The organism is Vibrio sp. 10N.286.52.F8, assembly GCF_041468745.1.
Taxonomy (GTDB): domain Bacteria; phylum Pseudomonadota; class Gammaproteobacteria; order Enterobacterales; family Vibrionaceae; genus Vibrio; species Vibrio crassostreae_C.
Window position 1 is genome coordinate 79,411 of record NZ_JBFRJF010000025.1, and the last position, 57,671, is coordinate 137,081.

Annotated in this window: 54 protein-coding genes and 1 riboswitch (1 of these 55 running past the window's edge); of the genes, 32 read left to right on the top strand and 22 right to left on the bottom strand. The window is 44.4% G+C overall.

The window, feature by feature from the left end; all coding sequences use genetic code 11:
• The coding region (locus tag AB4133_RS13565; protein ID WP_372163855.1) for an urea transporter at positions 1-209 on the bottom strand (209 nt) is incomplete at its 3' end.
• 82 nt (positions 210-291) lie between these two features.
• Positions 292-951: a pyridoxamine 5'-phosphate oxidase family protein gene (locus tag AB4133_RS13570; protein WP_372224751.1), complete on the bottom strand. Its 660-nt coding sequence runs from the start codon at positions 949-951 to the stop codon at positions 292-294.
• A gap of 90 nt (positions 952-1,041) precedes the next feature.
• Between AB4133_RS13570 and AB4133_RS13575 the strand changes: the two genes are divergently transcribed.
• Positions 1,042-2,499 carry a PLP-dependent aminotransferase family protein gene (locus AB4133_RS13575; protein ID WP_065585005.1) on the top strand — a complete coding sequence of 486 codons (1,458 nt, stop codon included), beginning with the start codon at positions 1,042-1,044 and terminating at the stop codon, positions 2,497-2,499.
• A gap of 46 nt (positions 2,500-2,545) precedes the next feature.
• On the opposite strand, the gene yjeH is transcribed toward AB4133_RS13575, so the two are convergent.
• Complete coding sequence (gene yjeH, locus AB4133_RS13580) at positions 2,546-3,817, bottom strand: L-methionine/branched-chain amino acid transporter (protein WP_017066490.1); 1,272 nt, start codon at positions 3,815-3,817, stop codon at positions 2,546-2,548.
• 254 nt (positions 3,818-4,071) lie between these two features.
• On the opposite strand from yjeH, the gene AB4133_RS13585 reads away from it, so the two are divergent.
• The 3 genes from AB4133_RS13585 to AB4133_RS13595 all read left to right on the top strand — a co-directional run bounded on the left by AB4133_RS13585 (position 4,072) and on the right by AB4133_RS13595 (position 6,189).
• Complete coding sequence (locus tag AB4133_RS13585; RefSeq protein ID WP_017061781.1) at positions 4,072-4,533, top strand: Lrp/AsnC family transcriptional regulator; 462 nt, start codon at positions 4,072-4,074, stop codon at positions 4,531-4,533.
• A complete protein-coding gene (locus tag AB4133_RS13590) occupies positions 4,527-5,447 on the top strand; it encodes a LysR family transcriptional regulator (RefSeq protein WP_017061780.1) in 921 nt (306 codons plus the stop codon). The genes AB4133_RS13585 and AB4133_RS13590 overlap by 7 nt, the downstream gene beginning before the upstream one ends.
• Positions 5,448-5,574: 127 nt before the next feature.
• On the top strand, positions 5,575-6,189 hold the full coding sequence (locus AB4133_RS13595; RefSeq protein WP_372224819.1) for a LysE family translocator: 615 nt from the start codon (positions 5,575-5,577) through the stop codon (positions 6,187-6,189).
• Between the two features lie 393 nt (positions 6,190-6,582).
• Here AB4133_RS13595 and AB4133_RS13600 read toward each other — a convergent pair whose 3' ends face one another.
• Together AB4133_RS13600 and AB4133_RS13605 are read right to left on the bottom strand one after the other, a co-directional pair.
• Complete coding sequence (locus AB4133_RS13600) at positions 6,583-7,746, bottom strand: carboxylesterase (protein ID WP_017061778.1); 1,164 nt, start codon at positions 7,744-7,746, stop codon at positions 6,583-6,585.
• Positions 7,747-7,799: 53 nt separating this feature from the next.
• Positions 7,800-8,030: a hypothetical protein gene (locus tag AB4133_RS13605; RefSeq protein WP_017061777.1), complete on the bottom strand. Its 231-nt coding sequence runs from the start codon at positions 8,028-8,030 to the stop codon at positions 7,800-7,802.
• 273 nt (positions 8,031-8,303) lie between these two features.
• Between AB4133_RS13605 and hcp the strand changes: the two genes are divergently transcribed.
• Together hcp and AB4133_RS13615 are read left to right on the top strand one after the other, a co-directional pair.
• Positions 8,304-9,965, top strand: coding sequence for a hydroxylamine reductase (gene hcp / locus AB4133_RS13610; RefSeq protein WP_372224753.1), 1,662 nt, complete (start codon positions 8,304-8,306; stop codon positions 9,963-9,965).
• A 67-nt stretch (positions 9,966-10,032) separates the two neighbouring features.
• On the top strand, positions 10,033-11,100 hold the full coding sequence (locus tag AB4133_RS13615; RefSeq protein ID WP_372116971.1) for a 2Fe-2S iron-sulfur cluster-binding protein: 1,068 nt from the start codon (positions 10,033-10,035) through the stop codon (positions 11,098-11,100).
• A 239-nt stretch (positions 11,101-11,339) separates the two neighbouring features.
• Here AB4133_RS13615 and AB4133_RS13620 read toward each other — a convergent pair whose 3' ends face one another.
• The gene (locus AB4133_RS13620) at positions 11,340-12,776 is read right to left on the bottom strand and encodes a glyceraldehyde-3-phosphate dehydrogenase (protein WP_372224755.1); all 1,437 of its coding nucleotides are present in this window, start codon (positions 12,774-12,776) and stop codon (positions 11,340-11,342) included.
• 892 nt (positions 12,777-13,668) lie between these two features.
• On the opposite strand from AB4133_RS13620, the gene AB4133_RS13625 reads away from it, so the two are divergent.
• The gene (locus tag AB4133_RS13625; protein WP_137002031.1) at positions 13,669-16,233 is read left to right on the top strand and encodes an ATP-binding protein; all 2,565 of its coding nucleotides are present in this window, start codon (positions 13,669-13,671) and stop codon (positions 16,231-16,233) included.
• 31 nt (positions 16,234-16,264) lie between these two features.
• Here AB4133_RS13625 and AB4133_RS13630 read toward each other — a convergent pair whose 3' ends face one another.
• The 3 genes from AB4133_RS13630 to AB4133_RS13640 form a co-directional block, all read right to left on the bottom strand.
• Positions 16,265-16,501: a hypothetical protein gene (locus AB4133_RS13630; RefSeq protein ID WP_017061772.1), complete on the bottom strand. Its 237-nt coding sequence runs from the start codon at positions 16,499-16,501 to the stop codon at positions 16,265-16,267.
• Positions 16,502-16,667: 166 nt separating this feature from the next.
• Positions 16,668-17,294: a D-Ala-D-Ala carboxypeptidase family metallohydrolase gene (locus AB4133_RS13635; RefSeq protein WP_017066096.1), complete on the bottom strand. Its 627-nt coding sequence runs from the start codon at positions 17,292-17,294 to the stop codon at positions 16,668-16,670.
• A 197-nt stretch (positions 17,295-17,491) separates the two neighbouring features.
• Positions 17,492-17,806 carry a DUF496 family protein gene (locus AB4133_RS13640; RefSeq protein ID WP_004742367.1) on the bottom strand — a complete coding sequence of 105 codons (315 nt, stop codon included), beginning with the start codon at positions 17,804-17,806 and terminating at the stop codon, positions 17,492-17,494.
• 195 nt (positions 17,807-18,001) lie between these two features.
• Between AB4133_RS13640 and AB4133_RS13645 the strand changes: the two genes are divergently transcribed.
• The 5 genes from AB4133_RS13645 to luxQ all read left to right on the top strand — a co-directional run bounded on the left by AB4133_RS13645 (position 18,002) and on the right by luxQ (position 23,206).
• The gene (locus tag AB4133_RS13645; RefSeq protein WP_017068647.1) at positions 18,002-18,202 is read left to right on the top strand and encodes a hypothetical protein; all 201 of its coding nucleotides are present in this window, start codon (positions 18,002-18,004) and stop codon (positions 18,200-18,202) included.
• A gap of 56 nt (positions 18,203-18,258) precedes the next feature.
• Positions 18,259-18,915, top strand: a complete 657-nt coding sequence (locus AB4133_RS13650) for a YceH family protein (protein WP_017061769.1) — start codon at positions 18,259-18,261, stop codon at positions 18,913-18,915.
• Positions 18,916-19,230: a GIY-YIG nuclease family protein gene (locus AB4133_RS13655; RefSeq protein ID WP_136978689.1), complete on the top strand. Its 315-nt coding sequence runs from the start codon at positions 18,916-18,918 to the stop codon at positions 19,228-19,230.
• Positions 19,231-19,538: 308 nt separating this feature from the next.
• The gene (locus AB4133_RS13660; RefSeq protein WP_372224757.1) at positions 19,539-20,633 is read left to right on the top strand and encodes an autoinducer 2-binding periplasmic protein LuxP; all 1,095 of its coding nucleotides are present in this window, start codon (positions 19,539-19,541) and stop codon (positions 20,631-20,633) included.
• Positions 20,633-23,206: a quorum-sensing autoinducer 2 sensor kinase/phosphatase LuxQ gene (gene luxQ, locus AB4133_RS13665; protein WP_137001353.1), complete on the top strand. Its 2,574-nt coding sequence runs from the start codon at positions 20,633-20,635 to the stop codon at positions 23,204-23,206. Before AB4133_RS13660 ends, luxQ begins: the two co-directional genes overlap by 1 nt.
• Before the next feature lie 59 nt (positions 23,207-23,265).
• Here luxQ and AB4133_RS13670 read toward each other — a convergent pair whose 3' ends face one another.
• Complete coding sequence (locus AB4133_RS13670) at positions 23,266-23,925, bottom strand: PilZ domain-containing protein (RefSeq protein WP_372224759.1); 660 nt, start codon at positions 23,923-23,925, stop codon at positions 23,266-23,268.
• A gap of 194 nt (positions 23,926-24,119) precedes the next feature.
• On the opposite strand from AB4133_RS13670, the gene AB4133_RS13675 reads away from it, so the two are divergent.
• Entirely contained in the window at positions 24,120-24,470 is a 351-nt protein-coding gene (locus AB4133_RS13675) for a HopJ type III effector protein (protein ID WP_017061764.1), read from the top strand.
• A 134-nt stretch (positions 24,471-24,604) separates the two neighbouring features.
• Here the strand turns inward: AB4133_RS13675 and AB4133_RS13680 are convergent, their stop codons facing one another.
• Positions 24,605-24,913: a DUF1289 domain-containing protein gene (locus AB4133_RS13680; RefSeq protein WP_080582242.1), complete on the bottom strand. Its 309-nt coding sequence runs from the start codon at positions 24,911-24,913 to the stop codon at positions 24,605-24,607.
• A 160-nt stretch (positions 24,914-25,073) separates the two neighbouring features.
• On the opposite strand from AB4133_RS13680, the gene yegD reads away from it, so the two are divergent.
• The 4 genes from yegD to AB4133_RS13700 all read left to right on the top strand — a co-directional run bounded on the left by yegD (position 25,074) and on the right by AB4133_RS13700 (position 29,698).
• On the top strand, positions 25,074-26,426 hold the full coding sequence (gene yegD, locus AB4133_RS13685; RefSeq protein ID WP_017064846.1) for a molecular chaperone: 1,353 nt from the start codon (positions 25,074-25,076) through the stop codon (positions 26,424-26,426).
• Positions 26,427-26,917: 491 nt separating this feature from the next.
• Entirely contained in the window at positions 26,918-27,994 is a 1,077-nt protein-coding gene (locus AB4133_RS13690; RefSeq protein WP_372224761.1) for a porin, read from the top strand.
• Positions 27,995-28,282: 288 nt separating this feature from the next.
• Positions 28,283-28,915 (top strand): fumarylacetoacetate hydrolase family protein, encoded by a 633-nt coding sequence (locus AB4133_RS13695; protein WP_372224763.1) that lies wholly within the window; start codon positions 28,283-28,285, stop codon positions 28,913-28,915.
• A 150-nt stretch (positions 28,916-29,065) separates the two neighbouring features.
• The gene (locus tag AB4133_RS13700; RefSeq protein ID WP_017064843.1) at positions 29,066-29,698 is read left to right on the top strand and encodes a LysE family translocator; all 633 of its coding nucleotides are present in this window, start codon (positions 29,066-29,068) and stop codon (positions 29,696-29,698) included.
• A gap of 107 nt (positions 29,699-29,805) precedes the next feature.
• Here AB4133_RS13700 and AB4133_RS13705 read toward each other — a convergent pair whose 3' ends face one another.
• A complete protein-coding gene (locus tag AB4133_RS13705; RefSeq protein ID WP_372224764.1) occupies positions 29,806-31,512 on the bottom strand; it encodes a phospho-sugar mutase in 1,707 nt (568 codons plus the stop codon).
• A 454-nt stretch (positions 31,513-31,966) separates the two neighbouring features.
• Here AB4133_RS13705 and coxB point away from each other — a divergent pair, with 454 nt between their 5' ends.
• From coxB to AB4133_RS13725, 4 genes are read left to right on the top strand one after another with little or no spacing between them, the layout of a single operon-like run.
• Complete coding sequence (gene coxB, locus AB4133_RS13710; RefSeq protein ID WP_017061757.1) at positions 31,967-33,169, top strand: cytochrome c oxidase subunit II; 1,203 nt, start codon at positions 31,967-31,969, stop codon at positions 33,167-33,169.
• Positions 33,166-34,827 (top strand): cytochrome c oxidase subunit I, encoded by a 1,662-nt coding sequence (gene ctaD / locus AB4133_RS13715; RefSeq protein ID WP_017061756.1) that lies wholly within the window; start codon positions 33,166-33,168, stop codon positions 34,825-34,827. The genes coxB and ctaD overlap by 4 nt, the downstream gene beginning before the upstream one ends.
• Positions 34,828-34,838: 11 nt before the next feature.
• Positions 34,839-35,468 (top strand): cytochrome c oxidase assembly protein, encoded by a 630-nt coding sequence (locus AB4133_RS13720; protein ID WP_017064839.1) that lies wholly within the window; start codon positions 34,839-34,841, stop codon positions 35,466-35,468.
• 38 nt (positions 35,469-35,506) lie between these two features.
• Entirely contained in the window at positions 35,507-36,391 is an 885-nt protein-coding gene (locus AB4133_RS13725; protein ID WP_009845661.1) for a cytochrome c oxidase subunit 3, read from the top strand.
• 19 nt (positions 36,392-36,410) lie between these two features.
• Here AB4133_RS13725 and AB4133_RS13730 read toward each other — a convergent pair whose 3' ends face one another.
• On the bottom strand, positions 36,411-36,641 hold the full coding sequence (locus AB4133_RS13730; RefSeq protein WP_017066085.1) for a DUF2909 family protein: 231 nt from the start codon (positions 36,639-36,641) through the stop codon (positions 36,411-36,413).
• On the opposite strand from AB4133_RS13730, the gene AB4133_RS13735 reads away from it, so the two are divergent.
• The 4 genes from AB4133_RS13735 to cyoE are packed head-to-tail and all read left to right on the top strand — an operon-like array spanning position 36,529 to position 40,157.
• Complete coding sequence (locus AB4133_RS13735; RefSeq protein WP_083190249.1) at positions 36,529-37,476, top strand: SURF1 family protein; 948 nt, start codon at positions 36,529-36,531, stop codon at positions 37,474-37,476. The genes AB4133_RS13730 and AB4133_RS13735 overlap by 113 nt on opposite strands.
• Complete coding sequence (locus tag AB4133_RS13740) at positions 37,469-38,077, top strand: hypothetical protein (protein WP_017061753.1); 609 nt, start codon at positions 37,469-37,471, stop codon at positions 38,075-38,077. Before AB4133_RS13735 ends, AB4133_RS13740 begins: the two co-directional genes overlap by 8 nt.
• Before the next feature lie 60 nt (positions 38,078-38,137).
• Positions 38,138-39,193, top strand: a complete 1,056-nt coding sequence (locus tag AB4133_RS13745) for a heme A synthase (protein WP_136973807.1) — start codon at positions 38,138-38,140, stop codon at positions 39,191-39,193.
• Positions 39,183-40,157, top strand: coding sequence for a heme o synthase (gene cyoE, locus AB4133_RS13750; RefSeq protein ID WP_108122073.1), 975 nt, complete (start codon positions 39,183-39,185; stop codon positions 40,155-40,157). Before AB4133_RS13745 ends, cyoE begins: the two co-directional genes overlap by 11 nt.
• A gap of 111 nt (positions 40,158-40,268) precedes the next feature.
• On the opposite strand, the gene gbpA is transcribed toward cyoE, so the two are convergent.
• Positions 40,269-41,735: an N-acetylglucosamine-binding protein GbpA gene (gbpA, locus tag AB4133_RS13755; protein WP_372224767.1), complete on the bottom strand. Its 1,467-nt coding sequence runs from the start codon at positions 41,733-41,735 to the stop codon at positions 40,269-40,271.
• A 72-nt stretch (positions 41,736-41,807) separates the two neighbouring features.
• Positions 41,808-41,897: riboswitch (cyclic di-GMP riboswitch) on the bottom strand.
• A gap of 323 nt (positions 41,898-42,220) precedes the next feature.
• On the opposite strand from gbpA, the gene AB4133_RS13760 reads away from it, so the two are divergent.
• The 4 genes from AB4133_RS13760 (at position 42,221) to aroG (ending at position 44,941) form a co-directional block, all read left to right on the top strand.
• A complete protein-coding gene (locus tag AB4133_RS13760; RefSeq protein WP_017068634.1) occupies positions 42,221-42,574 on the top strand; it encodes a hypothetical protein in 354 nt (117 codons plus the stop codon).
• Between the two features lie 100 nt (positions 42,575-42,674).
• Complete coding sequence (locus AB4133_RS13765; RefSeq protein WP_372224770.1) at positions 42,675-43,346, top strand: DUF3313 domain-containing protein; 672 nt, start codon at positions 42,675-42,677, stop codon at positions 43,344-43,346.
• 13 nt (positions 43,347-43,359) lie between these two features.
• Entirely contained in the window at positions 43,360-43,575 is a 216-nt protein-coding gene (locus tag AB4133_RS13770) for a DUF3820 family protein (RefSeq protein ID WP_004730103.1), read from the top strand.
• A gap of 313 nt (positions 43,576-43,888) precedes the next feature.
• Positions 43,889-44,941, top strand: coding sequence for a 3-deoxy-7-phosphoheptulonate synthase AroG (gene aroG, locus AB4133_RS13775; protein WP_017061746.1), 1,053 nt, complete (start codon positions 43,889-43,891; stop codon positions 44,939-44,941).
• A 110-nt stretch (positions 44,942-45,051) separates the two neighbouring features.
• Here aroG and AB4133_RS13780 read toward each other — a convergent pair whose 3' ends face one another.
• The 3 genes from AB4133_RS13780 to AB4133_RS13790 all read right to left on the bottom strand — a co-directional run bounded on the left by AB4133_RS13780 (position 45,052) and on the right by AB4133_RS13790 (position 49,283).
• Positions 45,052-46,476, bottom strand: coding sequence for a phosphomannomutase CpsG (locus AB4133_RS13780; RefSeq protein ID WP_372224772.1), 1,425 nt, complete (start codon positions 46,474-46,476; stop codon positions 45,052-45,054).
• Between the two features lie 15 nt (positions 46,477-46,491).
• Positions 46,492-48,027 (bottom strand): mannose-1-phosphate guanylyltransferase/mannose-6-phosphate isomerase, encoded by a 1,536-nt coding sequence (locus tag AB4133_RS13785; RefSeq protein ID WP_372224774.1) that lies wholly within the window; start codon positions 48,025-48,027, stop codon positions 46,492-46,494.
• 86 nt (positions 48,028-48,113) lie between these two features.
• Positions 48,114-49,283: a mechanosensitive ion channel family protein gene (locus AB4133_RS13790; protein WP_017061743.1), complete on the bottom strand. Its 1,170-nt coding sequence runs from the start codon at positions 49,281-49,283 to the stop codon at positions 48,114-48,116.
• A gap of 186 nt (positions 49,284-49,469) precedes the next feature.
• On the opposite strand from AB4133_RS13790, the gene AB4133_RS13795 reads away from it, so the two are divergent.
• Both AB4133_RS13795 and AB4133_RS13800 read left to right on the top strand, forming a co-directional pair.
• Positions 49,470-50,126 (top strand): TrkA family potassium uptake protein, encoded by a 657-nt coding sequence (locus AB4133_RS13795; protein WP_019820412.1) that lies wholly within the window; start codon positions 49,470-49,472, stop codon positions 50,124-50,126.
• Between the two features lie 19 nt (positions 50,127-50,145).
• The gene (locus tag AB4133_RS13800) at positions 50,146-51,513 is read left to right on the top strand and encodes a TrkH family potassium uptake protein (protein WP_017061741.1); all 1,368 of its coding nucleotides are present in this window, start codon (positions 50,146-50,148) and stop codon (positions 51,511-51,513) included.
• 98 nt (positions 51,514-51,611) lie between these two features.
• Here the strand turns inward: AB4133_RS13800 and msrB are convergent, their stop codons facing one another.
• On the bottom strand, positions 51,612-52,754 hold the full coding sequence (msrB, locus tag AB4133_RS13805; RefSeq protein WP_017061740.1) for a peptide-methionine (R)-S-oxide reductase MsrB: 1,143 nt from the start codon (positions 52,752-52,754) through the stop codon (positions 51,612-51,614).
• Positions 52,755-52,954: 200 nt separating this feature from the next.
• Between msrB and AB4133_RS13810 the strand changes: the two genes are divergently transcribed.
• Complete coding sequence (locus tag AB4133_RS13810) at positions 52,955-53,353, top strand: OsmC family protein (protein WP_017068628.1); 399 nt, start codon at positions 52,955-52,957, stop codon at positions 53,351-53,353.
• Positions 53,354-53,484: 131 nt separating this feature from the next.
• Here the strand turns inward: AB4133_RS13810 and AB4133_RS13815 are convergent, their stop codons facing one another.
• The 4 genes from AB4133_RS13815 to phnW all read right to left on the bottom strand — a co-directional run.
• A complete protein-coding gene (locus tag AB4133_RS13815; RefSeq protein WP_372224777.1) occupies positions 53,485-54,555 on the bottom strand; it encodes an OmpA family protein in 1,071 nt (356 codons plus the stop codon).
• A gap of 440 nt (positions 54,556-54,995) precedes the next feature.
• The gene (phnX, locus tag AB4133_RS13820; RefSeq protein WP_372224779.1) at positions 54,996-55,814 is read right to left on the bottom strand and encodes a phosphonoacetaldehyde hydrolase; all 819 of its coding nucleotides are present in this window, start codon (positions 55,812-55,814) and stop codon (positions 54,996-54,998) included.
• Positions 55,815-55,906: 92 nt separating this feature from the next.
• Positions 55,907-57,328, bottom strand: coding sequence for an aspartate aminotransferase family protein (locus AB4133_RS13825; RefSeq protein ID WP_372224781.1), 1,422 nt, complete (start codon positions 57,326-57,328; stop codon positions 55,907-55,909).
• On the bottom strand, positions 57,328-57,671 hold the final stretch of the coding sequence (phnW, locus tag AB4133_RS13830; protein WP_372224783.1) for a 2-aminoethylphosphonate--pyruvate transaminase. It continues 760 nt past the right edge of the window; only the last 344 of its 1,104 coding nucleotides appear in the window; its start codon lies off the right edge, out of view; its stop codon occupies positions 57,328-57,330. Before phnW ends, AB4133_RS13825 begins: the two co-directional genes overlap by 1 nt.

Genomic DNA, 57,671 nt, shown 5'->3' on the forward strand with positions numbered 1-57,671 from the left:
TTGGTGTTGGTGTTGGTGTACATATAGCCATAGAAAGCTAATGCATAGCTGCAACTGGCGCCAAGTAAGGTAAGAAAAGCCAGCGCCAGTGACTCAATAGAAATGGCAAGCAACAGCAAAGTCGACGTCATGATAGACGGTGTGAAATAGACTTGCCCAATGCCATTGAGCAAGCCTTGAAACGGCAGAATATCCTTGTTCGTTTTCATCGTCTGATTACATTATTGAGTCATGTTAAATTTTTGTAATTCAGATTGTATACAATTTTATCAAGTTCACCATCTTCGAGTGTTAATTCTGATACCAGCGTTCACCATAAGCTTGTTGGTAATCTGGTGTTTCAATGATGCCTTCTTGTTCTGGAACGGTTTCTAACGGCCCAACAACAGTTCTATAGGGTAATACGCCAGCCCAAACTGGAATGTCCATATCGGCTTTATCATCATTCACTCCATGTTTACCAATCTTCACGGAAGCTTCTGTTAAAGGTATCGCCAACAACTCGGTCGCAGTGAGTTCTTTTTCATTACTGAGCCTCACTTCATCGGTTCTGCCCGGTGCGATTTGCTCAATAAAGATATTCAACAAGCGATCCTTTTCTTGATTGTCATCGATGACTGAAAATGACCCCAATACCACAGCAGAACGATAATGCGCACTATGATGAAATGCCGAACGAGCCAGCACCCAACCATCGAACAAGGTGAACGTTAAACAGGTTGGTTCTCCCTTTTTTAGTCCTTTTAGTAGGCGACTGTTTTTAGCTCCATGAATGTAGACTATATCACCCGCTCGCCACGCGAGCATCGGGATGACCATTGGTCCTTGTTCGCCCTGCAATGCAATGTGTGCGATTAAGCTCTCATCAATAATTTGGTGCAGTTTCTCTTGTTCAAATACGGCTTTGTGAGCCCCTTTTTTAATCGTGGTTCTTTTCGTGTTAGATAACATAATCGCTCCTTAATCATTGCCTTTTGATTAATGTAGCGATTAACTGGTCTATTAAATAGAGCCACTTTTAAACACTATTTGGATCCAGTTATGCAGCCTATCGATGTCGGTGATCTACAGTTAGACGAACAACACGGCACGCGTCAAACCGCCTTGTTCCACGCGATAAGAGAGAAGATCGTTCAAGATTTATGGAGCAAGGGCAGTAAGTTACCTTCAACACGTAAGTTGGCTGTCGAGTTATCGGTGAGTCGAAATACGGTGATTTATGCGTACGAACAACTGGTTACTGAAGGCTATATCGAGAGTAAGCAAGGCTCAGGGTTTTATGTCTCGGTTGAACAACCAGAACACTTTCTAAGTTTGTCTAAGCCAAACAGTGTTCAGGATCCGAAGGTCAAACAAACAGTCAGTAAACCGAGTACAAACATAGCGACACCTAACGACATTAACCGCAGCTTTGCCCCAGGAGTTCCTGACTTAGATGCGTTCCCTTTTGCGAAATGGCAGAGGTTGCTGCAACGTCACTCTACACGTCAGAACATTGCGGGCAATCAAGAGGTTCAGGGAAGCTCAGCCTTGAGGGAAGCGTTGAGTGGGTATCTTGCAAGCAGTCGTTCCGTTCATTGTAATGCCGACAGAATCATCATCACCGCAGGTGCGCAGCAAGCCATCTCAATCGGATTAATGGCAACGTTAGCGATGGGCGACAAAATCCTCGTGGAGGAACCCGGTTATCGACAAGTACATAAAATTATCGATCTGTTGAGACTAGAGTTAGAAGGTGTAAGTGTGCGTGAAAAGGTGGGGTTGGATATTGAGAAAGTGTTGGCCAGTAATGCTAAGGCTCTGTATGTCACACCGAGTAACCAATACCCAATGGGCACGACTTTAAATACTGAGCAGCGCCTTAAACTGATCGATTGGGCCAATCAACATCAGTCATGGATCATTGAAGATGACTATGACAGTGAGTTCCAGTTTGCTCATCGCCCTTATACCTGCATGCAAGGGTTGGCGGGAAAGTTGGGGTTCGATGATCGCATCATCTATGTCGGCTCTCTGAGTAAGGTTATGTTCAATGGCCTTCGATTAGGGTACTTAGTGGTACCAGAAAGTCTGGTGGCGAAGTGTCTTGAGATCAAAGACGCGCTTACTGGAGACACGGCGTCCCACACACAGGAAGCTTTGGCGGATTTTGTTCGAGAAGGCGACTTGCTGCGTCATATTAGAAAGATGCGTCGGTCATACAAACTCAAGTATGAAGCCATGATAGAAGCGATTGAAAGCGAGTTTAACGGTGATCTTGAAGTGATCAGTCAGGCAGCAGGGCTACATGTGACCGTGAAGTGGTATCAAGGTATATCTGAGACTGAATGGAGTCATAGAGCTGAGCTTGAAAATATCATCATTCGTCCGTTTGATTTTTATGAATATGGATCAAGTGATGCTCGTGATTGGAGTGGGGTGGTGTTGGGGTTTGGAAATATCCGATTGGCTGACATAAAGCCGAAGATCAAACAGATCGCTCGGCTTTTTTATCAGTAATATTGGTAGGGCTTGTTTACCATTTTCTGATTCATCACGAATCGAGTTACAACTTGTCGATAGAGACGGTGGGTTTACCTTTACCTAGCCACTTCCGCCAAGGGAGTGACAATGTCACAAAAACAGTCACAGCATAGAGCATCGACCAACTTAAACAGATAAACACCAAGGTACAGATGACCAATGAAAGCATGGCAGTGTATCTAGATGCGCCTGTTAGTAATCGGCAAGCGGCTAACATTGCGAGCAGATAAACCAGAACAAAAATACCGTTGGCGAGCTTGAGAAAGAACTCAAGGTCTAAATTAGACAGCTCACCAATCACACACGAAATAAGCACGACAAAGCCAATTGCTAACGTTGGGTAGAGCGGTACGCCGCGGCTGTTCAGTTGAGCCATTCGACTTGCAGGGCTGTGTTGGCGGGCCTGAGCCCAGATCATCCGAGACAGGCTTTGTGTGTAAAGGTTTAGGCTGGCAAAGCAAGCAAAGAACCCCAGCACGCTGATGACGGTTTTGAAGCCATTACCAAACAGTTGTTCTGTTACCCAAGGGATGGATGCGGCATCGAATTCAGATGAACCGAAAGCACCCAGCTTAAGAATCACTACTGAACAAGCCCAGTACACTAGCCCCGCAACAAAACAGCCTGCAATGATGGCGATTGGGAAGTCACGTTGTGGATTTTTGAATTCCTCTCCCATGTGAGCAAAAGCTTCTATTCCGACAAAGCACCAAAACATGACAGCTAAAGCAGCGCCGATAGACCACATTGAATTGGATGAGATGGCAGGAAGAGCAACATCGGTTGCCGTGATGTCGGCTTTCCAAACAAAAGCGCTGACTAAGGCAAAAATCGACAATGCGATCACGGTTTGCAGTCGGCCAGAAGATTTACTGCCCATCAAATTGACGGCAATAAGCAGGGCGACGGTAAAGGATTGAGCACCAAGTGGTGTATCGAGAGGTGCGGGTAACAATTGTTGAGCAAAACCACCAGCCAGTGCAATGGCCGCTGGAATACCGACAGGAATAACACTCACAAACAACCACGCCACGCTTGTTTCTAATCGCTCGCTAAACGCCTGGCGCACAAAATAGGCAGTACCACCTGCATTCGGGTAGCGTTTTCCTAATGATGCGAAGGTCAGTGCAATCGGGCAAATAGCGATAAACAGGATTAACCAAGCGAGAAGAGACAACTGTCCTGCAATGCCTGCTGCGATCGCAGGGATCATAAATAATCCAGTGCCTAGCAAGGTCGTCGAGAGTTGTCCGATTCCTGAAATAAGCGTGATTTCTTGTTTGAGTTGTGTCATTCGCTCTCCTAGCTATTTGATTCTGGTCACGGTCTTCCAGTAACTTTCTTCTGGTGTGTGAGAAGTTATGATTGAGAGCATACATTGTTGACATCAATAATACAGCTAGCGAAACGTCGTAAGACACCGTCATTTTAACGGTATTAATCCGATTCAGTGTGAAAGTGTCGGCTGTCAGAATGGCTGTTATAAGTAGGAAAGTTGTGTCAAATTAGGCGTTATAAATAGAACAATAAATGAAAAGAATCAGAAGCATGGATAAATTTGATCGCCAGATTTTGGATATTCTCAAAACCAATGCACGATGCTCAGTGAGCGATATCGCCCGAGATGTCAGCCTCTCGCGCTCAGCGGTGAACGCCAGAATCAAGAAACTGGAAAGCGACAAAGTGATTACGGGCTACTGCGCTCAAGTGGCAGAACCCAACCAAACGAAGAATGTGTGCGCTTATATCTTGTTGAAGTTCGACATGTCGAGTAGTGACCATAGTTGTGAGTCTTACGCGAAACAAATCCAGAGTATTGATGAGGTGCAATGGTGCCACTCTATTAGCGGTGAGACAGATATGATGTTGTACGTGGAAGTGGAAAGCATGGAGAGCTTGAACCGAGTTCGCGATCAGCTGCAAAGTTACCCGGATCTTCGCCACTTAATGACTCATACGGTTTTGACCGAGTTTTTCAACAAACAGAATGCGACGGTGCATTCATGTTAGGCAATATCAACTTAAACCTACTGCGTTCACTGCATGTACTTCTTGAAGAGTGTCATGTGAGCCGTGCCGCCCAACGTTTGCATATCACACAATCCGCGGTGAGCCGTCAGCTCAGCCAGTTACGTGATTTGTGTGGCGACCCTTTGCTGGTCCGTGACGGCAACAAACTGGTGCCGACCAACCGTGCATTGCTACTCAAAGGTAAACTCGACGACCTGCTTGGCGAGTTTGACCACCTGTTAGATGATAAACCCTTCGAGCCGCAAGACTGGCAGGGTGAATTGGTGTTGTCTTCGAGTGATTATGTCGCTCAGTATATTCTTCCTGTGATTGTGGCAGAGGTGTCTGCTGAAGCGCCGAACATTAATCTGGCTTATCGATTGTGGCAGCCAAACTACCTTGAAGCACTGAACGAGTCTGGGATTCATTTGGCTTCCAGTATGTTTCCCACAAAGCCAGAACATGTCTCAAGTATCAAACTTGGTGAAGATAAGTCGGTGTGTTTGATGCGAAAGTCGCACCCGCTGGCTCAACAAGCGGTTTTGAGTGCAGAAGATATTGTTCACTACTCTCACATCAAAGTGACGGGTGGTGGAGATAAAGACAGTTACGCGGACATAGCATTGAAGAAGCAAGGGCTGAAGCGAAGAGTGGCTTTACAGGTTCCGTTCTTTTCATCTGCTGGTACTGTGTTATTGCAAGACGACTATCTGATGATCGTGCCAGAACATATCGCCTATAACCTAGGTCGACACCTCGATACTACCTACTTTTCGTTGCCATTTGATACGGAAATGCATACCTATTGGTTAATGTGGCATCCTAAATATGACAACGACTCTGCCCACAAATGGGCGCGAGAAAAAGCATTCCAAGCCATGCAAAAGTCGAGTTACAATATCAGTATGACTTGAAATCATAGGTGTGATGATAATCTTTGATTTCAAATAATACCTCCTGCGAATTATGGTAAGTGCCAAGTATTGAGTATTAAGCGTAGAGCGTTCAGCTGGAACGCTTTATTTTATTAGGAATGGAATGATGACAGTAACAATTTGGTTTTCTTTATTAGCGATTTGCTTGTTGGGTGCAATGTCTCCGGGCCCAAGCTTGGCGATGATCGCTAAACACAGTTTGGCTGGTGGCCGTATGAACGGGCTTATCGCAGCTTGGTCACACGCTGCTGGTATCGGTATTTATGCGTTCGCAACCATTGTTGGTTTAGCCGTTGTGCTTGAGCAATCCCCAATGTTATTTAAAGGTATTAGCTTAACGGGGGCTGCTTATCTGCTTTATCTTGGCGTTAATGCGTTACGTTCGAAAGGTGGTGTTGCCGCGAAATTAGAAGCGGGTGAAAAGATGAGTTACATGCAGTCTGCTCGTGAGGCTTTCTTGATCTCTATCTTGAGCCCAAAGATCGCATTGTTCTTCATCGCTCTGTTTAGCCAATTTGTAGCGCTAGGTAATGAACTGACCAATCAAGTGATTATTGTCTCAACGCCGCTGATTGTCGACGGCCTTTGGTACACCTTTATCACCTTGGTACTGTCTAGCCCGTTGATTGTTGAACGTATTCGCTCGAAAGCTCAGTTGATTGATCGACTATCTGGCGTGGTGCTGATCCTGCTTGCTGTTCGCGTGGTGTGGACGATATAGCAGTAAACGATAAGAATAAGTAACTAGGGTCTGTTAACTTTTAGTGGTTAAATTTTGTTCGAGATAGAATCGTTTTAGGCGCGGCAAGGAGTATGTAGCCTAGTCATTCTAAGTTAATACTTCTTAACAAAGCATAAAACGATTCTAGCCGAACCCTTCGGGCAGCCTTTGTGGTTCATTTCTACTGCGTTATCGGCTTCTCATGTAGGCTAGCTACACTTCAAAGCCTCTGCCTTGTAGAAATTTCCCACAAAGTGCTGCAAAAATCAGCTCTAAAGGTCAACAGACCCTAGACGTTCACCAGAAACGACACTCATTAAAAAAGGCTCACTAGACGTTATCTAGTGAGCCTTTTTGATTTCTCTGGATTAGCTTTTGGAAGACTTGAGCTTATTAGCCTTCAGAGTTCAGTACGGCATCTAGCTTCGCCATCGAGTCTGAGAAGTAGGGGTTGTAGGTCAAACGCGCATGGTTCTTCCCTTCTTCACGATAGCCCCAAGCTGAGTACCAAACCTCACTGGTTGCATTGCATTGTTCTTCAAACCCTTCTGCCTGACCATTGGAGCAAATCTTCTCGCTACCATTGATTCCGTAATAAGGGTTGTTTGGTGAGAACAGTAAGCCCATGTGAGAGCCGTTCGAGATGCGTTGCTCTGGGATCTTCATGCTGTACTGAACAGCGCGAGGATCCTCGAGAGTCGTCTCTCCTTGCCAAACCAACACATTGTTTGGATTCGGCATAGATTCAGTAAAGGCTTGCTGAACGTAGTTGGTGTCAATCACGCTGTCGCCTTCACTCATCATAATAAAAACTGGTTTATCGAAGTGTTTATCTTGTAAGTCACCACGTACGACTTCTGATGTCTCGTAGTAAACCGATGCACCATTCATTGGCAACGAGTTGTAACGCAACACATTGTCTTCAGGATCTTGATCCGCCCAAGTGACAAAGTAGCTTGCTAGTCCCGCGTATTGAACGGCAGACGAGCTCGGTTGAAACGCAGGTGAGAACAGCAGTAACCCAGAGATCTTTGGATCGTTCATCGCCTGTGAAGTCACGAGGTTCGCGCCGGTTGAATAGCCGCCTAGCCAAACAGAATCATACTCTTGCTCAAGTAACTTCGTATGGTGAGCCACCACACCTTGCCAATCTTCTAGGCTCGGCTGCATTAAATCACCCACGCGACTGCCGTGACCCGGAAGTAATACGGTTCTCACTAAGTAACCTTGCTCTGCCAAATGGGTAGCGATGTCTTTAAATGAGTAAGGTGAGTCGCCTAATCCATGAACCAATAATACCGCCTTGCCGTTTGGCGAGGTTGGTTGATACTCGGTTGGTGAATTGAGTTGGATCTCGAGTTGCTTGTCTTCCGTCATGAACACGCGGTTTTTCAATAACCAATCTTGTGTGTCATTGACGTAGGCATCAAAGCTGTCTTGCTGATAGCTAGGCAAGTCTGGAGATGTTTCGTAAGCGGGTATCGGTGTCTCGTTGGAACAACCAACGAGACTTAAAGTCGTTAAGGCCAGCAGTGCTAGGAGGGGCTTTCTTTGCATTATGTAATCTTGTCTCTGTTGTGCTTTCACTATGTCTGAAACTAAAGTTTAGGTTACTTTTTGCTTGAAAGGTCTTCGTATTCACCTTCAATAACACCGGCATCATTGGTTGATGACTGACGAGTGTTCATATGAGCTGCGAAACCTTGTTTCTTCATTTGATTCTGAATGCGCTTGCCAGTAATTAAAGCTGCAATAGCTAAAGGAATAGCAAGGATCAAGCTTGTGAATAACGCCAAAAGGCCAGTAAACAATGCAACAATCGTAACTAATATATTTTTCATATTCATTCCTCTTTTTCTATGTTGTTACTTTATCGCTTCTATTCTGAACGAAACATGAACGCCGTTAATAAATCTCTGAGAGTCACTATGACACGGATGTGTGCTGTTAGGGAGTTTATATGTAGTCATAATCACGCACTAAAAACATGGAATAAAACTAAGTTTAATAAAATCAATATGTTAAAAGTTGGCACGCTTGATGCTCTATAGGGGTTGGAATAAGTCACTGTAAGCAAAGTACTTACAGTTAATAAAAATTACTGGAGCCCTTATATGTTCTGTATTCAATGTGAACAAACAATTCAAACCCCAACCGTAAAAGGCTGTTCTTTCGCACAAGGTATGTGTGGTAAAACTTCGGAAGTATCCGACCTTCAAGACGTGTTGGTGCATTCTCTTCAAGGTGTTTCTTTTTGGGCCAATTTGGGCCGTGCGTGTGATGTTATTGATACTGAAATCGACGAGTGGGCGCCAAAAGCGTTTTTCGCAACACTAACCAACGTTAACTTCGACCCTGCTCGTATCATCGAATTCGCACAACAGTCCCATGAATTCAAGCAGCGTTTAGAGCAACAGGTTCGCGCGGCAGCGACATTGATTGGTTTTGAGATCCCAGCGCTTTCTGCTGCTGCTCAATTCGACCTTCCAACGGACTCTTCAGAGCTATTGGCGCTTGCCCCTCAAGCGGCGGTAAACCGTGGTCACGACTCTCAACACGAAGATGTGATTGGTCTTCGCCTTCTTTGCCTATACGGTCTAAAAGGTGCAGCAGCTTACATGGAGCACGCACGTGTTCTTGGTCAAACTGATAATGCTATTTTCGCTGAATACCATGAAATCATGGCGTTCCTAGGTACAGATCCATCAGACCTAAAACAACTGTTAGATACGTCTATGCAGATCGGCTTAATGAACTACAAGGTCATGGAAATGTTGGATAAAGGCGAGACAGATACCTTCGGTCACCCTCAACCAACAACCGTGAATGTGAAGACGAAGCGAGGTCACTGTATCCTTGTTTCTGGTCACGACCTGCATGATCTAGAAAAGATCCTTCAACAAACGGAAGGCAAGGGCATTAACGTTTACACCAACGGTGAGATGCTACCTGCACACGGCTACCCTGAACTAAACAAGTACCCACACCTTGCGGGTAACTACGGCAGCGCTTGGCAGAACCAGCAAAAAGAATTTGCGAACTTCCCAGGTGCGATCGTAATGACATCTAACTGTCTGCTTAACCCAGATGTGGGCTCGTACGCTGACCGCCTATTTACGCGTAGCATCGTAGGCTGGCCGGGTGTTGCTCACCTTGAAGGTGACGATTTCAGTGCAGTGATCGATTGTGCTCTTGCGCAAGAAGGCTTTAAGCATGACGAGATCGAGCAAATGATCACTGTCGGTTTTGGTCGTAACGCCTTGATGGAAGCAGCGCCTGCGGTTGTTGAACAAATGAAAGAAGGCAACATCAAACACTTCTTCCTAGTGGGTGGTTGTGACGGCGATAAATCTGAACGTAGCTACTACACAGATTTCACAGCTCAAGCGCCAGAAGATTCAGTAATCCTGACATTGGCATGTGGTAAATTCCGTTTCAACAAAAACCAATTCGGCGACATTAACGGTATTCCACGTCTGCTCGATGTTGGCCAATGTAACGATGCATACTCAGCGATTCAGCTTGCTCTTGCGCTGTCTCAAGAGTTTGATTGTGGCATCAACGAACTACCACTAACACTTGTTCTTTCTTGGTTCGAGCAAAAAGCGATCGTTATCCTGCTTACTCTGTTCGCACTGGGTGTGAAAGGTATCTACACAGGCCCAACAGCGCCTGCATTCCTAACTGAAAACCTACTAAAGATTATTCAAGACGAGTTCGATATGCGTTCTATCTCAACGCCAGAGCAAGATCTTAAAACAATCTTAGCGGCTTAACTCTAGGAACGTGCAGCGGCGGGGCTTTTTAGATTTAATTCTTTAGTATCAGTGAGGTGTGTGAACTATGTATGCATGGTCGGATAGCGATTCAATCAATTTAGTGTGTTTAAAGAAATGGCACGAGACGCCAGATACGGTCAGCTTTGAGCTTGGCAGTATTCCACAAGATTTACATTTCAATTTTAAGCCCGGTCAGTTCATCACCTTGGGTTTAGATATGCCGACGAAAACGGATTACCGTGCTTATTCCGTGGCTTCTTGCCCCGAAGATAACCGCCTGAAGTTGACGGTCAAGCGTGTGGAAGGTGGCTTGGTTTCGAACTTTATTGTTGATGAGCTTGATGAAGGTGACGAGGTTTCTGTGTTGAAGCCGGCAGGCTCGTTTAACTGTATTGATTGCATGCCAACGGCAACAAAGAAAGTAACGCTAGTGAGTGCGGGCTGTGGCATTACACCCGTAATGGCGATGGTAAAATATTGGCTGTCTCAAGACAGTGACAGTGACAGTGACATTGAGATTGATTTCGTCCACATGGCACGCAACAAGCTTGAGACTATCTACTTTCAAGAACTTCATCAGCTCGATGAATCACATGCGAATTTCAACTTAAAACTGCTGTTAAAAGACAACGAAGGAACAACCGCCCCTCAAGGTCGTTTAGATAAAAACTGGTTGGTGAAACTGAGCCCAGATATCTTAGATAGAACGGTTTACCTGTGTGGGCCTGTCGGCTTCATGCAAGATATTGAGAGTTATCTGAAAGAGCTTGAGTTCAACATGGATAACTTCTATCAAGAAAGCTTTACTCCTGCTACTCAGGATGCTCAATCAGAAGCGTCAAACGCCGAAATTGCTGACGATACGAATAGTGCTGTTAAGGTATTTGTGCCTGCGTTCGGCGCTGAAGTTGAAGCGGAAACTGGCACACCATTGGCGGATTCATTAGAAAAAGCAGGCGTTCCAATTATTATCGCTTGTCGTAGTGGGATTTGTGGTTCGTGTAAATGCAAAGTGACCAAAGGATCTGTGGAATCAAGCAGCCAAGAAACATTGACGCCAGAGCAGATTGAACAGGGCTACGTGCTTGCATGTTCAAGCTCGATTCAGTCAGATGTTGAGGTTGAGTTATAACAGACGTAAAGCTGTGCAAGAGTGATGAAGACAAGATCTTATTATAGCGATAAAAGTTAGGGCGCTAGATGTAAAAAGGCCACCTAGATCAGTTAGAGAGAGCAGATCTAAGTGGCAACCCTCTTGTTTATACGGGGGAGTAAAACAAAAGGGGTTGCGAAGTCCATACAGACTTCGCAGATATAGTTATTATGTTGTGGAGCTTGTTGCGGTGGACGTATCTACAAGAGCGAAGTTAATTAAACTTCTGGGTATGTCTTGTAGCGTACACCCATCATCTGTTCCATACAGTGAACAACTTGGCAGCTGTAGCCAAACTCGTTATCGTACCAAATGTACAGCACGGCACGGTTGTCTTGTGCGATAGTCGCCACACCGTCAACCACACCTGGGTGACGAGAGCCAACCAAGTCGGTAGATACAATCTCAGTCGAGTCTGTGTAATCAATTTGTGCAGACAAAGCAGAAGACAGCGCCATTTCACGCAGGTACTCGTTCAACTCTTCTTTGTTTGTGCCTTTCTCAAGGTTTAGGTTCGCAACTGCCATTGAAACGTTTGGCGTAGGAACGCGAATCGCATTACCTGTTAGCTTACCTTCCATTTCCGGCATCGCTTTTGATACTGCTTTAGCAGCGCCAGTCGATGTCAGTACCATGTTCAATGATGCAGCACGACCACGACGATCACCCGAGTGGAAGTTATCGATTAGGTTTTGATCATTGGTAAATGAGTGCACCGTTTCGATGTGACCAGACAGCACGCCAAACTTGTCGTGAACCGCTTTCAATACTGGCGTGATTGCGTTAGTAGTACAGCTTGCTGCAGAGATGATGGTGTCTTCTGGCTGAATAACATTTTCATTCACACCAAATACCACGTTCTTGATGTCGCCTTTACCAGGTGCAGTCAGTAGCACTTTCTTCGCACCGTTACACGTAACGTGTTGGCTCAGGCCTTCCGCGTCACGCCATACGCCTGTGTTATCAACCACAAGTGCATTTTCAACACCGTAAGCCGTGTAATCCACTTCTTCTGGTTTGTTTGCGTAGATAACTTGGATGAAGTTACCGTTAACGATGATCGCTTTGCGTTCTTGGTCTACAACAATGCTGCCGTTGAATTGGCCGTGTACAGAGTCACGACGAAGCAGGCTTGCACGTTTTTCTAGGTCGCCATCTTTGCCGCCGCGTACAACGATTGCACGTAAACGCAGTGGGTACCCCGGGCCACTTTTCTCGATCAACAGACGAGTTAGCAGTCGGCCAATACGACCAAAACCGTACAATACAACGTCACGAGGTTCTGTCATTGCATCGCCTTCAAGCGATTCGATAAGTGCAGTTTGTAGGAAATCATCCAACCCATGTGTGTGTTCGCGATCTTGCCAGAATGAATGCGCAAGGCGACCAACATCAATACGACATGGAGATAAGTCCATAGAGAGAAGGTGTTGAATAATAGGTTGAGTCTGTTCTGCTGTAAGAGGAGAACCAGTGTAACGTTTTGCGATGCGGTGAGCTTTGATGATGTCGATAGTTGTCGCGTTAACTAAGGTCTTACCAAAGAGGATAACTTCTACGCCTTTTTGACGGTATAACTGACCTAAAGTTGGAGCGATGGATTCAGCAATGGTTTGACTAGTTTGCCAATCTAGGAGGTGCTTTTCGGGACTCATCTTTACTCGGGACCTTTCACGTTAAGTTTCTGCATTCATGGCGGTTGTAGGGAAGCCAATCAGCATAGGGGATTTGAGGCATCAGTCTGTGGTCTCTATTGCCACTTAAATGTGCTGATATACCTTGTGTGTAACTTGTAATTTTTATGTGGCAGGATTGTAAGGTGCGACGGGTTATTCTGCTAGGAAAAATAAATGCAGACAAAATATCTGTAAATTGGCTTTATATTAGCCATAAATCAAGATTTGAACGTCGATAAAGACTATTGACTTTAATAATCTGTAGCACTTATTTTTCGTCAAAAAATACTCAATTCAAAGGATAATATGTAATACAGGTCATATTGAACATTAAAGGTGTGATCGCTAACTCAAGTTACACGTAAACAGTAAACGATAAATAAGGGAATTAACGAGTATTGATGTTTGACCTTTGAATAAGCCTAGCTTGAGTGTGAAAAGTGCATCACGCAAACGATTGGATGTCACAATTTTAACCTAACTATCCACTTTGTTAGCACGCAGAGTCATTATTCACAGTCTAGTTGAGCCGCAGAATGTGGATGTGTACTTGTTATGCCGGTGATAATAACTGGAGAAAACGTCTTTTGTTTACATTTTGCTCACTGAAACCTCGCTTGTTTAAACCAGTCTTAATAAAGCACGCCTTTCCGCTTTAAAGCACTTTTCTGGATACCAGTTGGCTTTAATTTTTCGTTCTGGGCTCAGAGTATCGTTTGTTCATATCCAATTTGATCAATAACCCTCTGTTAATGTCCTATTCTTAATTTGGGTTAGGTAAATTACTTTCGGGAAGGGAGTCGTTATAAAAATGATAAACATGTCAATTAGATGGCGTCTTATTTTTCTTTCCACGGTTTCTGTACTCATTATGTTCGGGTTTACAGTGAATGAAGTGCTTAAGAACGATGAGAAGATGAATCACCTTGAAACAACGCGTATTAAGGTCGAAGCGCTTCAATCTTTTAATACGGTTTCAAGTGATGCTTATCGATGGTTGGTGCTGTCTAATGACTCCCCTGAGAAAGGTCAGTTGCTTTTAACACTGCAATCAGAACTGGATAGACTGACTCAGTATGGAACGCGACTTCAACAGTTCGACAGCAATTGGAGTATTGATCCTCAGTTAGCTGAATTGAAAAAGCTGTTGATGACCCTAGCTAGTACATCTGAAACCAGAGACAGCAGACAATTGACAGAGCGTGCTTTCGACTTGTTAAAAGACGTGCTGATGGAGCTGTCTGAATATCGTATGGCCTTAGTCGATGAAAATATCGGTCAAGCTGAAGCGATGTTTATCAATCTTACGCATTATGTGTTTTGGACTCAGAGAGAAGCGTGGTTAAGCTTCAGTTTGAATCGCTCCCCAGAGTTTAAAAACCAATACTTGCTTAGTTATGTCGCTGCTCTAGAGAGGCAGCAACAGCTATTAGATACATTTTTCCGTTCGGATACGCGTTCTCCAAACATTAGACAGTTGCTAAACGCGGTTGCCAAAGATGAATTCCAAGACAAATTTACATCTCGAATCCTCAAAGGGGACTTTTCATCACCCGAAATATATCAACACTTGAAAAGCTTAGAGGTTAAAAAACGGGCTATTTCAAACGCGATTGGCGCTTACACCAATCAAATACAGTTTGAACTGACCAAGAATATCGCGTTGCAGAAAAGGCAAACCTTGGTCATGACGTTGCTTATACTCATCGCTTCTGGTGTTTTGATGTGGCTTGGGGTTGCGACATCTCTGCGCTTAAACAAAAACCTGTCGATTATTTTGAAAGGTGTGTCGGAATGCGCTGATAGCTACGGCCAGCCAAAGGTGATTCGTATCCAAGGGAACGATGAGCTTGCCGAGTTCACTGAAACCCTAAATCGAGTGATGGAACGCAACTATCTGCACAACAAAGAGTTGATAACAGCAAAAGAAGACGCGATTTCGGCTAACAAAGCCAAAAGCGCATTCTTAGCAAATATGTCACATGAAATACGCACGCCACTTAACGGGATCATTGGCATGGCTGAGATCTTATCTCAAAGCCAACTGAGCCCAAATCAACAAGAAGTACTGGGGGATATCGAATCGTCCTCTCACTCTTTACTGGTGCTGCTGAATGACATACTCGACCTGTCTAAAATCGAGTCGGGTAACTTGATGTTGTCACCACACAATGCTGATTTGCGAGAAGCGGTTTATGACTCTGTGAGTGTGATTCAGTCGAAAGCGATAAGTAAGGATATTGAGCTCGACATCAATATCGATTATCAAACGCCGTCACAACTGTTTTTCGATGAGTACCGCGTGAGACAGGTGCTGACCAATCTGCTTTCTAATGCCATCAAATTTACGTCTAAGGGCACAATTACAACTGACATTGCTTATACACCTATGTCTATGGGCAGGGGCAAGCTTGAATGCAGCGTGTCTGATACCGGGATTGGGATTGAGCCCGAGAAGTTAGAGTCCATATTTGAACCTTTCACTCAAGAAGATGGCAGCATTACCCGTCAATTTGGCGGTACGGGGTTAGGGCTTGCGATTTGTCGACAGCTTGTTGATTTGATGGGTGGTTACATTACCGCGCGTTCAGTGAAAGGAGAGGGCTCTACATTCACTTTTTGTTTGTATGTCGATGTTGTAGAAGCGCCTGTTCAAACTTTCGATAACCTGAGCCGAGCGACCATCATCTCGAACTCTTTCAATTACCTCGATCAGCTCGTTAAAGAGTGTGAGCGTTTGAATGTTCGAGCCAATGTGGTGTCATCCATTGCTGCCCTTAGTGAAAGTGTAAAAGAAAGTGACTTCATACTTTATTGTCATACCTTGCACCACTCTATGGAAAAAGATCTTGCGACGTTGAAGGTGATATATCCTCTTGCTCGCGTCATCGTTTGTCAGCATCACCTATTTAAAACCAACCTAATCAGAGAAACGGTCCACTCGACTCATACCTTGCCATTCTTGGGCCGACGTTTCTTAACCAGCTTACAATCTCTCGATGTGGGCGAAGAGCAAACGCCTCAAGTGGAAGCAAAAGATGAAGAAGTTCGCTCTCTGAATCGACGCATTTTGATCGTTGAAGACAATCTGATGAATCAAAAAATAGCGAGCTTCTTCCTTGAGCAAGCGGGTTATGAATATTTGATTGCCAGTAATGGCCAAGAAGCGGTGGATGTCATCACCCAGGGTGCTCAGTTTGATGCAGTCTTAATGGACTGCATGATGCCTGTTATGGATGGCATAACGGCGACTCGTGCGATACGTCAGTGGGAAGCCGATCAACAAGTCACACCATTACCCATCATAGCTTTAACCGCCAGTGTTCTAGAAGAAGACATCAAAGATTGTTTTGAAGCCGGTATGAACGCCTACTTACCTAAACCCTATAAATCTCACCAGCTGTACGATCTTTTCAGTAGCCTTGATATTGTCTAGGGCTCCCGTATCAAGGCTAGCGCGGCGCTACTTAACGAACTTCCAATCCAAGGTTGTATTGTGCAAGGCAACGACCGACATAGCTGATGTTCAGCAAGGCTGCGACTAAGATGGTGCTGATGTGGGCGACGATTTGAATTGGCAGTGAGAAGTGATCGGCCATTGGATAAGCAACAATAATACTGAGAAGCATAAGTAAGGTTGTGATAGCTAGACTGAAGTTTGAAACAGAAAGCAGAGTTTGAAAGCGTTGAGTCATCGTCTTCATATTGAATTCCTAATTGCTATTAATAATTATGATACTTGTTATTAATATCAATTAGCGTTCCAGTTTTAATTTACATTTAAAATCATAATCTTATGTAATTTCGCTTTTTTTTAGAGTCTAAGTGACACGTGCGAATTGCAGGTCTTTATGACTTGATCGTGTTTCTTTACCATTGTCTAAACCCACAAGTATCGATGTGGAATCGAACACCTGAATATAAACCAAGCCCAACATTATTTTTTTGCCCGAATTCCGAATGAATCTTTTTAAGTTTCACGTGTAGATCTTCGCGAGTAATGTCATTTGCAGGCACTAGGTCTAAGGCACAAAACTCTAAGTGCTTACTTCGCAGTGCACCACCAGCTTGTTGATTGTAGATATCGGTTCGCTCTCCAGATACTGGTATAACAACACCGATTTCAGGCTCAATATATTGTTGTATGTACTTCAGGGTATTGATCATGTTTGGCACATGTTTCTTATTTGGGAGGGTAAACAAGGTTGTATTACTCATTGCCCAATCCGTCCCTTGCAATAGAACGAGATGCAGAGGCATGCTCTGAGTAACGCCATTGTCCTTGAGTTGTTGTCCTATTGCTCTCACTTGGTCTTGAGCGTGATTGAGGAGCATCCAACCTCGAAATGCTGATCGGGTCGGAACCTTGTAGCCATGAACATCGACCACGAGATCGTCATAAGTGATTTCGGTTTCTTCGGTATAAAGTTTCTCAAATTTTTCAGGGTAAGGTTGTGTCGTTGATAACGCCAAGGTAATCAGAATACTTCCGTACATAAAGTCTCTCCATCGCTAGTGTACACTCGTTATTTAGTTTGATACTGCTGTTGAGTTTCATTCATTTTGCTTAGGTACGTTTAAGCCTAGACGGTTAGGTTTAGATGCTTAAGTATAGACGCTGGAGTTTAGGTAAAAAAAACCCACTACTAAGAGTGGGTTACTAACATTGTTACAAGTAAATTAGCGAGGTTAGATTACTTCTTACCTTGGATTTGCTTGTCTTCTTCTGTCAGTTCACGAATGCGACGGCTGATGTCACGGCGAGCTTTAGAAATCTCAGCGCTCTTGATGATGTGGTCATCAACACGGTCTTCGTAGTCAGCTTTCATATTTTTGATAATGCCTAGGATCTCGTCGTGAGTCATCTCTGGCTTGATGTAATCAAGTAGGTTATCAAGAAGGTCGACACGCTTACGGTTGTCACGAACTTTCTTTTCGTTGTCTAAAAGTTCACGCTTAAGTTTGTTCTTACGTCGTGCTTGGTTAACAATTTCAAATACGCTGCTCATAGATTCCTTTTCCTATTCGTCAAATACGTTGTCTGCTTCTGATTAAAGCACATCAATTGATGATGTAACAGTCTTTAGATCAAAGCAAAAGTAAGGTTGTTTAATTATTCGTCACTCTCGCTGATGTGTGATTGTTTTTATCTTACCGTTCAAGTTAGTATCCCATGTAGATACTGCATTGATACGAAATGTGAAATGAATCAACAACAATTGGAAAACGAAGAATTGGACGACAATGTCACTGAATCTTCAGCAGAACAAAACAAGCTTCGTGATGCGTATGTACAAGAGCGTACTTATTTGGAAGTCGTGGAAATAGAGCTAAACCGTTCTAAGATCATAATGATTGATGAACAGGGCAGAAAGAAACGAGTACCAATTTTGTCTGAACACTAGTTACTGCATTGTTAGGTGTTGAGATGGAATTATCAAAATAATAAAAAGGAAAAACGATGAACACAGTACTTTCCCCAATTGAAGCGAGAATTATCGGTTGTTTGATCGAGAAAGAAGTCACTACTCCCGATCATTACCCACTGACACTGAACAGTTTAACCACGGCATGTAATCAAAAGAGTAACCGTGAACCTGTTCTCTCTCTTTCTGAGTCAGATGTTTTAGATGCAGTTGATGGTTTAATCGGACGTCGCATGGTGAGTGATGAGAGCAGCTTCAATAGCCGTGTTAATAAGTATCAGCATCGTTTCTGCAACACTGAGTTCGGCGATCTGCAATTTACAGAGCAAGAGCGTGCAATCATCTGCTGTATGTTACTGCGCGGTGCGCAAACACCCGGTGAACTTCGTACTCGAACGGGTCGCCTTGCAAACTTTAGTGATGTGAAAGAAGTAGAAGCAACATTAGACAAACTCGCTGCAAGAGAAGCAGGTGCCTTGGTTGTGAAGCTGCCACGCGAAGCGGGTAAACGTGAATCACGCTACCAGCATTTGTTGAGCGGTGAAGTGGACGTTGAAGCGTTTGCGATGGCATCAGTAAGCGCGGCTGCCCCCTCTGCAACGAGTGAAAAGTTTGAAGAGCTTGAGTCTGAAGTTGCAAGCCTACGAGCAGAAGTGGCAGAGCTTAAGGCTCTGGTTGAATCACTGCTTTAAATGTCAGATGCTGATAAAAATGCGGATTGGGTCGTGTACTTGATCCGCAATCGTCACAATGCCCTTTATTGTGGCGTGACGAACAATCTAGAACGTCGATTTGAACAACATCAAACCGGTAAAGGCGCCAAAGCTTTAAAAGGTAAAGGCCCACTTAAGCTGGTTTGGAGCTTTGGTGTTGGCTCAAAAAGTGAGGCGTTGAAAACCGAATACGCGATCAAGCAGTTGCCCAAATCCCGCAAAGAAAAACTGGTATCACTCAAACTAATCATTGAGTGGCAAGAAGAGCAAATTCAATATATCGAAGTCTCATAATTCATTGCTAAAATGTTTGTTATTGATTAAATCTTAATAGTGTAAGGGGCTATAATAGCTCTAGCTAAGCTTATGAATTTAAATGGTAATTACTCTTACCGTGAATGGGCTGAAATCATAATTTAACTCGTTGTTCTTAATCTCCATTCCAAATTAACATATTGCTCATTTAGAATGTCGTTCTAATTAGTGTTAGACGCTATCATTTATCATCGTTGTCCTACATAATATCCACTAGCCATACAAAGAGATGGTGTCATGCTAGGTTAAAAAATGAGCCAAAGTAGCTCATATAAAACGAGAAAAATATGAAACGTTTACTGATGTTGTTTGGACTTGCCGTATTTTCTGCGTCCGCTCTTTCCCATGGTACTCATGTCCTCAATAGGTACTGGGAATACCAAGATTATCTTTCCACTTTTCCAGAACAAAGAGCATTGACCGATAAAATGGTCGAGGCTGTACAAAATCACCCTGTGCCACTGAGAAGAATCCAAGACGAACCAATTACGATTTCCGTGGTGTATCCGGGCCAACAGATCTCGGATTACTGGGTTCGTAATATTCAAGCTTTTGAGAAGCGTCTCGATAGGCTGAAGATCCGCTACCAAATAAATCAAGTATTTACCCGTATTAATGCCGATCTCGCGCAGCAGAGTATTTCGTTGCAAGAAGCGATTGAAAACAAGACGGATTATTTGATTTTCACGCTAGATACCACGCGCCACCGCAAGTTTATCGAGCACGTGTTGACCTCTACAGACACCAAACTGATTCTTCAAAATATCACGACGCCAGTGCGAGCTTGGGCAGATAGACAGCCATTTATGTATGTGGGTTTTGACCATGCGACAGGCAGCTTAAAACTGGCGGACTATTTTAAACAAGTAAGTCCGCCAGACAGTAAGTATTCTGTTTTGTATTACTCACAAGGCTATATCAGTGATGCGCGTGGAGATACTTTTATCCATGAAGTGAATACGGTTACCAACTTTACCCTTAAGTCTTCGTTTTACACAAAATCAAACAAAGACAGTGGCTACCAAGCGGCTAAAATCAGCATAGAGAACGATAAGGATCTAGACTTTATCTATGCATGTTCAACGGATGTCGCTCTGGGCGCTGCGGAAGCGATTCGTGAATCGGGCCAAGACATCTTAGTGAATGGTTGGGGAGGCGGCTCTGCTGAACTTGAAGCCATTGCAAGGGGCGACCTAGATGTTACTGTCATGCGTATGAACGACGATACAGGCATTGCAATGGCAGAGGCGATCAAGTGGGATCTAGCCGGTTTGGAAGTGCCTACCGTTTACTCTGGTGAATTTGAAATTGTCACCAAGGAAGATTCCCCAGAACGTATTTCAGAACTTAAACAGCGAGCATTTAGGTACTCAGGTCACTAATGAAGAAAAGTTACGCCAGTACACCTAGAAACACTTTAGCTAGACTCATTACGCGTATCGTTATTTTGGTGATAGGCGTGATGGCACTTGGCGTGCTTATTCATAATTATGAAACCAGCAGTAATATCGTACAGCAAGAGACGAATCGAACGGTACAGCAAACCTCAAGCCTGATCCAAAACATGTTTGATTATCGTTTGTCGGTGCTGCAAATCCATCAAGACAGTAGCTCACACAGTGAAACTCTCAGAGAGTACTTTGATACGGGTAATGACGAGACTCTGAGCTACTTTTTCTTTGGTGTTGACCAACGTGAACCGGATCATGCACCAGATTTACGCTTTGTCTCAACCCACGATGGTTTGGCTTGGGAAGACGGCAACAGTCAATTTTATGGTTTGGATGAGTCCAACTTAAAGCATATTTCTGATGAGGTTTCGTTCAGCAGTAATTGGCATTTTATTAAACTGAGGACAGATATAGGTAAGCGTCACTTGTTGGCTCGCCGTACCCCTATTGTTGATAACGCTACTGGGGAAGTCCTTGGTCAACTCTATATCGCCATTGTGCTTGACAACAACTTCTCTTTGGCTGAGTCAATCCAACAGGGCAGTAATAGCGAAAATATCGTGATTGAAGCGCACGGTACACCGGTGACATCGACATTCAGTGGTGATGAAAGCTACACCATTACTGACATCCTCAATTACCAAATGTACGAACAGTTGCCGCGTCATTTCGTTACCATCGCAACCATTAAGATTAATGCTGTTGAAACTCCTTTAATCATTCGAGCTGTTCAAAAAAATAATAATTTCATTGCGTTAGAAGAGAATTATCAGCGTGCGATCATCGTGGTGATTGTGGTGATCATATTGATGTCTTTTTTTGCTCGAACTTGGATTCAAAAGAGAGTCTCAGCCGAGCTTGATAAGCTAATGGACTTTACTCGTTCGGCAAGTGCTAGCGAAAAGTACAACAAGTTCGATGGCTCTAACATTTTCGAATTTCATCATATTGGTTGTACTCTTGAAGACACCTTTGAGCGCTTATCTGAACAGAATCAAAAATTCCAAGATCTCTTTAACTTTGCTCATTCGCCTATCTTAGTTTGGTCTGAAAAAGGCGATTTGATTCAGATGAACCCCGCCGCTCGCATGGCGTTGTTCGATGCTGATGACAATTATGGTCCAATTGCCCAAGAGTTTGAGCAGCGAATGCTGCCTAATATTCAAATGGTGGTTCAGGGTTCTAAACTGACGGGTATTAACGTACCCATTGGTGAAAAGGTGTTTCGTTGGAACATGTCTGCTATTCGCGTGGAACACGGCATCACAGGAGTGGTGGTACAAGGGCAAGATATTACTAAGCTAATCGAGGCGGAAAGACAGGCTGATCGAGCAAGAGAAGAAGCTGAGCATCTTGCGAATGTGCGAGCAGACTTCTTAGCTAAGATGAGTCATGAGATTCGCACGCCGCTCAACGGTATTCTCGGTGTGTCTCAGCTGCTCAAGCGCTCTATGCACAATGAAGATAATCGCGAGCAGGTGGATGTACTGTGTAATAGTGCGGAACATTTACTGGCGGTACTTAACGATATCTTGGACTTCTCAAAGATTGAGCAAGGGCAGTTTAATATTCAAAAGAAAGACTTCCGTTTAGGGGAGTTAGTTAATACCTTAGACAGCATCTATCGACCGCTGTGTGAAGATAAATCCGTCGAATTTACCATTGTGAATCACTTAGTTGATGACATTGAAATCAATACCGACCAAGTACGCCTCAATCAGATCATGTTTAATCTGTTGAGTAATGCTTTTAAATTCACTCATCAAGGCGGTATCTCCGTCAGCTTTGAGCTCGAGAGTATCTTTAACTCCGATCACGCCAGCTTGATCGTTCGAGTGAAAGATTCTGGCATTGGTATTGATGAAAGCAAAATTGATGCTGTTTTTGAACCCTTTGTTCAAGCCGAAGAGACCACCACTCGTGAATATGGTGGCACTGGTTTAGGACTTACAATTGTAAAAAATCTGGTCGATATGCTGGAAGGGGACATTCAAGTCCGCAGCGTGATAGGTCAAGGCTCAGAGTTCACGATAGAAATTCCTGTAGTCGTACACGCCAAGCCGCTATTAGTCGATGCTAAGCAACAAGCTGAGGTTGAGCCAGAGGCGTTGTTTAGTCGACCTTTGAATGTGTTGCTGGTGGAAGACAATCACACCAACGCCTTTATTGCTCAGGCTTTCTGTAAGAAATATGGCATGGTCGTCACCTGGGTAAAAGATGGCTTAGAAGCGATTGAGATGGCTAAGACGATTACCTATGACTTGATCTTGATGGATAACCAACTCCCTAATCTCGGTGGTGTTGAAACCACTCAGCAGCTAAGAGGTGAGATTGGTGTGTCAGCCCCTATTTATGCGTGTACCGCTGATGCTCAAGAGTCAACTAGAGACAGCTTTATGGCCGCAGGGGCGAATTACGTGATTGTAAAGCCGATTAAAGAAGAGTCGCTCCACCAAGCGTTTGTTCATTTCAAAAACTCATACTGGAATGACACAGAGCACTAGGCTTTAACTTAGTGCTCTTTAATGGAGTCTGTTGAAGAGAAGTAACTAATTTTCTGCCTTTATATCGAGCCAGCGACAAAGGCTTGTTCCAATAGCAGCGTTTTCAACTCATCACTCATATCTAGGTTTTCAGGGAATTGGATACCTAGCAGCCAGCCTTGTCTTTGCCTTTTCTTACTTACCACCTTGTAGACAAGATCGTCATCTAAGTACTCATTTAAGTCAGAATTGACTTTTATCTTCCAGCCGACATCAATATCTGATTGCTGGGTAAGATAGATACCGCACCCTGACGCTGAAAAGTCGACTAGTGTGGCATCCAGCGACAAGGTATCAAAAGTGACTTCACAGCTGAGACGTACTTTATACCTTTCGTGTTCACGAATAGGCTTGCTTGCAAAGTTTGAGGGTGGGCGAAGGAAGATTAGATGTGCTGGAGAGGTGATATGAGCCAGTACATTGGTTTTGAACGCGACAATGTGCCCAAGTTCGGTGTCGGTAATCGCACGAACAATAATATCAACGTTTGTGAGCTTTCTCAGCGTCAGTGCTTCTGTCGCTTTTTGCGTAAGCTCTAGGATGAGGTACTGATCTTCTTTGTGTCCGATATAAAGTGTACTGATCTGGATTGAGTCGTCTGGGCCAAATTCCAATACACCTGCTGTTTTTGTACCTGGCTTTAGGTATCTGAACAGTTCTAAGTTTTTATCTTTATGCATATTCGTTACTGAACAATGTTAATCGTTTGATAAAATAATATAACGCCCTGATAAAACTATGTCATTAGTTTCATTGAAGTAATTAGCAGCGTACAACAAAAAAGTGAATCGCTATCTCAAGTAAACAACGGCTTACTCTTGTCGTAAAACAAGATACACTGCTGACAGATATATACTTGATGGAGAAATAGTAAATGGAACTGGAAACCTTATTGAATACTCTGGCTGAAACCCCAGAGGCCGTGCAATTTGAAGATACAATGCAAGTGATCGAAGCTCACTATGATTTTTCTGAGCGCGAATTTCGCAATGGTGAGGTAGTGAACGCTGCAGGGCAGAATAATGGTTCGTGTAAGATTTTTGCTTTTGGTTTAGAGCAAGGCCTATCAGCAGAGCAAACACTTGCTTGTTTTGGTCAATTTTATCGTAACGACGTGCTAGGTTTTCCTGAGAACAGCGACCATCAAAATATTCGTAACTTTATGGTTCATGGCTGGAATGGTATCCAGTTTTCTCAGCCTGCGCTGGTTGCAAAAGTGAAGTAGACACTAACCAGGTAACGATTAGGTCGAAATTTAATCTCAGTATTTTGAAGCGAGAAAACAACCTCTCGCTTTTTTTGTCTATGTTGAACTGGCTAGTAACTTGCTATCCAGTAACTTACTAAATGGGCTCTAAACTACTGAACGGGCAGGGCAGACAAGCACTTACGACACATACAAACTCCAGCCTTTGGAATATCGCTAGTATCTCGTTTTTCTAACTCAAAACACCAACACGTCTCTTTGCCCGCACTGATATCGCATTGAGCTGGCTCATTACACTGTGGACATTGGTGAGTCGAACTCGCGCCACTAAGATTATCCATAACCGACGTTTGCTCTTCTTCAGATAAGCCTTTCCAACCTATAATTTCATCCATTGTTCGAAAGCAGCCACTACACATTCCGCCATTATTTTTACAAGCCGCTCGGCAAGGTGTTTTCATTTCTCTAACCTGTGATTCATTTGGGCTGAAATGTAGCATATTTGTTTCTTCTTGAAGAGCCGTTAAGCTAAGAAATTACTCAGTTAAATTTAGAAATGACCTCGTAATTTTTAGGCTTTTCATGTAGCATCTCGCCCCTTTTGTTGAGTGGGGGGATATTATGTTTATTGGATTTGATTATGGAACAGCGAACTGTTCTGTCGCGGCGATGGTTAATGGAGAGCCAAGCCTGTTACCGCTAGAAGGTAACAACCACTATATTCCCTCAACCGTGTTTGCGCCTACTCGTGAGAGTGTTTCTGAACATCTATTCCGCCACTTGAATATCAAGCCGAGTGATGCGATCGGTGAGCAAGTACTACGACGTGCGATTGCGCTGAACAGAGAAGAGAGTATCGACTTAGTGCCAGAAGACATGGCATTTGGTCAGGCTGCGTTGGACTTATATTTAGAAGACCCTCGCGATGTTTATTATGTTAAGTCCCCTAAATCTTTCCTTGGCGCGAGTGGACTGCATGATGTGCAGGTGAGCTTTTTCGAAGATTTAGTGTGCGCCATGATGGCAAATATCAAGAATCAAGCCGAACTCACGACTCAAGAGCAGATCAAGCAAGCTGTTATCGGCCGACCAATTAACTTCCACGGTCGAGGTGGTGAAGAGGCGAACAGACAAGCTGAAGACATACTGTCTCGCGCAGCTAAGCGTGCCGGTTTCCTTGATATCGCTTTTCAATTTGAGCCCGTAGCCGCAGGCCTTGATTACGAAAGCACATTAACTGAAAACCAAACAGTATTGGTTGTTGATATTGGCGGTGGTACCACCGATTGCTCATTATTAGAAATGGGACCAACGTGGTCTGGTAAAGCGGATCGTACCCAGAGCTTGTTGGCACACAGTGGGCAAAGGGTAGGGGGGAATGACCTCGATATCTATCTTGCATTCAAACAACTGATGTCACCTTTTGGTATGGGCAGCAAAGGCATTTCGGGTATTGATATGCCACTGACTCAATTCTGGAACCCAATTGCGATTAATAATGTTGAAGCTCAAAAGAACTTCTATTCAAGAGAAAACCTAGCGGCATTAAAATTACTTCGTAAAGAAGCGTCAGAGCCTCAAAAGCTAGAACGTTTGATGAAGGTTTATCACGACACTTTGGGTTACGGTATTGTGCGTAGAGCGGAAGAGGCCAAGATTGCGCTGGCAGAATCCCCTCAATATCGTGCTGCGATTAATGTTGCCTCTGAACTGGTCGAGGTAGATATCTCAGTCGAACAGATGGTTGAAGCGATTGAAACACCAAAGTCTAAGATGATTGAGTTGGTTAAAGAAGCGATTCAACAAGGCCAGAAAAAGCCAGACGTAATCTACATGACGGGTGGTTCCGCTCGTTCACCGATACTTCGTGAAGCCGTACAACAAGCTGTGCCGAATGTACCGATTGTGAGTGGTAATTACTTCGGTTCAGTAACTGCAGGTTTAGCTCGTTGGGCTGAGGTTTGCTTCAAATAAGAGTTCAATGATGAGTTATGAAGGGCAACCAGTCGCTGATTGGTTGCCCTTTTTTTGTTTTTCTCTAATGAACTTTCTATTGAACGATTTTTCCTAGCTCATATTGGGATTTGTTTCACAAAGCTAAATATTTCAGCTGAGCTCTACGTGTTACAAAATGTTTCAAAGGCAAAGGCGAGCCTCTCGATGGTCTGATGAGTTACCTTGGGTTTAGATTTTTAATGCTTTTTTAGTGATTATAAAATCAAAAATAATCAAAGTATTTATCTCAAAGAATGAAAGGAGATCCCAGCAATTGTCTTGTTAATCAACTGTTTTAAAGGGTATTTTTGTTTTTTATAGTGCGATTTTTTTTATTTTATATATTTTAATGCAACTTTCTTGTCATTCGTATATTAGGGTTTGGCTACTTGTTAAATGCAGGTAACAACTTCTCCGTAAGCACGAGGTTGTTAGTGAATAACTCACCCAGTTACATAATGGATATGACAATGAATAAGAAACTTTTAGCGCTAGCAATTTCTGGTGCAGTATTTGGTACACAGGCAGTTGCAGTAGAACTTTACAACGAAGACGGCACAACATTCTCTGTTGGCGGCCACGTTTCAGTTGCAGTTGGTGATGTAAACAGCGATGACCGCCTTAACAGCGACGACATCGGTGTAGAAACTGTTTCTCCACGTATCAACTTCGGTGCAACTCATGAACTTGGTAACGGCTTTACTGCTGATGCTAAAGGTGAATGGGCGCTAAACATGCTAGACGGTGGTGATCAGTCATTCACAACTCGTCTTGGTTACGTTGGCCTTTCTCACGATGATTACGGTCGTGCAGCAGTAGGTACTCAATGGGCACCTTACTACAACGTTGCTGGTGTTGCTGATATGCCAATCGCATTCGCGAATGACTTCATCTACGAAGATCACGGTAATCTAGGTACTGGTCGTGCTGAAGAGATGGTGAGCTACGCTAACGCTGTGGATTTCGGTAACGCTGGCTCTCTAGCAATTGGCGTTGCATGGCAAGGTCGTAAGGTTTCTGACGAAGAATACAACGAAGTTGCTTCAGAGAATAAGTACGGTAACCGCGGTCAAATCGCTCTGAACTACGATATCGCTAACTTCTCTGTGAACTACGCTTACAATACTGGTCACGTTACTTTCGGTACTGGTGCTAATGTTGGTACTGATTCAAAGACTGCTGATTCTAATGTACTAAGTGCAACTTACGGTTCATACGGTTCTGAAGGTCTTTACGTTGCAGCTGTATACGCAGCGAACAACTACATGAATAATGGTAAGTTTGGCGTTATTTCAGAGTCTACAGGTTACGAATTTTTAGCATCTTACGCACTAGCTAACAGCCTTAACCTAAGCGTTAACTACGAAGCTGTAGAAGATGACAAGATGAGCGAAACAGTATTTGCTACAACTGCTCTACAAGCTGAATACAACTTCACATCTCAGTTCGTAGGCTTCGCTGGTTACCAATTCGACCTACAAGGTTCTGGTGAGTACAAAGAGAAAGCTGACGACCAATGGCTACTTGGTGCTCGTTACTACCTATAAGTCGCAGACTGATTTAGCATAGTGTTTACTCCTTAGGTTTACCTTTTAGGATACTGTCCTAGACACCATGCTAAGCCCTCTCAAACCTTTTGGTTAGAGAGGGCTTTTTTCGTTTTGGGCTTTTGTCTTGAATGGTGATTTCGCACTATTGCGACCTTCGTATAAACGCTTTCAAATCATCGAATTGAGCTCAAGATCAGAATTTAGAGATCGGTAATCATCTTGTCGAAGACTCTCATTTTATGATGCGCTAAACTCTGCTCTCTAAAAATAGTTCAGGGATAAACTATGAGCAGCGTTGTCGATCAGGAACAGCTGATGAAGTCGAAACGAACAGCAACCCCAACAAAAGTACTGTGTGTTGGGCGTAACTATGTCGATCACATTGAAGAACTTAACAATGCGATTCCTGACTCTATGGTGGTGTTTAATAAACCAAGCACCAGCGTGACTTCCTCTCTTTCTTCGTTTCATCAAGAAGCACTGCACTATGAAGCTGAAATCTGCTTTATCGTTGAAAATGGCCAATACTCAGCCGTGGGCTTAGGGTTAGACCTCACCAAGCGTGAGTTGCAAAGTAGCTTAAAAGCGAAAGGCTTACCTTGGGAACGCGCCAAAGCTTTTGATGGCTCAGCCGTATTTAGTCACTTTGTTCCAATTGATAACTTAGACCTTGCAGACTTAAACCTAGAGTTGTTTATTAACTGTGTTCGTGTTCAGAAAGGACATGTTGAGCAGATGCTTTACTCTCCAAAAACTATCCTAGAAGAGCTGTCTTCTTATACCACCTTACTAGACGGCGATGTTGTGATGACAGGTACGCCAAAAGGTGTTGGGGCCGTACATCGAGGCGATATCTTCCTTGGTCGCCTAAAGTGTGGCGATACGACATTGATTGAGATCGAATGGGTAGCAAGTTAATTAGTCTTTTCTATTTAGTTAATAAATTGGCTTTGTCGCTTAATGTTGGTTTTTAATTCGATTAAATAAACGTCGAACAACTGATTGCATCTGGAAGGGTGTTAGTAATTGATATAAAATCCGCCTCCGTTTTTATCAATGCTGACCCTCATGATCGACTTAACCATTTTACCTGTCTACCTGACTGCCGTTGTTGCACTTCTTCTTTTACCTGGCCCTGATATGTTACTGATTGCGAGTTCAAGCATGAGCTATGGCCGTAAGGTCGGCGTGTTTGCAAGCCTAGGTAATGCGACTTCTGGAATCATTCTGACAGTATTAGCGGCCATGGGTGTATCAGCGTTGATCGCAATGAGCCCAATAGCGCTTAAAGCTCTCCATTTGTTAGGCGGCGCGTACTTGTTGAAGATGGGTTGGGATTGCCTGCGAACAGAGCAGGGTAATGCGCCGGAGTTAAACGATAATTTTGCTGCAAAAGCCTATTATCAACGAGCGCTGATCAGCAACCTGCTTAACCCTAAAGCCTTGGTTTTCTTTGTGATGTTTCTGCCTCAGTTTGTGTCGACGAATATTGAAGCGACTTCCGGTCAGCAGATGCTTGTTCTGGGTTTATTACTGAATGTTCTCGGCTTAACGTTTAACTTTTTGCTGGTGGCGTTAGTGGGTACGATTGGTAAATCTCTCGTAGAAAACGCGAAGTTTCGTACCTATCAACAGAAAGTCATGGGCGGAGTTTTCATCGTGTTAGCTATCTGGATGTTGTCTTCTTTCTTTACTTCGTAGACGAATCAAATCAGACATCTTCTCGTGGTTAGCCGCTGAGACAAAAATGGACGCTACGAGCGTCCATTTTTTATATTTAACCGTTACATGTTGAACGCGCTAAATCGCTATGAATTCAACTCTTGTTGGTGTTGTTCAATCAGTTTCTCCATGTACTTCTCACCGCGCAGGCGAGTGTCTTCGTAGGTTTCTGTCCCTTCAAATTTTGTCACCGTCTCATAGTAGACCTTAACTTTTGGCTCAGTACCGGAAGGTCTTGCGATAATGCGTGAACCATCTTCGAGATGATAGATGAGTACGTCACTTGCAGGCAGGTTAATGGCTTCAGTATTGCCTCCAATGACGAAGCGTAAAGAAGACTGCAAATCTTCAATTACAGAGATAGCGACACCGTTGATTGCTTTAGGCTGTGCCGAGCGGAGCTTAGAACCAATCGATGGTGAATCTGGGTCAAGCGCGATACTGCGTTGTGCGTTGGTGTGTACACCATGTTCCAACGATATCTGAGCAAGAAGATCCCAGACCGTTCGACCTTGAGATTTGAGCTCTTCAACCAGTTGAGCGAAAACAACGATGGCAGACAGCCCATCTTTGTCTCGTACTTGAGTACCAATTGTGTAGCCTAATGCTTCTTCATAGGCGAACAAGAAGTCGTTCTGATCATTTTCCAATTGCATGCCAATATTCGCTAACCATTTAAAACCTGTCAGCGTTTGGAAATAAGTCGCCCCGTGGGATTGAGCTACTTTTTCAAGCAATGTTGAAGATACGATACTGTTACCAACTAATTGGTTTTTGGTATGCGGCTTTGAGAGTAGATAATGAGCGAATAGCACGCCGACTTGGTCACCTGTTAGCATTTTGTATGAGCCATCATCTGTTCTCACTGCAACCGCAAATCGGTCTGCATCTGGATCGTTGGCACAAGCAATGTCGGCATCGACACTTTTTGCTAAGTTAACCACCAGATCCATCGCGCCTTTTTCTTCCGGATTCGGGAAGTTGACGGTCGGGAAGTTACCATCGGGCTCTCTTTGCTCGGCGACGCTGAACACCTTATGGAAACCAGAATCGTGAAGTAGATCCTCAGCCATTTGTGCGCCGACACCATGCATTGCGGTATAGGTGATGGTGGTGTTCGCCGATTCGATCTCGTCACTCACGTATGGGCTCTGATTTATCGCAGCGCGGTAGGTTTGATAATAGCCTTCAGTTAACCACACCAACTTTCCTTGCGATTCAGCGTCACTTAGGCTCATTAAAGGGAGCGGCTTGGTCGATGCGATATCGATTTCAGCGGCAATACCCGCATCGTGAGGAGGAATGATTTGAGCGCCATTCTCCCAGTACACTTTGAAACCATTGTATTCCGGTGGGTTGTGGCTGGCCGTCACCACAACGGCAGCTGCGGCGTTGAAGTGCTCAATACCAAAGGCAACGATAGGGGTCGCCGCGACGTTCGAGGTTAGATAAACCTTAATGCCTAAAGCCGTGAGTACGGAAGCGGTATCAATCGCGAACTGCTTTGAATCTAAACGGCCGTCATAACCGACGACCACACCGCGAATGGTCGCATTAGCGACATGTTCGATTAAGTAGTGGCCGAGCCCGGTTGCTGTTTCCTGTATGACTAAACGGTTCATTCGATTTGGGCCGCATCCAACTTTGCCTCTAAGTCCTGCCGTTCCGAACTCTAATCGTTGAGTAAAGCGGTCTTCAAGTTCGTCGTGCATTCCCTCATCGATGAGGTGTTGAAGTTCTTCACGAGTTCTTGGATCTGGGTCTCTCGCTAACCAATTCATTGCATCTTGCATAATCACTAAACCTATTAATGTCTGTATGACTTACCGTTGATTTAATTTAAGTGATATTGATTCTCATTTCCATGGAGGCAATCGTAAAACTCGATATAAAATAAATTCCAACGGCAAGAGGGCACGTAGATTAAGCCACTTCAAATAATTGACTGTTTAGTAAGTAAACTTACCTTGAATAATTGGATATCACTAACTAGCCTTTTACATAAATATAACAAAATTTAACAAATTCGCCGTTTTTGAATCTTTCATGGAAACCTCCAACGCTTTTGAACCGTATTAGTTCTTGGGTTTATATGAGGTCAGTAGCCTGCTCACAGGCTAGTTCCATGTGAGTTGTAGATTGAGATTCAGCCTTTTCATGTGTAGCCGGAATAACAATGAATGTTGTCCAGTTCGCAACGACATTTAGGTCGCAAGTATCCAATTAGGAAGGACAAGGAGAGATCTTTTGAAAAGATTACTGGTTAGGCTAGCGTGGCTTTTGAAGAGTTTTGTTGTGCTTTTAGTATCGCCTTTAGTGCACGCTAGCAGTGATTACAACATGACTCAAGGCGTCACTGAGATCAGTGGTAAGGTGTATGAACTTCATATGCTGATCTTCTACATCTGTTGTGCGATTGCCTTTGTTGTTTTTGGTGTGATGTTTTATTCGATTTTGAGGCACAGGAAATCGAAGGGCGCAGTTGCTGCCCATTTTCACGAAAGCACGAAAGTCGAAATTCTTTGGACCATCATCCCTATCATCATTCTCATCGCTATGGCGATACCCGCCACCAAAACCTTAATAGCGATGGAAGATACCTCCCAATCAGATCTGACCGTTAAAATCACCGGGTCACAATGGAAATGGCATTACAGCTATTTTGGTGAAGACGTCGAATTTTTCAGCCTTCTAGCGACCAGTGACAAAGAGATTGAAGGCCTCGAAGTGAAAGGCGCGCATTACCTGCTAGAAGTTGATAAGCCGCTGGTACTGCCTGTTGACCGTAAAGTCCGTTTCTTGATGACTTCCGATGATGTGATTCACTCATGGTGGGTGCCAGCATTCGCCGTTAAGAAAGATACCATTCCGGGCTTTATTAATGAGGCTTGGACTAAGATAGATGAGCCTGGTGTTTACCGAGGGCAGTGTGCAGAGTTGTGTGGTCGTGCCCATGGTTTCATGCCGATCGTGGTGCATGCCATGGAAGAAGATGAGTTTGACGCATGGCTAGCGGAGCAGAAAGAGTTAGCGATAGCCGAACAACAAGCCGCAAAAGATGCATTAGATGCGTCACTTTCCTTGGCGGAGTTGAATACCATCGGTGAAGAGGTTTACAAAACTCGATGTGCGGTTTGTCACCAAGCAAACGGTGAGGGCATTCCTGGAGCATTCCCTGCCATCAAAGGAAGTCCTATTGCCCTTGGTGATGTGGATGTTCATATCGACACAATTGTTTATGGTCGTGGCGGTACGGCGATGCAAGCATTCGATAATCAGTTAACCGAGAAAGAGATCGCAGCGGTAGTAACTTATCAACGAAACGCTTGGGGTAATGATACCGGCGATATTGTTCAGGCCTCAGATATCAACGCTTATAAGGCGAAGCAAGAAGGCAGTTCTGAAAGCTCAACGGATGATGCACAAAATGATGCTAAGGATCAGTTATGAGTTCACCAATCAATAAGCCGGTGAAATCGGCTCCAGCAGAAGATCAAGTACTGAGCCATTCTGCGGAAGGCACCTTGGGCAATAATGATTTGCCTGTTGATGATCACGATTCACATGCGGCACCTAAAGGCTGGGCTCGTTGGCTGTATTCAACCAATCATAAAGACATTGGTACACTTTATTTGTGGTTCAGCTTTGCAATGTTCTTAACGGGCGGCGCAATGGCGATGGTGATCCGTGCGGAGCTGTTCCAACCGGGTTTGCAACTCGTTGAGCCAGATTTCTTCAATCAGATGACTACAGTCCATGGTTTAATAATGGTATTCGGTGCCGTAATGCCTGCATTTACGGGTTTGGCTAACTGGATGATTCCGATGATGATCGGTGCACCAGATATGGCGCTGCCGAGAATGAACAACCTCAGTTTCTGGATCTTGCCTTTTGCGTTTCTAATCTTAATCGGATCTTTGTTTACAGAGGGTGGCGGCCCGAGCTTTGGTTGGACCTTCTACGCGCCACTCTCGACAACTTATGGCCCAGACAGTACCGCGCTATTTGTATTCTCAGTTCATATTATGGGGATCAGTTCGATCATGGGGGCGATTAACGTCATCGTAACCATAGTGAACATGCGCGCTCCGGGTATGACTTGGTTCAAGCTACCGATGTTCGTATGGACATGGTTAATTACCGCTTTCTTGCTGATAGCCGTGATGCCCGTTCTCGCGGGGGCTGTGACTATGGTACTGACTGACAAGTATTTTGGGACTAGCTTCTTTGATGCCGCTGGTGGTGGGGACCCGGTGATGTTCCAGCACATATTCTGGTTCTTTGGGCACCCCGAAGTGTACATCATGATCTTGCCATCTTTTGGTATTGTCTCAGCCATCATCCCTGCATTCAGTGGTAAGCGCCTGTTTGGTTATCACTCGATGGTTTATGCGACCTGTAGTATCGCACTGTTGTCATTCTTGGTTTGGGCACACCACATGTTCACCACGGGTATGCCAGTATTTGCCGAACTGTTCTTCATGTATTGCACCATGTTGATAGCGGTGCCGACCGGTGTGAAAGTCTTCAACTGGGTAGCGACCATGTGGCGGGGTGCTTTGACCTTTGAAACACCAATGCTGTTTGCGATTGCCTTCATTGTTTTGTTTACGATTGGCGGGTTATCTGGATTGATGCTCGCTATCGTGCCAGCTGATTTCCAATACCACGATACTTATTTTGTTGTGGCTCACTTCCATTATGTTCTGGTAACCGGTGCCGTGTTCTCGATTATGGCTGCTGCCTATTATTGGCTGCCTAAGTGGACCGGACATATGTACGACCACAAGCTCAGCCTGTGGCATTTCTGGACGTCGGTGATTTCAGTTAATGTACTGTTTTTCCCGATGCACTTTTTAGGGTTAGCGGGTATGCCGCGTCGTATTCCTGATTATGCGATTCAGTTTGCTGACGTTAACCAAGTCGTGTCGATTGGTGGTTTTGCGTTTGGGTTGTCTCAGCTAATTTTCTTATGGCTAGCGATTAAGTGCGTAAGAGGGGGAGAGCCTGCGCCAAGTAAGCCTTGGGATAGAGCTGAAGGTCTTGAATGGACAGTACCAAGCCCAGCGCCTCACCACACCTTTACCCATCCGCCGAAAGTGGATTAGAGGGCAGAACCATGAGTGATAAGCAAAGCGATCCCAATCAAGATAAAAAACAACCTAAGCGCCTGTCTAATAAGCGATCGACCAAAAAGCTGACGGGCTACTTGGTGTTGAGCGTGGTTGCGATGTTTTGCTTCGGTTTCGCTTTGGTGCCGCTCTACGATGTCATGTGTGAGGCCTTAGGCATCAATGGCAAAACTAATACTGTTTCAGCGGTGCAACCTCAGGGAATGCAGCCAGACTACTCTCGTACGGTTCGAGTCGAATTCATGTCCCACATCAAGCCAGATATGCCATGGCAGTTTTCGCCTGAAGTTCGAGTGTTAGAGGTTCATCCTGGTGAGGTGGTTCAAACTAACTACATTGCCAAAAACCTTTCTGGAGCCTCATTGGTTGGCCAAGCCGTACCGTCGGTTTCTCCAGGTATGGGGGCAACCTACTTCAATAAGATGGAATGCTTTTGCTTTAATCAGCAGCCATTGGACGGGCACAAGAGCGCAGAAATGGGTTTGATATTTTACATTGAGCCAGATATTCCAGAATCGATACATACGCTGACGCTCTCTTACACATTATTCAATATCACGAATGAGGTGGGTGCTGCGGCCAATAAATCTGAGCCTAACGTACTCGCAAGTAACTAGGAATTTACAGAACCAGTATCAACATAAGGAGTTGAGCGATGAGTTCTAAAAAGGAAGTGTATTTCGTTCCACATCAAAGTCACTGGCCATTGGTGGGTGCTGTAGCACTGTTTTTGGTCGCGGTTGGCGCTGGCTTGACGGTGCAAAACATGGGTACCGACGCCGCAGGTGGTGTGTTTGGCAAAGCGGTGTTGTTAGTCGGGTTTGCTGTGCTGCTTTACATGCTCGCAGGTTGGTTTAGCAATGTGATCACAGAATCATTGAGTGGTCTCTATTCTGAGCAGATTTCTCGTTCTTTTAGACAAGGAATGAGTTGGTTCATCTTTTCCGAAATCATGTTCTTTGGCGCTTTCTTTGGCGCGCTTTTCTATGCTCGAATGATTTCTGTGCCTTGGATTGGTGGTGCGGGCAATAATGAAATGACCCATGAAGTATTGTGGCCGATGTTCCAATCAATTTGGCCACTAACGACGACCCCTGATGGCGTAACGACACAAGCCATGCCTTGGCAAGGTATCCCGCTTAAGAACACCATTATCCTGCTGCTTTCCTCTGTGACGCTGCACATGGCACATATCAGTCTTGAACAAAATAAGCGTATGGCTTTGATCGTGTGGTTGGAGATAACCATTGTTCTGGCTGGCTTCTTCCTGTTCTTCCAAGTTGAAGAGTATCTTCACGCTTATCAAGAGATGGGGCTGACACTTCAGTCTGGCATCTACGGTAATACCTTCTTTTTGCTGACTGGGTTTCATGGCTTACATGTCTGTTTAGGGACGATCTTTTTGATTGTGTTGCTGGCAAGGGTTGCGAAAGACCACTTCACTCCGAAAGACCACTTTGCGTTCCAAGCGGGCAGTTGGTATTGGCACTTTGTTGATGTGGTTTGGTTGGGCCTGTTTGTGTTTGTTTATGTACTTTAACGATTGAGCCTATAGGGGATTAATAGGGGCGAGGGTTGGGAGTTATCACTCCTGATCCCAGAGCAAGTAATAAAAGTAGCACGACAACGGCTGACCACATGACACGACGCCCCAAGAAGTAACTGAGTCTTTTTCCATTGTGTTTGCCCGAGGCGATTTGGATTAGGCCTTTCATCAAATTGAAAGCGATAAAAAACAGCAAAGCGACCAAGACGACTTTAAATAACAGAACAAAGGTAGATGACGCCATAGTGATAACTCCAAACCGATTGATTGATGATGAACACAAGTTCCGCAGTAAAGGTTTTTGGATAGCGGTTGTTTTAACTGTGGTTTCAGTCGGCGCTTTAATCAAGTTAGGTTTGTGGCAACTCGATCGTGGTAACGAGAAATTACGTTATGAACAGCAATTAGCTGAGAGAGCACATCTCTCGTCACAACCTTTAGGTGTCGTTATTTCTGAGTTGCGAGAGCTGGATTTATCTGGTCAAGAGTCATTAAATCCTCAAACCCTAAACGGGTTAAAGGCTGATGTTGAATTAGTCAATACGAGCGGCTTGATGCTCTTGTTAGACAACCAGATAAGCCAAGGAACGGTAGGGTATGTGATTTACATGTTGGGTGAGGTTCGCTTTGAAGATGGAAACCAGTCCTTAGTGGCTGAAAAACAGTTGTTGATCGATCTTGGGTTTGTTCCGGCAAGTAATGACAGAAGAGAACTACCGCAATTAGGAAGTATCACTGTACCAACCAAAATGTCAGGGCGCTTGTATACACGCTCAATTAATCCTTTAAGTCATGAGTTGGGTTTAGAAAATACGACACCGAATAGAATCCAAAACCTAAACATAGCAGCGTTATCACAGTATACAGGACAAGAAGTGCTGCCCTTTGTCTTCCAACCTCAGAGTTTAGATTCATGGCCCTATGAAATGTTATGGCGTCCAACGGCGATGAGGTCTGAGAAGCATTTTGGTTACTCATTTCAATGGTTTGTTATGGCTGCGGTACTTTTGTTTTTGATGTTGTTGATTGGCTATCGGTACCTAAAAGCAACACCTATCACGAGGAATAAGGATGGATAAATCTCAAGCACAAGTGAACAGGGAAATTACCGAGGCAAACATGGCTGAGCTCAGAAGCCGTCGTACTAAAGGACGCTTGGTATTAATCGGACTCGTTTTAATTTTCGCTTTGCCAGCCATTATCGCCAAAACTGTGTTGGATCAGAATTGGTATACGTCAGGTGTCACTAACTCAGGCGAATTGGTAGAACCAAGAATTACACTAGCGGATTTTGGCGTAACGGTACCCATGGCAGGAGAGGGTTGGGTTGTGGGGTATATCGCACCGATGGAGTGCGAAAGCTTGTGTGAACAACAGCTTCATTATTTGAATCAAAGCTACTTAGCGTTAGGGAAAAACAAAGAGCGAGTGACCGCCGTTGTTTTCGTCTCAGAAGGTAACTCGTTGTCGGGTTCGCTCAACAAGCCTGATTTATCTTTGTTAGCTGGTGGTGATCAGTTAAGCACCGAGTTTTCGCCGGCTTCCATTGTCATTATTGACCCGCTAGGACAGTTGGTTATGGAGTACAAAAGCGTGTCGGAACCGTCGCAGTTAGTCGGGCAATCCAAAGGTATGATTCATGATTTAAGAAAGCTACTTAAGCTGTCACGAGTTGGGTAGTTGATGGCGCAAATGCTTGAGCTTAAGCAGCGAAAGGGAATAAGTATAGGGAGATAAGTGATGCAGAATAAAGCCCCTGATTTACTGATGCTTGTGATGAGATTAACTATCTTGTTAACCCTTACCGTGATTGTTCTCGGAGCTTATACACGCCTGTCTGATGCTGGCCTTGGCTGTCCTGACTGGCCGGGTTGTTACGGTAAGATCACCGTTCCGTCTGATGCCCAAGCGGTGAGTCAAGCCAATCTGCAATTTCCAGAGCGAGCTCTTGAAGCAGACAAAGCGTGGATAGAGATGATCCATCGCTACTTTGCAGGAACATTAGGGTTGCTTATCTTTGTCGTTGTAGCTTGGTGTATTAAAAAGAACATCACACCAGTTGGTCTTCCATTACTTATCTCTGCCACTGTGATTTTTCAGGCTTTGCTTGGAATGTGGACGGTGACTCTTAAGTTGATGCCCGTTGTGGTTATGGCGCATTTGATGGGGGGTTTCACGTTGCTGTCACTGTTGTGTCTGCTCTACTGCCGTTTGTCTCAATTCCAAAGCCGTTTTGGCGAGGCTTCTTATTCTCCAACACTTAAATTTTGGGCGTTGTTTGGGTTACTCATTGTGGTTGGGCAGATACTGCTTGGTGGTTGGACATCGTCAAACTATGCCGCTTTGGTGTGTACCCAATTGCCTATTTGTGAAGGTAACTGGATGAGCTACCTCGATTTCAAAAATGCGTTCGATTTTGCTCAACACGGACACGATAACTATGAGTTTGGTGTGTTGGAGTATCCCGCGAGGCTTACCATACATGTCATGCACAGGTTCGGGGCTATTGTGGCGACATTAACGGTGCTGATGGTCGTGTACCAGTTATGGAAGTTTGGCCAAGTGCCTCACCAAAAGCTGAGCATGATTGTCGCAATAGTGTTGTTTACTCAAATCAGCCTTGGGATCAGTAATGTATGGTTTCACTTGCCAATTTCAGTCGCGGTTTTGCATAACCTAGTCGCAGCGATGTTGCTCATCAGCATGGTTGTAACCAATTTTGTGGTGTGGCAACGCAAACCGAGTGAAAGCTTGGTGAAGAATAGTGTATTACAAGGAGGTAATCATGGTCAGTAGAACGTCAACACAGTATGAAGTGGTGGCTCAAGACGCAGCCTTAACTCATAAGATAGCAGCCAACAATGACACAGCTTTAAGTAACGAAATAGCTGCAAAAAACAAAGCTACTTGGAAGGTCTATTTAACGCTGACTAAACCCAAGGTAGTGGCTTTGATGTTACTAACGGCCTTAGTGGGTATGTGTTTGGCCGTGCCCAACGGATTACCTTTACAGCAAACTCTGTTTGGAATGATCGGAATAGGATTAATGGCAGGCTCGGCAGCGGCATTTAACCATTTGATCGACAAAAAGATCGATGGGCAAATGACTCGCACAAACCGACGACCTTTGCCGTCAGGAGAGCTCAGCAGTTCACGTGTGTTCAGCTTTGCCGCGGGTATCGGCTTACTTGGGTTTGCCACGTTAATGGTGTGGGTCAATCAACTCACCGCTTGGTTAACCTTTGCAAGCTTGTTGGGTTACGCGGTGATTTATACCATGTACTTAAAACGAGCGACGCCACAAAACATTGTGATCGCAGGGATTGCAGGCGCAATGCCACCTCTACTGGGCTGGACGGCGGTTACCAATGAACTGCACTCAAATGCTTGGTTGTTGGTGATGATCATCTTTATTTGGACGCCTCCGCACTTCTGGGCGTTGGCAATTCATCGTCGTGATGAGTATGCCAAAGTGAATATCCCCATGCTGCCTGTGACCCATGGTATTGCTTACACCAAAACATCTATTTTGCTCTATACCTTGTTGCTTAGCATCGTATGTATATTGCCTGTGTTGGTTGGCATGAGCAGTTGGATATATCTGAGCGCTTCATTGGTGCTCAACGGCGGGTTTGTTTATCACGCTTGGATACTTAAATATCGTGATGAGCCTAATATGGCGATGAAGACCTTTAAGTTCTCCATCTATCATCTCATGATCTTGTTTGTTGCTCTGTTGGCAGACCACTATCTACTTTGATAACTGATGCTTCAGCTGTTACAGAATAAGAAAACGGATGCTTTGGGCATCCGTTTTTGTTTGGTTGATGACTAAAACTCACCCAATACAAAGTAAGTATCTAGCGAGTACTTAGTCCACTTTGTTCCAAGCACTTTGCCAGTGTGAACCGACACCTGGTTCGTACTGAGTTGCTGTTGGAGCCCATTGAACACAGTAGCCAGAGTATGGGAACTCTTTACACTGATAAACGCCACCATCGCTGCTTAGAACCTTTGTTCCTGCAGTGTAAGATTCAATGCTTTCTGGGAACACGAAGTCGTAGTCGCCTGCTGGTGGCGGTGTTTGCTCGTCCATTAGGTGGAAATCAAGCGTGTTCTGATCCACTAAGTTACCTTGGTCATCTTTCGTCACAACCACAAGCATGTGGTGGCCAGCTTCAGACTTAGAAAGAGTCAGTTGAACATCTTCAACTTGTCCGTCTGTTAGATCCGATTTCTGAGATGCAAGTGCTTCACGGTGATGGTTGTACACGGTAAGCTCAGCTTGGATATCGCCTGTTGCCGCTAACGTAAGATCAAGCTGAGTAGGTTGGCTCTCATCGATAATGTACTCTGATTCTAAGCCCGAGACTTCAAGATCATGCTCGGGTTCTGGAGTATCAATCTTGTAGCCGATTTCGACACTGTTAAAGCCAGAGCCTGCTTTTAGATAAACAGGATTCGTGCCGTAAACGGGTGCGAAATCGCCTTGGTCATTCAATTGACCTGCTTTGATTTGCGTCTGCTCTTGATTGATTTTAGAAGAAAGAGCGTAAGACCAGTTATTGGCTTTGCCTTGCTCAGTACTTTCAATCACAAGCTCAGTGCTGTATGAAGCGTTCTCACCGGATTGGTCGAATACGCGAGTATAAACAGCATCACCAACATTCAGGTCTTGTGTTGGGTTGATTTGACCGCCTTGATCCCAATCCGGGATGATAGGGCCGTCGCCATCAAACTTCACATCGATAACGTTGTAGAAAGCCATTGCAGTATCACCCACATTCCATACCGCAAGGATCACTTGATAACCTTCGCGTTCTGGCACATTACACAAGTGGCTGACTTGCATCGGTGGTTGTTCCATATTGCCTTCAACAACACAGAATGGCGTTAAGTCAAAAGAGCTGCGAGCCAACGGCTGGTTTGGATTCCAGTCGGGTTGAGTAATGTAATATTTCCAATCGCGAGTCTTGTGGTTAGCTGTGAATGTCCACTCGAAGTATTGAGAACCAGACTTGATAGGGCGTTTAACCCAGCGGTCTGCCTTTTGTTCGTCTAGTGCTGCTGCTAAAGAAGATTGCGCACTGGCGATTTTCCCATCAGCAGGGCCAACTTCTGGGAAGCCTTCAGGGCCTTCTACACTTTGTGGTTCGTATTGGATACCACCACAGTTGGTGTTTTTCTCTTGCGTATCACTCGCAGGGAACTTACATAGGGCAACACGGCTCTCAGCTACGCCATTGTTGTATGCCGAGACATAACCGTGACCGAAGCTTGCACCGCTTACGCTAAGAAGCGATAGCGCGATGAGTGATTTTTTTTGGAGTTGTTTCATTATTTGTCCTTACTGTATTTGGCCGACAAAAAAGAGAACACCCCGGCATGCATTTACACTTAAATTCTATTAAGTGGCGGCCCCGCTATCATAGACAGAATATTTGTAGACAGACCGGTGGCTTTGCGTCCTATTCTTTCAAATAGTTTGCCAGAAGTGCGTTTGAGCAATCGAAATGTAGCCAACCAGTTTTATAAATGCGAATCAATCGATTGAAATGTGGAATGCCAATCTCGAACTTTTAATTCTTGATGCAAATTAACTTGCTATATGTTTAGTTCGTTAACGTATAAATTATTGATATAAATAAAGAAAGCATTTGATCTAATCGTTTTAGTGAATGACTTTGGGTTGTTTCGCTTCGCTCTGTACAACAATTGTGCACATATCAAAACCAAACCTTTGGTTTCCACTAACCGACCCCTGACACGCCATGTATGAAAAACCGGACAATTGATTGGTATGAGTTATATAAAGGAGCCGGTATGGAATTCACAGAACTAGACAGAGACGCGTTGTATCAAACGTGGATGTCACAAAAATCGAGAATGCGAATTACGCAGATGGAGTTTTCAAAAAAGCTAGGCATGAACCAGCTTGATTTCTCAAGAGTGCTAAGAGGGGAGACGCCATTAACCATGTCTTTCATTAGTCATTTTTGTCGTTTACTTCATTTGGAACCAAGGAATGTATTCCCCTCGCTAAAAGAGGTCAATGAATCGGGGCCTAAAGTGGTCTACCTGAAAAGTAGAATGAGTGTTGATGGTGAGATCCAAAATGCTTATATTGAAGGAAATCAGGTAATTGTAGAGTACGCACACACTGTTCAACATGATTAATTTTAGAGTTAGCTCTGATTTTTAACCCCCTTTTTCTACAACCTTTTCACATAGGGTATGTCATACTTAATTAGATTCCTTAATTTTGACTAAGTGCGTTATGAACCCTTTAAAAGTCCTTTTGCTTGTTGCAACCAGCATTTTCTTGCTTGGTTGTGCAGGCGGCCCAATTAGAACCGCTACTAAATTTACCAGCTACGAAGATTTTCAGGCTGGGCCTGACGGAGGCGTCGACTTGGTTTGGGCAAGGGTTGGGCTACGTGACGCGCAGCGTTTGAAATCCAAGTTAGATGACTACGATTCTGTAGTGATCGACCAAATTTTTGTTTTAACAGAAGAAGGTTCGTTGGATCAGGAAGAGATTCAGGAACTCACTGAGCACATGGTTGCGCGCTTGGAAGATAAAATATCGCCTCATAAAACGATTGTCGATGAACCGACAGGAAAAACGCTCCGCTTGAGTATCGCTCTGAGTAACGTTGAAACGCCCAATCCGCTCTTAGCTGTAACGAGCAGCGTTCTGCCGTTTGGCCTTGCGATGTCAACCATATCTAAGGTCACGACTGGTGAGCACACCAATGTTGGGAGTGCGAGTGTAGAGTTATTGGTCAGTGATGCTCAAGAGGGCACACCACTGTTTGCAGCCATCGACCGTGAAGCGGGTAACAAAGATTTTTCAACCATGATTGATTCGCTGGATGATGCCAAAGACGCGATCAACTATTGGGTTGAACGTTTAGGTGATACTCTACACAACATAGATGACGCATAGTAAAGACCGAATAATGCTAGAGAAAGAGAACCTGATTAAGTTGGCTCGAATGCAGATGCCATTTGGAAAGTACGCGGGTCGTACACTGATTGACTTACCTGAAGAATATTTGCTGTGGTTTGATAAAAAGGGATTCCCGTCTGGCGAACTCGGCGATTTATTGAAACTGTGCCTTGCTCTGAAAATTGAAGGGCTTGATAGTGTCGTCAAGCCATTGAAAAGAATGTAATTAAATAAAATCTCACGCTGATCACGTGAGCTTTTTTGTTTTTGAGTTCGACACAATTTTACATGCATGATGTAGCTTGAAGAATGGCTCTTCTTACCTTGCTATAAAATACGCAATCGATAGCGTGTAAATAATGGTATACAGGGTGTTTTAAATATAAAACACAAAAAAAATTGCGTTTATTTTTAATTAGTGATTGAAACTAGAGTTTTTACTAGTTAAGTTACAGGGAACAAGAAGATTAGTGCTGATAGAAAGTGACGTGAGACAGCGTACATTCAGCTCAAGGATAGAAAAAAGGAAGAAGTAAGCAATGTTCCAGACTGATGATGTAAGAATTAACAAAGTAAAAGAGTTATTACCCCCTGTTGCTGTTTTAGAAAAGTTTCCAGCGACAGAAGTTGCTTCTTCTACAACCTTTGAAAGCCGCAAAGCGATCCACAATATTTTAGAAGAGAGCGATGATCGCTTGCTTGTTATTGTCGGCCCATGTTCTATTCATGACACAGAAGCTGCTCTTGAGTACGGTAAACGTTTGAAAGTGTTGCGCGACGAACTTGGTGATAACCTTGAAATCGTAATGCGTGTTTACTTTGAAAAACCACGTACAACTGTTGGTTGGAAAGGTCTAATAAATGACCCGTACATGAACGATACGTTCAAGCTAAATGATGGCCTTCGTCTAGGACGTAAGCTACTGCTGGACCTAACTGACATGGGCATGCCAACGGCAAGCGAATTCCTAGACATGATCACGCCTCAATACGTTGCTGACCTAATCAGCTGGGGTGCAATCGGCGCACGTACTACAGAATCTCAAGTTCACCGCGAACTGGCTTCTGGCCTATCTTGCCCAGTTGGATTTAAGAATGGTACTGATGGCAACATCAAGATTGCAACAGATGCTATTCGCTCTGCTAGCGCTTCTCACCACTTCTTATCAGTAACTAAGTACGGTCACTCAGCTATCGTTGAAACAGCAGGTAACCCTGATTGTCATATCATCCTACGTGGTGGCAAAGAGCCAAATTACAGCGCAGAACACGTTGGTAAGATTAAAGAAGAGCTAGCAGCTTCTGGTCTTCCACAAAAAGTGATGATCGATTTCAGCCACGCAAACAGCTCTAAGCAGTTTAAGCGTCAAATGAACGTATCTGATGACGTAAGCGCACAAATTTCTGGTGGCGACAAAGCTATCTTTGGTGTGATGATTGAATCTCATCTTGTTGAAGGTCGCCAAGACCTGGTTGAGGGCAAAGCTGCAACGTACGGCCAATCTGTTACTGATGCGTGTATTGGTTGGGAAGACACTGAAACAGTACTTCGCCAGCTGGCAGACGCTGTTGAAGCTCGTCGTAACAAATAGACTAATTACAGTCAGCGATTAAGCTACTGAAAATTCAAAGCCCTTAGTTAGCAACAGCTAATAAGGGCTTTTTTGTGGATCTTAGTTGAAAACTGGAAGTGTCTGTATTCTTAAATGAGAAAAGACAGTAACTCGTCGACTTTAAGTGACAGTAAAGCTTTATCTTGTTTGGTTTCAACGTTAAGGCGTATTAATGGCTCGGTATTGGACTTTCTTAAGTTGAAGCGCCATGTGCCCATATTCATGCTGAGCCCGTCTGTGTGATCGATCTCAACGGCGTTATCTTGATAGTGCGACAACACATAAGCCATGACTTGTTCTGGGTCTGAAACCCTACGATTGATCTCTCCTGAAGAGGGAAATCTATCCATACTCGAATTGGTCAATTGGTGAAGAGATTGTTGAGTTTTCGACATCAGTTCGATAACAAGCAGCCAAGGAATCATTCCTGAATCGCAATACCCAAAATCACGGAAATAATGGTGCGCACTCATTTCACCACCGTACACAGCGTTTAATTCTCGCATCTTCTCTTTGATGAGCGCATGCCCAGCTTTGACTGCAATAGCCTTCCCACCAAGCTTATTGGCGACTTCAATCGTGTTCCATGTCATACGCATATCGTGCAACACTGTGGCGTTAGGCTCTTTTAACAAAAATGCTTCAGCGAGCAACCCGACAATATAGTAACCCTCAATATAATTGCCTTTTTCATCAAAGAAAAAGCATCGGTCGAAGTCTCCATCCCAAGCAATTCCAAGGTTGGCAGAATGCTCTAAAACGGCATCTCGAGTGGCTGCTTGGTTCTCTCTAATCAAAGGGTTTGGAATACCATTTGGGAAGTTTCCATCAGGGTTATGATGAACTTTGATGAAGGTGATAGGGACACCGAGTTCGTTAAATTTATTATCTAAAGCATCAATGATATGTCCTGCAACACCGTTCCCAGCATTAACCACAATCTTCATCGGTGACAGCTTTGATGGGGTTATGTACGAGAGTAGGTGCTCGACGTACGGAGCAAGAATACTGTTCGATCTACTAGAGTTACTTGGTTGTGCATGAACGAACGGTAAATTGCAGTTCAGCTCTTGATTAAGTTCTTCAATGCGTCGTTTGATTTCATCTAAACCACTGTTTTTACTGATAGGGCTAGCGTCTACACCGACCATTTTCATGCCGTTGTAATTGATTGGGTTGTGGCTGGCTGTGATTTGTATTCCGCCAATCGCTTTTAGGTAACGAGTCGCAAAGTAGACCTCTTCAGTGCCAGTCATACCTAGATCAATGACGGTAATCCCTGACTCGATTAAGCCTTTGGTCATGGCTTCTTGTAATGACAGGGAGGTTTTGCGGTTATCACGACCAATCACTACCTGCGCCAAACCATCGAGTGAGGTTTCAGGCTTAGCGGATAGGACGTATTCGCCAAATGCCTTACCGAGCAGGTAGGCGAGTGGCTCATTGATTTGTTTACCAATGACGCCGCGGATATCGTTGTTCTTAAAGCAGTTTAGGTCTAATGTTGGTTTCATCGATTTGTCGCTGCTTTATTTCGTTTGGTTGTGCTTTGATGAGTGGACTTGTTGCTTGCGCACGTCTCGCCCATAACTGTCTTGATATCGAATGATGTCGCCTTCACTTAAATGACTGCCTGTTTGTACTTCAATCATCTCGAGTGGGAGATCCCCTGGGTTCTCTAGGCTGTGAATATGACCTAAAGGGATGTAAGTGGATTGATCTTCTTCAACCAGATAGGTTTTCTCATTGTTGGTCACTTTCGCAGTACCCGCCACGACTACCCAATGTTCCGCTCTATGGTGGTGCATTTGTAACGACAACTTGTGACCGGGTTTAACGGTGATACGTTTAACTTTGTCGCGCTTGCCTAGGTCGATAACATCGTATTTACCCCAAGGTCTAAACACCTCACGATGATGCACATGTTCTGTGCGACCCGCTTGATTTAGTTGACTGACAATCGATTTAACACCCTGAACCCTGTCTTTATTTGCAACCAATATAGCGTCTTTGGTTTCGACAATAATCAGGTTGTCGACACCTACCGTCGCAACCAGCTTATTTTCAGCATGGATGTAGTTGTGTTGAGAGTCGACGGTTAACACATCACCTTCAATGACGTTATTGTGCTGATCTTTTTCGCTTACATCCCAGATCGCGGACCATGAGCCAATATCGTTCCAGCCGACATCCATCGGGATCACCGCGGCGCGCGAGGTCTTTTCCATCACGGCGTAATCGATTGAATCACTTGGACTGCTTTTGAATGCTTCAGCGTCTATACGGATAAAGTCGAGGTCGGTATTTTGCGTTGCAAGAGCGAGTTTACAAGCCGCTACTATCTCAGGGTGGTGTTCGGCGAGTTCTTTAACATAGCGTGATGCCTTAAACATGAACATGCCACTGTTCCATAAGTATTGTTCTGAGCGGATGTACTCTTCTGCTGTTGCTGTGTCTGGCTTTTCTACAAAGCATTCTATGGCGAAGGCGTGACTGATTGGCTGCTCTGTTCCATTAGTATCAGTTTGAGCACTGGAGGAAAGAGGCTCTCCCTGCTTGATATAGCCATAGCCAGTCTCTGGGGAGCTAGGTGTTATACCGAATGTCACCAGCTTGCCTTGTTTTGCATAATCAACACCACGACTAATCGCTTGTTGGAATTCAGAGGTTTTCGCGATGTGATGATCAGCAGCCAGCACTAACAAGATAGGGTCGGATGCGCTTTGTTCATTAAGCGGTGGTTTACTTAAAGCCTTTAGGGCGGCAAGCGCAATGGCTGGGGCTGTATTTCTACCGACTGGCTCTAGCAGAATACCACTATGTTGAATGTTAGCTGATCGAGCTTGTTCAGCGGCAATAAAGCGATGCTCTTCATTACAGATAATGAATGGGGCATCGCATTTACTATCCATCAAGTGCTCTTCAAGGCCTTGCAGGCGTTGAAGTGTGTGCTGAAGCATTGACTGGTCGCCGGCAATATTGAGAAATTGCTTAGGGTAAAGCTCGCGAGACAGTGGCCAGAGACGACTTCCGGAGCCGCCGGCTAGAATGACAGGTAAAATCATAGCGTGGTAATTAGGTGCATTAGAATACTGCCATCATATTACCACGCTTCACGCTTATTACTTATCGATAACCAAGAAGGATATGACTATCGATGACCTTCCGTAGGGGAGTTCAACATGTCTTTGGGATCGCTAATATTCTGATTATCACCTAGGCTTTGAACGCTGTTATGATCTTGAACATTAGAAAAGTCTTGAGGGTCAATCTTGAGTGTCTGTGTTGGGAACGCGATGTCTGCATTGTGTTTATGAATAATCGCCAGAACCTGTAACAGAACGTCTTGCTTCACTTTGTGGTACCTGATCCAGTTGACTGTTTTTGTGAAGGTATAGATAAAGAAGTTGAGCGTTGATGGCCCAAATTTGTCAAAGTTAACGATCAACGTCTGTTTGGCATCAATATCTGGGTGGGTCTCGAGCATGGTTCTTACATCATCAACAATGAGCGCCAATTTGTCTGCATCTTGATAACGAAGACCAAAGGTTTCATTGATTCTACGATTCAACATTCTCGATGGATTCTCTACCACAATACTACTGAACACCGAATTTGGCACGTACAAAGGACGCTTATCAAAAGTGCGGATGATCGTCATGCGCCAACCAATGCGTTCGACAGTGCCTTCGATTTGACGATCGGGAGAACGTATCCAATCACCGACTTTAAAAGGGCGGTCGAAGTAAATCATCATGCCACCGAAGAAATTCGACAGTAAGTCCTTAGCCGCTAAACCGACGATCAAGCCACCAACACCACCAAAGGTGAGTAAGCCGGAAAGACTGAGCCCAAATGCCTGCATAATGGTTAGGCCGCCCATCACCATAAAGAACAAGCGAGCGACTTTCGCTATCGCTTGTACAGTGGTTTCGTCTCTGGTTTTTTGCTCTAAGACATAGGCTTCAGTGTTAGTGATCATTCGTAAGGTAAACCAAACGAATGTACAGATAATCAATATGTGTTTAAGCGTTTTTAACCAATTGATTTCATTGCCAAACTGGTCTTGAAGTATTAGCCCGATAGAGACTGTAGCAGGCCAACACCAAAGTAATGTGCTGACAGGGGTTTTTAGTGCTTCTAGCAGTAGATCGTCCCAGTGGAATGGGGTTTTCTGAACCAGAATTTCTAAGCGATTATGGATAATTCGCCAAGCTACCCAAGCGAGAAAACTCGCAATAGTGATGAATAGGACGCTGTTTGCCCAATCACTATGGCTCTGGTTGATGTAGGTTTGTACTTGGGTTATGAATTCATTCATTGTGTGTGCTGCCGCAGAAATTATGAATTGGAAATTAGCAGAAACTCGAGTTGTTCTCTACCTTTATAAATCAAGCGATTATGACAATAGTATAACCTTATTCTTGCAGAACTAACTTTTTTTGAGATAGAAACTAATGTAGGTTTGGCTATCCCGTGTAATTAAAATTTCTAAACAGGATTTCAAATGAGCGACAAACAATATGCAGTTATCGGTTTAGGGCGATTTGGTCTGTCTGTTTGCAAAGAGCTACAAAGTTCAGGGGCACAGGTACTGGCCGTCGATATTGATGAAGAGCGAGTGAAAGAAGCGGCGGCTTTTGTTTCACAAGCGATTGTTGCGAACTGTACAAGCGAGGAGACAGTTAAAGAGTTAAGACTCGACGATTACGACATGGTGATGGTGTCGATTGGCTCTGATGTTAATTCCAGTATTCTGACTACTCTGGTGGTAAAAGAGTCAGGCGCAAAAGCTGTTTGGGTAAAGGCGAACGATAAGTTTCACGGCAAGATTCTCTCTAAGATTGGTGCTGACCATATCATCATGCCCGAGCGCGATATGGGTATTCGTGTTGCTCGTAAGATGCTGGACAGACGCGTTCTCGAATTTATCGACCTTGGCAGTGGCTTAGCGATGACGGAGATTGTTATTGGTTCTAAACTGTTGGGTAAGAAACTTGGCGACCTTAAGCTGTGTAAAGAAAATGGTGTTGAAGTACTTGGCTTCAAGCGAGGACCGAACCTAACTAAAGCTCCAGAACTGGATGTGAGTTTAGAAATTGGGGATGTGGTGATCATCGCTGGGCCGAAAGAGACCTTATCTAGAAAGCTACGCAATTGGTAATTGGCAATAAGGTAACAGTATGAATTCGTTAAAACGAAAAGGTACTTTCTACACGCTTAAGAGTGATAAAAAGCCACGTAAAGGCTCTGAACCTAAGATTATCCTTACGAGCTTCTTAGGCGTACTTATCCCCTCTGCAATATTGTTGACGATGCCTGTATTCTCTGTGACAGGCCTAAGTTTTACGGATGCACTGTTTACAGCAACCTCGGCGATCAGTGTGACAGGATTAGGTGTTGTCGATACCGGTGAGCATTTCACCTTGGCGGGCAAAATCTTACTGATGTTCTTGATGCAAGTCGGCGGGTTAGGGCAGATGACTCTATCTGCGGTACTGCTTTACATGTTCGGTGTTAGGTTAAGCCTTAAACAACAAGCACTCGCGAAAGAAGCGCTTGGTCAAGATCGTAAGATTAACCTTCGTAAATTAGTTAAGAAGATCATCATCTTTGCATTAGTGGCTGAATTTATCGGTTTTGTATTGCTCTGCTTCCGCTGGGTACCTGAGATGGGATGGTCAACGGGCAGTTTTTATGCACTATTTCATGCGATATCTGCATTCAATAACGCAGGTTTTGCACTGTTTTCAGACAGTATGATGAGCTTTGTTGATGACCCATTAGTGATTTTTACGCTCGCGGCTTTGTTCATTTTTGGTGGTTTAGGCTTCACGGTAGTGGGTGACCTATCCAGTAATTGGCGTAAAGGTTTTCGACATCTTCATTTACACACTAAGATTATGCTAACCGCAACCCCGACTTTATTGTTGGTGGGTACGGTATTGTTCTGGCTGCTGGAAAGAAATAACTCAGCAACCATGGAAGGGCTATCGACTCAAGGACAGTGGCTAGCCGCATTTTTCCAGTCGGCAAGTGCTCGTACTGCTGGCTTTAATAGTGTGGATTTGTCTCAATACACTCAGCCGGCATTGCTGGTAATGATTGTACTGATGTTGATTGGTGCCGGTTCTACCTCAACGGGTGGTGGTATTAAGGTTTCGACCTTTGCCGTCGCGTTTGTTGCGACGTGGACGTTTTTACGCCAGAAGAAACATGTAGTGATGTTTAAGCGAACCGTAACTTGGCAAGCGGTAACAAAGTCATTGGCCATTATTGTGGTAAGTGGGGCGTTATTAACCACCGCGATGTTTTTGTTAATGCTTACTGAAAAGGCAGCGTTTGATCGAGTCATGTTTGAGGTGATTTCAGCCTTTGCAACGGTTGGTTTAACAGCTGGCTTAACCGCAAACCTGACTGAGCCAGGTAAATACATCATGATTGTGGTTATGGTGATTGGACGTATCGGCCCCCTGACCTTGGCTTATATGCTAGCTCGTCCAGAACCTTCCTTGTTGAAATACCCTGAAGACACGGTGTTAACGGGTTAATTAGGTCCACGGGCTGATAAATAAAGCTCTGTAAATAAAAACAAAGCTAGCGATATGCTGGCTTTGTTGTCATAGGCTGATCGTTAATTGCTGAATGCCTATCCCTCAAACATCTCAACGTATTCCTCATAGCCTTCTTCTGCTAATTTATCCGCAGGGATAAAGCGCATTGCGGCTGAGTTCATGCAGTAACGTAACCCTGTTGGTTTTGGACCATCTTTGAATACATGCCCCAGGTGGGAATCGCCAAACTTACTTCGAACCTCTGTTCTTGGGTAAAGCAGTTTGTAGTCAGTAGTTGTGACGACATAAGCCTCGCTGATTGGCTGTGTAAAGCTCGGCCAACCTGTACCTGACTTGTATTTGTCTTTGGAAGAGAACAATGGCTCCCCAGTCACGATATCAACGTAAATACCTTCTTGCTTGTTATCCCAGTATTTGTTGTCAAATGGGCGCTCAGTAGCGTCTTCTTGCGTTACATCGTATTGAAGTGCTGTAAGCTTCGCTTTGATCTCTGCATCAGACGGTTTTACGTATGTTTTAGCATTCGCTGTCGCATTCTTACTGTCGATGATCTGACGTAGTGTTTTAGGGTTGTCCTTTCTATCATCACCGAAGATCTTATCTAGGTACTGATCGCGGCCAGAAGCATAGCGGTAGTAGTTATAACGAACCTTACTCTTCTTGTAATAATCTTGGTGGTAATCTTCTGCTGGCCAGAACTTCTCAAATTTTATCAGTTCTGTTTTTAGTGGTGCACCAAAGATATTAGCTTTGTCGATCTCCATCATGAAGTTCTGAGCAACATCTTTTTGTGCTTGGTTATGATAGAAAATAGCCGGTCGATAATGACGGCCTCGGTCTACAAAAGAGCCTTTGTCATCGGTTGGATCGATGTGTCTGAAGAATTGGTCAAGAACCTGTTCATAGCTAACAACATCAGGGTTGTAAGTCACGTTTATCACTTCGATGTGACCCGACTTGCCTGAGGATACTTGTTTGTAGGTTGGGTTTTCTAGTTCACCGCCAGAATACCCAGAGATAACGTCGGTGACGCCTGTCAGCTTTTCTAGGTCGGATTCTGTACACCAAAAACAACCACCAGCCAGTGTCGCGATTTCACTATTACCTGAATTAGCTGTTTTATCCATTGTATTGGCAGTGCCAGTCTGGCTTACAAACAGCGAAATCAGTGGTAGCGCAACCACGAGTGATACCAATATTTTAGATAATTTATTCATAGATACCTCATCTTGACGTTCTTCTCATTCGATTTTGAATGTACGAATAGAGACAGGTTTTAGATGGAAAAAATTGCATCATTCACAAAAAAATATGTCGCCGAGAAAATCTTGCTCATAAATGCCGCCAGTAGTAGGGTGTCAGTATTGATATCCAATAATAGACAGCGATGGCGGTTATCGTACATCTAAGGAACAACATGCAAGCAGAAGTTAAATGGGTCGAAGGCTTTAAATTCCTAGGTCAATCTCAATCTGGCCACTCTGTAGTAATGGATGGCAGTGGTGGTGCAACCGCGCCAAGCCCAATGGAAATGGTCCTTATGGCCGCTGGTGGTTGTAGCTCTGTTGATGTCGTCGATGGTTTGAAATCTGCAGGCCAGAACATCACAGGCTGTAATGCAAAACTTGAAACGACACGTCGTGAAACAGCACCAAAAATCTTTACTGTGATTAACATTCACTTTGAAGTGTCTGGTGACAACCTAGATCCTGAGTTAGTGGCTAAAGTATGTGCTGATTCGTTAGAAAAATACTGTTCAGTATGTCTAATGTTAGGTGCTGGCGTAGAAATGACTCACAGCTGGGAAATCGTTTAGTTTTCGGTTTGTACAGCCTAGCTTGGGGCCGGTACTTTTCGGCTTACGGCTTATTAGTAAAGACAGATACAGAAAAGGGCGGAGCACTTTGAGTGCTCCGCCCTTATTATTTCGGCTAAGGTAGAGTGTTGTTATTCAGCAGTTTCTACGATAACTTCTTCAACTTGTACTTCTTCTTGGTATTCGAAACCAGGGATCGTTGCGTCAACACGACGGTTTTGAGCACGACCTTCAGCTGTATCATTTGATGCAATTGGATTCTCTTCGCCTTCACCTGACGCTGTAATACGGTCTGCTTCAATGCCTTGCTCTTCGATGTATGCGGCTACAGCTGCTGCACGCTTCTTAGAGATCATCATGTTGTATTCAGCTGCGCCTGTTGAGTCTGTGTGACCAACAACATCAACTGATGATTGAGGGTGAGCTTTAAGTACTTCAACTAATGGCATTAATGCAATTTTACCATCTGTAGACAGTTCAGTACTGTTTGTCTCAAACATACCTTGAGAGAAGCTCTCAGTTTGCGCTTTAGTAACAACCACGGTTGTCTTCTCTTCAACAACAACTGCTGGTTCTGTGATTGGCTCAGATGGCGCTTGAGTCACTGCTACTGCAGAAGCTGTTGCAGCCGCCGCTGATGCTGTTGTGTTGCCAGTACCGAAGTTGTAGCTAACACCAACTGATAGTAGGTTCGAGTTCAGGTCTTGAACGTAGTTGTCGTCGAAATCATCAAAGTATTGGTATTCAACACGTAATGCCCAATCAGAAGATAGTTGCTTCTCTACACCGATACCAGCAGAAAGAACGACGTCATCCTCGCCACCGTGTGAAATGTAAGCAGGACCTGCTTTAAAGAATACGTCAAACTCTTGTTGTACTGCTAGGCGGTACATTGGAGTTAGCGAGATTGCGATCAGTGGATCGCTGAACGCAGCTGTTGTGCCGTTCTTTGAAAAGCTTGTCTTGTAGTCGCCAAGGAAGTCTGAGCTTAGCTCAATACCAAACTTGTCATTAAAATTGTAGCCAGAGTAGATGCCTGCACCAATTGCATCATCATCACACTTTTCACCGCTTACGCATGCGCTGTCTAGCCAGCCCACGCCCACTTTTGCACCCACGTAAGTCGTTGCAGCAATAGAAGGCGCTGCTGCTAGGCCTGAAGCGGCTACAACAGCACACATGATTTTTGACAGTTTTTTCATAATTTTTTCCTTGGATTAACTCTTATTTTTATCTGAACTTACCAGTAAAACGATCACTTATTGGGTTACGACACTGCTTATAATAAGTAAATCAAGGTGTTGGTTCAGCTGAACCTGTTTCTTTCTCAGTACTTATATTGTTAATCTGATTGCGTATTGGAGTCAATGAAATTGTTAAATATTATATATTTAAGATGCCTTTATTGTTGATTTTATCATTTGTTGGAATGTTTATGTTTAAGCTATAGCCTAGCCTAGCCTCGTCTATTTACCAGTGGCGCTACGGGTAATAAGTAAAAAACTTGCGCTTTATCATGCTTATAAAACAAAAATCCCCACCCACCATGTCTAACTCGGTTGAGTACATGATTGGATAGGGATTTGAATTAAAGCTATAGCGGTATTTTCACGTTTTACATCACGTAATAGCTCGACTTTGTTTACGGACGCTCACCCGCCAATAAACGCTTCTCGATATCTGCAATTACGCTAGGTAAGTCTGCAATGGTATCGATCAGGTAATGAGGGTTTGATTTGTTCAGCTTCACGCTTGCTTTTTCACGCGCCGTTGCCAGAGTTGCTTCGTCTGCGTCTAAGTATTCTTGATACGTTAAGCCTGCTTCGTTACCTGATAGAACAAGGCCTACCGTCCACATGCCTGCGTTGTGACCTTCATCAATGCCGGGTGCTGCGTCATCCACTTTCACACACGCTGCAACGCTGGTTACGCCAAGGTCGATTACGTTTTTAAGTGCCATAAATGGAGCAGGGCGACCGCCTTGAGGTAGGTCATCGGTTGCTACGATGTTGTCTGGGTGGTAACCGTAATCTGCAGCAGCAGGGATTAGCACATCCATCACTTCACGTGGGTAACCTGAACAAGAACCAATTTTTACGTTCTTCTCTTTAAGGTTATTTACTACTTCAATCGCGTTTAAAATTGGCGCTGCGTGGTCGGCTACTTTCGCTTTTTGAAGAGGCATGAATGCCGCGTAGATCGCATCAACGTCTTCACTGGTCATCGAACGTCCGAACTGGGCATTCCAACGAGCATCAACAGCAGGGATTCGACCCACCGCTTGGATGTGATCCCATTTACCGATACCCATAGGTTCACGAGCTTCAGCTAAGTCGATGTCAAAGTCGAAACCTTGTTTGAATGCTTCAACGAAGATGCTAGTTGGAGCAAACGACCCAAAATCAACGATAGTGCCGGCCCAGTCAAAGATAACCGCTTGGATAGGTGATGTCGTGTTCATAATAGTGTCCTATTTTTGTGTCACTCCCAGTTCAAAGTTCTGGGAAACAAATGGTTGTTTAAGGTTATTGGTTTAAATGTTGATTTCGAGAATTAAAGGTATTCAAAATCTTTGCAGACTTTGGCTATCGCTTTTTCGAATACAGACAGAGCGACTTCTAGCTCGCTACGGCTGATGATCAATGGTGGGCTCAATTGAATCACGTTACCTTGTGAAACCTTAAAGCTCAGGCCATCGTTCAGACATTGGTAAAGTACTGCTTCTGCTTCATCGAACGCTCGGTTTTTGGTGATATGGTCAGTGACCAATTCCACTCCCCAAAGCAGACCGATGCCGCGAACGTCACCAATGACTGGGTATTTCTCTTTCATTTGAAGCAGTTGTTCACGCACGAATGCGCTGTCCGCTTGTACTTTTTCAAGTAGATTTTCTTGCTCAATCACTTCCATCGTAGCCAGTGCCGCTGCGCAGCCAATAGGACTTTTCTCGTGGGTGTAGTGACCAAGTGATACTTGCGCTGCCGTGTTGTATTTGTCTTTAGTGACCATGGCTGCAATTGGAACCAAGCCCCCGCCAAAACCTTTACCGATACAAAGAATGTCAGGTTCGATATCAAAGGCCTGGTGAGTGAACCATTCGCCACTACGACCCATACCGTTTGGAATGTCGTCGATGATCAACATGACGTTATGCTTATCGCAGATCTCACGGATGCGCTTCCAGTAAGCTTTGCTTGGAACCTGAACGTCTGTGTTACGCACTGCTTCGGCAATGAAGGCTCCAATGCCACCTTCTTTTTCAATCACATACTCTAAATAGTCGGCATAGTGAACGTCGCATGCAGTTTCGTTTGCATTGACTGCGCTATTCTCGTTAAACGGGAAAGCGCCACGATAAGAGACGGCTGGTGGAATGCGTTCTACGCCAGCCATTAACGGGCCCATGCCTTCGCGGAAACAAGCTTCACCACCCACTGAAATTGCGTCCAGTGACGCGCCATGGAATGAGTCCCACAGTGAAACGACCTTGAAGTTGTTGGTGACATGTCGAGCCAGTTTGAGTGCCATGCCGATAACCGAAGTACCACCCGGTGCAAACAACACGCGGTTCAACTCACCACCGCAGATCTGTGTCAGCTTTTCAGCGCATTGAACGGCTGTTTCATTGGTAAAGCGACGCGGTGAAAACGGCAATGACGCCATTTGCTGAGTCACTTTATTAATGATATGTGGATGGCCATAACCCAATTGATGAACATTGTTACCGTGAAAGTCCATGTACTTCTTGCCCGTCGCATCTTGAATGTAGATGCCTTCAGCTGCTTCAAGTGTGTCTAGACAAGGCGTTGACATCGCTTGATGAAGAAATACGTCAGAGTCACGTTTTAACATCGCTTGAGTCGCATCATCGTTTAGCGACTCGTTCCATTTCTCACGCGCTGGCGTGGTGTTCACATCGCCTTCGCTTCGAAAGTGTGTCGCCTTTAGAATCGGCTCTTGATTGATCGTCGTCATTATTTGATGTCCCAGTACATAGCGTTTTTCACCGCGCCAATTAGGGCTTCAATATCTGACGGATAAACTTCACCGATGTTACCGATGCGGAAGCAGTCTGCGTTTGAAACCTTGCCCGGGTAAATCACAAATCCTTGCTCTTTCAAACGGTCATAGAATTCCTTGAATTGATAATCGCTATGAGTTGGAGAATAGAAAGAGGTGATAATCGGTGAATGAAGGTCATCATTTAGCAGAGGCTCAAAACCAAGAGAGCGCATACCTGCAACCAATGTGGTTTGGTTGGTTTGGTAACGATTATGACGAGCTTCGATGCCGCCTTCCTGTTCCAGTTCAAGCAGGG

Coding starts and splice junctions, on each gene's coding strand:
- AB4133_RS13720 (WP_017064839.1), top strand. CDS start 34,839: ATGAGTGATAAGCAAAGCGATCCCAATCAAGATAAAAAACAACCTAAG.
- AB4133_RS13615 (WP_372116971.1), top strand. CDS start 10,033: ATGTATGCATGGTCGGATAGCGATTCAATCAATTTAGTGTGTTTAAAG.
- yegD (WP_017064846.1), top strand. CDS start 25,074: ATGTTTATTGGATTTGATTATGGAACAGCGAACTGTTCTGTCGCGGCG.
- AB4133_RS13730 (WP_017066085.1), bottom strand. CDS start 36,641: ATGGCGTCATCTACCTTTGTTCTGTTATTTAAAGTCGTCTTGGTCGCT.
- AB4133_RS13745 (WP_136973807.1), top strand. CDS start 38,138: ATGCAGAATAAAGCCCCTGATTTACTGATGCTTGTGATGAGATTAACT.
- AB4133_RS13780 (WP_372224772.1), bottom strand. CDS start 46,476: ATGAAACCAACATTAGACCTAAACTGCTTTAAGAACAACGATATCCGC.
- AB4133_RS13585 (WP_017061781.1), top strand. CDS start 4,072: ATGGATAAATTTGATCGCCAGATTTTGGATATTCTCAAAACCAATGCA.
- AB4133_RS13825 (WP_372224781.1), bottom strand. CDS start 57,328: ATGACGACGATCAATCAAGAGCCGATTCTAAAGGCGACACACTTTCGA.
- AB4133_RS13725 (WP_009845661.1), top strand. CDS start 35,507: ATGAGTTCTAAAAAGGAAGTGTATTTCGTTCCACATCAAAGTCACTGG.
- AB4133_RS13670 (WP_372224759.1), bottom strand. CDS start 23,925: ATGCATAAAGATAAAAACTTAGAACTGTTCAGATACCTAAAGCCAGGT.
- yjeH (WP_017066490.1), bottom strand. CDS start 3,817: ATGACACAACTCAAACAAGAAATCACGCTTATTTCAGGAATCGGACAA.
- AB4133_RS13790 (WP_017061743.1), bottom strand. CDS start 49,283: ATGAATGAATTCATAACCCAAGTACAAACCTACATCAACCAGAGCCAT.
- AB4133_RS13760 (WP_017068634.1), top strand. CDS start 42,221: ATGGAATTCACAGAACTAGACAGAGACGCGTTGTATCAAACGTGGATG.
- cyoE (WP_108122073.1), top strand. CDS start 39,183: ATGGTCAGTAGAACGTCAACACAGTATGAAGTGGTGGCTCAAGACGCA.
- AB4133_RS13705 (WP_372224764.1), bottom strand. CDS start 31,512: ATGCAAGATGCAATGAATTGGTTAGCGAGAGACCCAGATCCAAGAACT.
- AB4133_RS13645 (WP_017068647.1), top strand. CDS start 18,002: ATGAATCAACAACAATTGGAAAACGAAGAATTGGACGACAATGTCACT.
- AB4133_RS13810 (WP_017068628.1), top strand. CDS start 52,955: ATGCAAGCAGAAGTTAAATGGGTCGAAGGCTTTAAATTCCTAGGTCAA.
- AB4133_RS13650 (WP_017061769.1), top strand. CDS start 18,259: ATGAACACAGTACTTTCCCCAATTGAAGCGAGAATTATCGGTTGTTTG.
- AB4133_RS13570 (WP_372224751.1), bottom strand. CDS start 951: ATGTTATCTAACACGAAAAGAACCACGATTAAAAAAGGGGCTCACAAA.
- AB4133_RS13630 (WP_017061772.1), bottom strand. CDS start 16,501: ATGAAGACGATGACTCAACGCTTTCAAACTCTGCTTTCTGTTTCAAAC.
- AB4133_RS13695 (WP_372224763.1), top strand. CDS start 28,283: ATGAGCAGCGTTGTCGATCAGGAACAGCTGATGAAGTCGAAACGAACA.
- AB4133_RS13785 (WP_372224774.1), bottom strand. CDS start 48,027: ATGATTTTACCTGTCATTCTAGCCGGCGGCTCCGGAAGTCGTCTCTGG.
- AB4133_RS13660 (WP_372224757.1), top strand. CDS start 19,539: ATGAAACGTTTACTGATGTTGTTTGGACTTGCCGTATTTTCTGCGTCC.
- AB4133_RS13600 (WP_017061778.1), bottom strand. CDS start 7,746: ATGCAAAGAAAGCCCCTCCTAGCACTGCTGGCCTTAACGACTTTAAGT.
- phnX (WP_372224779.1), bottom strand. CDS start 55,814: ATGAACACGACATCACCTATCCAAGCGGTTATCTTTGACTGGGCCGGC.
- AB4133_RS13620 (WP_372224755.1), bottom strand. CDS start 12,776: ATGAGTCCCGAAAAGCACCTCCTAGATTGGCAAACTAGTCAAACCATT.
- hcp (WP_372224753.1), top strand. CDS start 8,304: ATGTTCTGTATTCAATGTGAACAAACAATTCAAACCCCAACCGTAAAA.
- AB4133_RS13680 (WP_080582242.1), bottom strand. CDS start 24,913: ATGAAAACACCTTGCCGAGCGGCTTGTAAAAATAATGGCGGAATGTGT.
- aroG (WP_017061746.1), top strand. CDS start 43,889: ATGTTCCAGACTGATGATGTAAGAATTAACAAAGTAAAAGAGTTATTA.
- AB4133_RS13655 (WP_136978689.1), top strand. CDS start 18,916: ATGTCAGATGCTGATAAAAATGCGGATTGGGTCGTGTACTTGATCCGC.
- ctaD (WP_017061756.1), top strand. CDS start 33,166: ATGAGTTCACCAATCAATAAGCCGGTGAAATCGGCTCCAGCAGAAGAT.
- AB4133_RS13765 (WP_372224770.1), top strand. CDS start 42,675: ATGAACCCTTTAAAAGTCCTTTTGCTTGTTGCAACCAGCATTTTCTTG.
- AB4133_RS13795 (WP_019820412.1), top strand. CDS start 49,470: ATGAGCGACAAACAATATGCAGTTATCGGTTTAGGGCGATTTGGTCTG.
- AB4133_RS13635 (WP_017066096.1), bottom strand. CDS start 17,294: ATGTACGGAAGTATTCTGATTACCTTGGCGTTATCAACGACACAACCT.
- AB4133_RS13800 (WP_017061741.1), top strand. CDS start 50,146: ATGAATTCGTTAAAACGAAAAGGTACTTTCTACACGCTTAAGAGTGAT.
- AB4133_RS13605 (WP_017061777.1), bottom strand. CDS start 8,030: ATGAAAAATATATTAGTTACGATTGTTGCATTGTTTACTGGCCTTTTG.
- msrB (WP_017061740.1), bottom strand. CDS start 52,754: ATGAATAAATTATCTAAAATATTGGTATCACTCGTGGTTGCGCTACCA.
- luxQ (WP_137001353.1), top strand. CDS start 20,633: ATGAAGAAAAGTTACGCCAGTACACCTAGAAACACTTTAGCTAGACTC.
- AB4133_RS13740 (WP_017061753.1), top strand. CDS start 37,469: ATGGATAAATCTCAAGCACAAGTGAACAGGGAAATTACCGAGGCAAAC.
- AB4133_RS13770 (WP_004730103.1), top strand. CDS start 43,360: ATGCTAGAGAAAGAGAACCTGATTAAGTTGGCTCGAATGCAGATGCCA.
- gbpA (WP_372224767.1), bottom strand. CDS start 41,735: ATGAAACAACTCCAAAAAAAATCACTCATCGCGCTATCGCTTCTTAGC.
- AB4133_RS13675 (WP_017061764.1), top strand. CDS start 24,120: ATGGAACTGGAAACCTTATTGAATACTCTGGCTGAAACCCCAGAGGCC.
- AB4133_RS13575 (WP_065585005.1), top strand. CDS start 1,042: ATGCAGCCTATCGATGTCGGTGATCTACAGTTAGACGAACAACACGGC.
- AB4133_RS13595 (WP_372224819.1), top strand. CDS start 5,575: ATGACAGTAACAATTTGGTTTTCTTTATTAGCGATTTGCTTGTTGGGT.
- AB4133_RS13690 (WP_372224761.1), top strand. CDS start 26,918: ATGAATAAGAAACTTTTAGCGCTAGCAATTTCTGGTGCAGTATTTGGT.
- AB4133_RS13815 (WP_372224777.1), bottom strand. CDS start 54,555: ATGAAAAAACTGTCAAAAATCATGTGTGCTGTTGTAGCCGCTTCAGGC.
- AB4133_RS13700 (WP_017064843.1), top strand. CDS start 29,066: ATGATCGACTTAACCATTTTACCTGTCTACCTGACTGCCGTTGTTGCA.
- AB4133_RS13625 (WP_137002031.1), top strand. CDS start 13,669: ATGTTCGGGTTTACAGTGAATGAAGTGCTTAAGAACGATGAGAAGATG.
- AB4133_RS13590 (WP_017061780.1), top strand. CDS start 4,527: ATGTTAGGCAATATCAACTTAAACCTACTGCGTTCACTGCATGTACTT.
- AB4133_RS13640 (WP_004742367.1), bottom strand. CDS start 17,806: ATGAGCAGCGTATTTGAAATTGTTAACCAAGCACGACGTAAGAACAAA.